The following is a 57671-nucleotide window of genomic DNA, read 5'->3' on the forward strand; positions in this document are numbered from 1 at the left end:
ATTACCGGGACAGTCTGCCGATTGACTCATAATGACGGAATTTAACGACAGTCCCTATTGTACGAAGACCTGAAAGAAGCCTACCTGCACCCCGATGCCATGAAAAGCCTGAAGCGGGCACAACGCCTACTGAAAGAACAGTACCCCGGCTACAGCCTCATCGTCTACGACGCAGCGCGCCCCTTGTCCGTACAGCAGAAGATGTGGAACGTAGTGAAAGGAACCTCCAAATACATCTATGTCTCCAACCCCTCACGCGGCGGCGGCCTGCACAACTACGGATTGGCGGTGGACATCAGCATACTCGACGATAAAGGAACTCCTCTGCCCATGGGCACCCCGGTAGACCATCTGGGCAGGGAAGCCCACATCACAGAAGAAGCCGTGCTCGTGGCACAAGGCAAGCTGACAGAACAAGAACGTGAAAACCGGCTGCTGCTCCGGCAGGTAATGAAAGAAGCCGGATTCCACCCGCTACCCAGCGAATGGTGGCACTTCAACCGCGTCAGCAGGCAGACGGCAAAGGAGCGATACCGGGTCATCCCTTAACTCTCACCCCCAGCTTGTCCGGAAACTTAAATTTGCTATCGCTTTGACGCGAATGACGCAGATGACGCGGATTTTTAATATTCTTAATCTGTATTATCAGCGTCATCTGTGTCTGAAAAATAATCAGATAGAAAGCTGCGAATTTATGCCCCACTTTGTCCTTTTTGAGATAACTTTGCATCAGAATAAATAAGCCAAGCCATGCCTTTATCCCAAGACACCCTCCGCTTCATCCGCGAGCATCGCCGCGACGACGTGCGCAGCCTTGCCTTGCAGGCACGCCGCTACCCTTCGGTAGACATGCCCGCCGCCATCACACAGATTTCCGGCTGGCAGATTGCCAAAGAGAAGATACCCACATGGGCCGAGAACGAGCATATACTCTACCCCGCCCACCTTTCTCTGGAACAATGCTCCTCCCAAGCAACGGCACAGTATAAAGCGGAGATTATAACTAACCTGCTACATACAGAACAAGAACATCCCGCGCAGGACAGTACCCCCGCATCAGCCGGCACCTTTACCGACCTCACCGGAGGTTTCGGCATCGACTGCGCCTATCTCTCCTCCCGCTTCGGGCATGCCACTTACGTCGAGCGCCAGGAAACCCTCTGCCAGATAGCCGCACACAACTTCCCTGTCCTCGGCCTGAACCACATCTCCGTCTGCCACGCAGACAGCGTCCGCCATCTGCAAGAGATGGAACCCGTGGACTGTATATTCATAGACCCTGCCCGCCGCGACGGACACGGCGGAAAGACCGTAGCCATCGGCGACTGCGAACCCGATATAGCCGCCCTCGAAGAACTGCTGCTGCGCAAGGCAAGACACGTACTGGTAAAACTCTCCCCCATGCTCGACCTCACCCTTGCCCTGAACGATTTGAAGCATGTCCACCAGGCACACATCGTCTCCGTGGGCAACGAATGCAAGGAACTGTTGCTCTTGCTGGGACAAGGCGAAGGAGTGCCGGCAGACGACATCCCCATCCATTGCGTCAACTTCACCGGTGTACCGGCTCCCCAAGCCCTCGTCTTCACCCGCCGGCAGGAGAAGGAGCGTGCATGCCCCTACACCCCTCAACTGAAATCATACCTCTACGAACCGAATGCCTCCGTGCTGAAAGCCGGTGCATTCCGCAGCCTCTCCTCATTGTATAAGGTGGAAAAACTGCATCCCAACAGCCACCTCTACACCTCGGACCACTTCCTGCCGGACTTCCCCGGCCGCAAGTTCCGGATTACCTCCTCCTGCGGCTTCGGCAAGAAAGAAGTGAAAGAGATGCTGGCTGCCGAGAAAAAGGCGAACCTCACCGTGCGCAACTTCCCCGCCACCGTGGCCGAACTGCGCAAACGACTGAAATTGGCCGAAGGGGGAGGCACTTATCTCTTTGCCACTACTCTGGCAGACGAGAAGAAGGTACTTATCCGCTGCCAGGCTACGGGATAAGACACCAACCCCTATACCTTCCCCTGCACGAGATGTACATCTCATGTTGCTCGAGATGTACATCTCATACAGTCCGAGATGTACATCTCGTGCATCTTTAGCATCAGTCTGCCAGATGACGGCAAAGGGAGATACCGCCGAAAGGGTACTACCTCCAAGAATTTATGTAACCTCATTGTAACTGAATCGTTATCTGTTCTTCAACGCTCCGCAACCTCCACGTAACGGTAACCCTCTACTTTTGCGGCAGATTATTAACAGATAATAACAAGTATGAAACAGATTTTGAGAGCATTCTTATTCTTACTCCTATTCACCGCCACCGTCAATACGGCCATTGCCGACGAAAAAGCAAATGTCACGAAACAAGGAACTGTACGTGGACGCATCATCGACGCCACTAAACAAACTCTCCCGGGCGCATCCATCTACATCGAGAAACTACACACTGGCGTGACGAGCGACGTCAACGGCTTCTACACTTTCTCTAACCTTGACCCGGGAACCTATACAGTAAAGGTGAGCTACGTGGGCTACTCTCCCGTAGAACTGAAAATCACCATCCCCGCAGGCCGTACACTGGAAAAAGACGTCGTACTGAACGAAGGCGTGGAGTTGCAGGAAGTGGTGGTAGGCGGCGCCTTCCAGGGACAGCGCCGTGCCATCAACTCACAGAAAAACAACATGGGGATTACGAATGTAGTCTCTGCCGACCAGGTAGGCAAGTTCCCCGACTCCAACATCGGTGACGCCCTTAAACGCATCTCCGGCATCAACGTGCAGTACGACCAAGGCGAGGCACGCTTCGGGCAAGTGCGGGGCACGAGTGCCGACCTCAGCTCCGTCACCATCAACGGCAACCGCGTTCCCTCTGCCGAAGGCGATACGCGCAACGTACAGCTCGACCTCATTCCGGCAGACATGATTCAGACCATCGAAGTGAACAAGGTAGTAACCGCCGATATGGACGGCGACGCCATCGGCGGCAGCATCAACCTCGTCACCAAGAACTCCCCCTACAAGCGTACCATTGCCGCCACCGCCGGAACCGGCTACAACTGGGTGAGCGAAAAGGCGCAACTGAACCTTGGCTTCACCTACGGCGACCGCTTCTTCAACGACAAACTCGGCTTGATTGTATCGGCCTCCTATCAGAACTCACCTTCCGGTTCCTACGACACCGAATTCGTGTGGGAGCAGGATGACAACGGCAAGACGTACGTCAACGACTACCAAATCCGCCAATACTACGTCACCCGCGAACGCCAAAGCTACTCCGCCGCACTGGACTGGGACATCAATGCCAACCACAAACTGACCTTCAAAGGCATCTTCAACAACCGCAACGACTGGGAGAACCGCTACCGTACCACGCTGAAAGACCTTGACCCCGACGGCAACGCCACCGTACGCATACAGACCAAAGCCGGTACGCCGGACAACCGTAACGCCCGCCTGGAACGCCAGCGCACCATGGACTTTGCCCTCGGCGGCGAACACCTCTTCGGCGCCCTCTCCATGGACTGGCACGCCAGCTATGCCAAAGCCAGCGAAGAACGTCCCAACGAACGCTACATCGACTTCCAACTGAAGAAACAGAAGTTCGACATGGACCTGAGCGACGAACGCCAACCCTTTGCCAGCCCCAAAACAGGCTCTACCATGACATTGAACGATGAATTCAGCCTGAAAGAGCTGACGGAACAGCAGGAAGACATCAAGGAGCAGGACCTGAAGTTCTCCGCCAACTTCAAACTTCCCTTCAAGAACGGCAACAAGCTGAAGTTCGGCGCAAAGGTAGTGCGCAAGACCAAGGATAAAGAAGTGGACTTCTACGAATACTCTCCTCTGGACGAGGACGCCTTCATGACGAACAGCCTGGCAAATACAGTGGACCAGACCAACAAGAACTTCATGCCCAACAACAAATACCAGGCAGGCATCTACGCCAGCAAGGAATACACCGGCTCTTTAGACTTGAACAACGCTTCCCTCTTCGAGAAAGAGCAGGTGCAGGAAGAACTTGCCGGAAACTTCAACGCCCGCGAAACCGTGACTTCCGGCTACCTCCGCTTCGACCAAAAACTGACAAAAGACGTGGAACTGATGACCGGACTTCGCATAGAGAACACCAACCTTGCCTATACGGGACGCACCTACGATGCCGACGAAGACCTCACCAGCAAGACCGACCGTCAGCGCAACAGCTACATCAACTTCCTGCCGTCGCTGCTCGTAAAGTGGAATGTAAACGATGACTTCAAAGTGCGCGGTTCGTTTACCCAAACCTTGTCACGCCCCAAATACTCGGCCCTCGTGCCCAGTGTGAACATCAAGCGTTCCGACAACGAAATCACCATCGGAAACCCGGAGCTGAAACCTACCGTCTCCTACAACTTCGACTTGAGTGCCGACTACTACTTCCGCAGCATCGGTCTGATAAGCGCCGGCATCTTCTACAAGAAGATAGACGACTTCATCGTAGACCAGGTGAGCACCAACTACGAATACCAGGGTAACACCTACACCCGCTTCACCCAACCCAAGAATGCGGGCAACGCCAACCTGGTAGGGGTAGAGTTATCCTACCAGCGCGACTTCAGCTTCATTGCTCCCGCTCTGAAATGTGTAGGTTTCTACGGAACGTACACCTACACCCACTCCCGTGTGGAAGACTTCAACTTCGAAGGTCGCGAGAATGAGAAAGACTTGAGCATGCCAGGCTCTCCGGAGCATACCGCAAATGCTTCCCTATACTTTGAGAAAGGCGGTCTGAATCTGCGCCTGAGCTATAACTTCGCTTCCGATTTCATCGACGAAATGGGAGAAAGCACCTTCTACGACCGCTACTACGACAAGGTGAACTATATGGACGTAAACGCCAGCTATACCTTCGGAAAGAAGTTCAAGACTACCTTCTACGCCGAAGCCAACAACCTGCTGAACCAGCCGCTACGCTACTACCAGGGCACAAAAGACCGTACCATGCAGGCAGAATACTACGGCGTGAAAGTGAATGCGGGAGTGAAGATTAATTTTTAAACAGCGAATTCTATCTCAACAAGTTATCAACATTAACTACTCAACAATTTAATAATGACAATGAAGAAAATATTCCTTTTACTGTTTATTGCCCTACTCGGCAACGCAGCCATTGCCCAAATCACCGATTACTCCATCTTCGACAAGAAGTTCAACTTCTACGTAGCCAACGACCTCGGCCGTAACGGCTACTACGACCAAAAGCCCATCGCCGAACTGATGGGACAAATGGCAGAAGAAGTAGGCCCCGAATTCGTTCTTGCCACCGGCGATGTACACCACTTTGAAGGCGTACGTAGCGTGAACGATCCGCTTTGGATGACCAACTACGAACTTATTTACAGCCACCCGGAGCTGATGATAGACTGGTTTCCCCTGCTGGGCAACCACGAATACCGCGGTAATACGCAGGCTGTGCTCGACTACAGTAATATCAGCCGCCGCTGGACCATGCCCGCCCGTTATTATACCAAGACGTTCGAGGACAACGGCGCTACCATCCGCATCCTTTGGGTAGACACCGCCCCGATGATTGACAAATACCGCAACGAAAGCGAGACCTATCCCGATGCCTGCAAGCAGGATTACCAGCAACAACTTTCCTGGATAGATTCCGTACTGACTGCCGCCAAAGAGGACTGGGTTATCGTTGCCGGACACCATCCCATCTATGCCGAAACCCCGAAGGACGAGAGCGAACGCGCGGATATGCAGGCACGTCTCGATCCCATCCTGCGCAAGCACAAGGTGGATATGTACATCTGCGGGCACATCCACAACTTCCAGCACGTACGCGTGGCAGGCAGCGACATCGACTATATCACCAATTCTGCCGGTTCGCTCGCCCGCAAGGTGAAGCCCATCGAAGGGACCGTATTCTGCAGCCCCGAACCGGGTTTCTCCATTGTATCGGCCAGCAAAAAGACACTGGAACTGCGCATGATTGACAAGAAAGGGAATGTATTGCACACGGTGACGCGCAGCAAATAATCCAAGCCGGCACGCAAGCAGGCGCATTCCCCCGAAGCCCTGCCGAACAACCACTTTCCTCCCACGAAGCAAAAGACCATGTTTCGTAGGAGGATTTTTCCATCTCATACGACAAAAACAAAGCCTATCCGCAGGAATACAAGAAAAAGCCCTATATTTGCATTTGTCAATACATAACTATGATGAAGAAGATACACTTCCTGCTACTAATCAGCCTGCTACTTGCCGCTTGCAGTGATGACGACAAAGAGAAACAACCCGCTTTTGTGACCAATATCACCATATCCGATGCCGGAAAGACCTTCAATCCCGGTGATGCCGTGACCGTCAAAGCCGACGGCTTGCAGAGCGGCGACCAAATCATATTGGACATCTACTGGCCGATAGCCGACAATCCTCTCTTTCCCGAAGGGTATTCACGCTACACACGCGCCGTTACCACGGAGCAAACCACCAACAGCATTACTTTCCTTGCCCCCGGACACTGGCCCGCCTCACGGGTAGAAATGTTCCTGGAACGGGCAGGACAGCTTCAGCCTCTCGGCCAGATTTCGGTAGCCGACGGACAATCCCCCGAAGAACCATATCTCTACGGTATCACCAACTCCCACGCCATTTACACACCGACCGTTCCCCGCGGCATCACCCGTATCGACCTGGTAACACAAGAAATATCGGAAGTAATCCAGTTCCATGACGACGAAGATTTCCACCTTGCCGCCAACATCCCCGGCACCAACATCCTCTGCGGGATACGGGAGAAAGACGGCAGTAGTTTCATCGACGGATACGACCTCTGCATGCACTATTGGTGTAACCCGGTAGAACGTAACGCAATTACCATCTGCTCGGACTTCAACAACACTGTTTCCCTGGAAATGGCCGGAGATAAGCTCCTCACCTACTGTAGCATCTCTTATCCGGTATATACCCGGTTGAATATGCCACCGATACATACTCCCGAAATACCATTACCGGATGGACTGAAGCCCGAATCCCTCTCACGCTATCCGGGCGTGATAGCCGACGCCCACATGCTGCTCTCGGCCAACAACGGCGACGGCACCTTCTCGCCCGTCGTGATAGACATCGCCAAAGAAAAGATGCATTGCTACGACCCCATCAAGGCCGAAGCCTTGATACCTTTCCGGATTATGGAACCATCCCCCGAAAACCCAAACAGCCTGCGATGCAAAGGAGGCTATATCGTTTCCCGTGCCAATGGTGGAGATACGCAATTCTGCTTATGGGATACTACTGCCGGAAACTTGAAAGAGCCTTTCGCCACCTACCCCAACGCCGTACGCTCCGCTGCCATGTACTACTCCAAGGACGGGCAGACAAGGAAACTCTACGTGCAGTTTGCAGGCTATCGTGAAGGCGACTTCATCGAAACTTATGATTTCCAGACAAAGAAATGGAGGATGTTTATGTTCTACGTACCGTTTGCAGAGATTTTACTGGCACGATAACCGGCTCCCTTACTGCTTTTTCTCCCGCAAGTCATCCTTGGGTATGGTCGTCTCACTGCCGTCACGCGTAGCTATGTAGTGAGGAGACATGATTTCGATGCCTGCTTCGTTGAAGGCATCCTGGATATTCTGATGCAAATCAGAGTAAATCTGGCTAAGGCTGTTGGCATCCCTGATATAGGCATTCACTTGATAAACCGGATAATAATCCTGAAGGGAAGTCTCCAATACAAACGGACGGGGATCATCTATCACTCCAGGAGTATTCAATGCAGCCTCTATCAACAGCTGATGTGTCTTCCGCCACGGAACATCGTAGCCAATACTGACCTCCGAATGGATAATCAATCCATACTCACGGGCAGACTGGCTGTAATTGACCGTATGGGAAGACATGATGAAAGAGTTCGGAATGGTCACCACCTCATTCTTCGGAGTACGGATGCGGGTGACGAGCGGTGTTTTCTCAATGATGTTGCCCGTAGTATCGTTCAGCTTGATGCGGTCACCCAGCTTGAAAGGCCGCATGTAGGTTATGACCAGTCCTGCAATGATATTGCCGATAACCGTACTGGAACCGAGCGAAACAATCAAGCCGACAAACACGGAGATTCCCTGGAAGACTCCCGACTTGGAACCCGGCAGATAAGGGTAAATCATGGCAATCATAAACGCATAAAGCAAGAAGCGCACAATATGATAGGTAGGAATGGCCCAATCCGGATAGAAGCCGTTTATCTTCAGCCGTTCAGCCTGCACCTCATTGGCAAGATAACGCACCAGTCTGACCAGATACTTCACCGCATAGCATATCACAAAGATAGTGAACAGATTGGGTATATAGTCGGCTATTCCATTCAAGATGACCTTTATAGGATTCCAGATGTAGGAGAATAATGTATAAGCCAAGCTCTTGGTCTGAGGGAAAATGGAGAATAATAACGGAACCGTCAGCAGCAACTGCAACAGCATGACTACATAACGCACCAGGTTGGCAACAAACACCAGCAGGTTGACCTGCTTCTGCGTATCCAGCAATTCATAATCCTGAATAGAGATCGGTTTCAGCTTGGTATCCTTCAGCTTCTGAATGCGTAGTTTGAGTTTTCTGAACAGCCAGTTGGTAAACTTGAACAAGAAGAACTGTCCCACAAGCACCAGGATAAAGTACAAGATACGCTTACCCAACTGCCACAAGCTATGCTCCTTCTGCATGGCTTTCAGTTTGTCCACCACGACATGCCTCTTGTTGGCGGCCAGCTGGTCGCGGGTACAGTTTTCCCACAAAGCATCCTGATCGGTAAAGGAAATGATGACCTTTTCGCCATACATCAAGTCTGTAACAATATCCGTACTCTCTAAATAAACAGAGTCCGGACGCAGATTGAAACGCGTGCCCAATGCTTCGATGACGTTGCTTACATCTTTGGCTCGCTGTTGGGGCGTATGCCCTCCACGCTTGGCATACAGATAGAACAAAGTGTCCTTCTCCACCACCACCGGAATACCCGGTGTCACCGTCCGCAACGAATCAATGCGTTGTTTCTGCAATGCCAGCTTCACCGAATCGGCCGCATAGCCCGCCAACTTCATCTGCTCCATTTCCATCCGCAGGTTCGCCTCATTCAGCCGGGCTGTTTCCAACTCCTGCCGGACAAGCGACAACTGAATCGAATCGGAGTCAGTCCTTGCCACTGTGACACTCCCCACACTATCCTCACCTAAAACACTGAGCACTTTATCTACCAACTGAGCTGACACTCCGTCTGCCAGCATCAACAGCCAACAAAGACAGAAAGCACGGATAACCTTCATATATAAACTTCTTGATTTGATTCTTTAATTATGCAAATATACCCAATAAATGCTTCAAACATACGGAATGTTTTTAACTTCCTACTCTAATCGACATAACTTTTTCATGCAAACATGAAAGTTCTGTATCCGGTTTGCACTATCTTTGTACTCAAAATTGACATACCTATGGATATATTGTTTCTTGTCGGAGGACTGCTCCTCATTCTTCTGGGTGCCAATGGCTTGACAGACGGTGCCGCATCCGTTGCCAAACGTTTCCATATACCGTCCATCGTCATCGGGCTTACCATTGTTGCCTTCGGCACTTCCGCACCGGAACTCACCGTCAGCATATCCTCTGCTCTCAAAGGCAGTGCAGACATTGCCATTGGCAATGTGGTGGGAAGCAATACGTTCAATACCCTGATGATTGTGGGTTGTACGGCCCTTTTTGCCCCGATAGCCATTACCCGTAACACACTGAAACGCGAAATCCCCCTTTGCATCCTTTCATCCTTCGCCCTGCTGATTTGTGCCAACGACGTCTTACTGGACAGCAGTGGGGAGAACATACTCAGCATCACCGACGGCCTATTGCTGCTATGCTTCTTTACCATTTTCCTGAGTTATACTTTTGCCATTGCAAAAAGGGATGGAAGTATGAAGGAACCGGAAAAGGAGCACTTACAGGAAGAAGACGAAATCAGGCTGTTACCCGCGTGGAAGTCCGCCCTATACATTCTCGGCGGACTTGCCGGCCTCATCATCGGAGGTAATTTCTTTGTAGACGGTGCCAGCGGCATAGCCCGCGGATTGGGTGTCAGCGAATCCATCATCGGGCTGACGCTCGTAGCAGGCGGCACTTCACTGCCCGAACTCGCCACCTCCATCGTAGCCGCCTTGAAGAAAAACCCCGAAATAGCCATCGGAAACGTCATCGGAAGTAATCTCTTCAATATATTCTTCGTACTGGGTTGTTCGGCCTCCATCACTCCACTGCGTCTGACGGGCATCACCAATTTCGATTTGTGGGTACTCGTAGGGTCCAGCATCCTGCTTTGGCTGTTCGGTATCTTTTTCGGGAAACGCATCATCACCCGGGTGGAAGGAAGCATTCTGATTCTCTGCTACATTGCCTACACAGCGGTACTGATATACAACCTCTAACAGCAAATTTACAAACACCCTACGCGGTATTTTAAAGATTATCACGTATTTTTAAATAAGGCAAGCTGTACCTCGGCATAAAAAATAAGCAAGCTTATTTTGTTCTGCTCTCAGTTTGCATTACCTTTGTGGTCTCAATATTGAACAACTATGGCAATTACAATCAAGAAAGTAACCACAAGACGGGAACTGGAGCGCTTTATCCGTTTCAACTACCTGCTATACAAAAACAACCCTTATTCCGTCCCCGACCTTTTCGATGACATGCTCAACACCTTCAACAAGAAGAAAAACGCTGCATTCGAATTTTGTGAAGCCGACTATTTCCTGGCTTATCGGGAAGGTAAAATCGTAGGACGTGTAGCTGCCATCATCAACCACAAGGCAAACCAAACCTGGAACAAAAAGGAAGTCCGCTTCGGCTGGATAGACTTCATCGATGATGCGGAAGTCTCCGATGCCCTGATTCGCACCGTGGAAGAATGGGGAAAAGAACGGGGAATGACACATATACAAGGCCCGCTGGGATTCACAGATTTCGATGCCGAAGGTATGCTCATCGAAGGATTCGACCAGCTCAGCACCATGGCCACCATTTATAACTATCCCTACTATCCGCAACATCTGGAACGCATGGGCTTTGAGAAGGATGCCGATTGGGTGGAATACAAAATCTACATTCCCGACGCCATACCCGACAAGCACAAGCGCATCTCCGACCTCATCCAGCGCAAGTATAACCTCAAGGTAAAGAAATACACATCTGCCAAGAAGATTGCCCAAGACTACGGTCAGGCCATCTTCGAACTGATGAACGAAGCCTATCAGCCACTCTATGGCTATTCTGCACTGAGCCAACGGCAGATTGACCAATACGTCAAGATGTACCTGCCCATCCTCGACCTACGCATGGTGACATTGATTACCGATGCCGATGACCAGCTGCTTGCCGTAGGCATTTCCATGCCGTCACTCGCCGAAGCGTTGCAAAAAGCCCACGGGCGCCTGCTTCCTATGGGTTGGTATCACCTGGCCAAGACCATCTTCTTGAAGAAATATCCCAAGATGCTCGATTTGCTGCTGGTTGCCGTGAAACCGGAGTATCAGAACAAGGGGGTAAATGCATTGTTGTTCTCCGACCTTATCCCCGTCTATCAGCAACTTGGTTTCGAGTATGCCGAGAGTAATCCGGAGCTGGAGCTGAACGGCAAGGTGCAAGCGCAGTGGGAGTACTTCAAGACGGAACAGCATAAACGGAGAAGATGCTTTGTGAAAGGAATAAAATAAGTTCTAAATCCAGAATATAAGCTTGTCAGAAGTCCATAAAAGACATTATTTTTTTGCGAACCCCCGAATTTCTCATTACCTTTGTCGCAATGCGCAATATGAAGGAATAACGTACTTATGGAAGATAACAACAATATGACCCTGCCACTGGAAGAAGCAGACAACAATATCACAGAGAGCCCCGTTTCCAGCGTGGAATATACCGACGACAACATCCGCCACCTCGACGACATGGAGCATATCCGTGTCCGTTCCGGTATGTACATAGGCCGTCTGGGCGACGGCTCACAGAACGATGACGGTATCTATGTGTTGCTGAAAGAAGTGATGGACAACAGCATCGACGAGTTCAAGATGGGTGCCGGAAAGCGTATAGAAGTGACTATAGAAGACAGTCTGCGTGTCAGCGTACGCGACTATGGACGAGGCATTCCGCAAGGCAAACTGGTAGAGGCGGTCAGCAAACTGAATACCGGGGGTAAATATGATTCAAAGGCTTTCAAGAAAAGTGTCGGACTGAACGGCGTGGGCATCAAGGCGGTCAATGCGCTGAGTAGCCGTTTCGAGGTACGCAGTTACCGCGACGGCAAAGTACGTACCGCCATCTTCGAGAAAGGAACGCTGTTGAGTGATGTGACCGAAGACTCGACAGAAGAAAGCGGAACCTATATCTTCTTCGAACCGGACGCCACACTCTTCCTGAACTATTCCTTCCAGAACCAGTTCGTAGAAACCCTGTTGCGCAACTACACCTACCTGAATACGGGCCTCACCTTCATTTACAACGGCCAGCGCATCGTTTCCCGCCACGGGCTGGAGGACTTGCTGAAAGACAACATGACCAGCGAAGGCCTTTACGACATCATCCACCTGAAAGGAGAGGACATCGAGATTGCCTTCACACACACCAACCAATACGGCGAAGAGTACTACTCCTTTGTCAACGGGCAACACACCACCCAAGGCGGCACACACCAGACTGCCTTGAAGGAACACATTGCCCGTACCATCAAGGAGTTCTACAACAAGAACCAGGAATATGCCGACATCCGCAACGGACTGGTAGCCGCCATTGCCATCGACGTGGAGGAACCCATGTTCGAGAGCCAGACCAAAACGAAACTGGGCAGCAACAACATGTGGCCTGCCGCGCCGCAGGAACACAAGCCCGCCGGCCCCACGGTGAACAAATACGTAGGAGACTTCATCAAGACGGAAGTGGACAACTACCTCCACAAGAACCCGCTTGTGGCCGAAGTGATGCTGCAAAAGATACAAGACTCCGAGAAAGAGCGCAAAGCCATTGCCGGCGTCACCAAGCTGGCACGCGAACGCGCCAAGAAAGCCAACCTGCACAACCGCAAGCTGCGCGACTGCCGCTACCACTTGAGTGACGGTAAAGGCAAAGACCAGGAAACCGAATCCTGCATCTTCATTACCGAGGGAGACTCCGCCAGCGGTTCCATCACCAAGAGCCGCGACGTGAATACCCAAGCAGTATTCAGCCTGCGTGGTAAACCGCTAAATTCCTACGGACTCACCAAGAAAGTAGTTTATGAAAACGAAGAATTCAACTTGCTTCAAGCAGCCTTGAATATAGAAGACGGCATAGAGACACTGCGCTACAACAAAGTCATCGTAGCTACCGATGCCGATGTGGACGGCATGCACATCCGCCTGCTCATCATCACCTTCTTCCTGCAGTTCTTCCCCGACCTGATAAAGAAAGGGCATGTATATATCCTGCAAACCCCTCTCTTCCGCGTGCGCAACAAAAAGAAGACAAGTTATTGCTATACAGAGGAGGAACGTGTGAAAGCCATTGAAGAACTGGGTCCCAACCCCGAAATCACCCGATTCAAAGGTCTGGGAGAAATCTCGCCCGACGAGTTCAAGCATTTTATCGGCAAGGATATGCGTCTGGAACAAGTGTCCCTGCGCAAGACAGACCTCGTAAAAGAGCTGCTGGAATTCTACATGGGTAAGAATACCATGGAACGACAAAACTTTATTATCAACAACTTGGTTATAGAAGAAGATTTGGCATCATGAGAAGAGCTATCTTTCCGGGAACATTCGACCCGTTTACTATCGGACACTCTTCGGTAGTGAGCCGTGCACTGACTTTTATAGACGAAATCGTCATAGGCATCGGCATCAATGAAAATAAGAATACGTATTTCCCCTTGGAAAAGCGCGAACAAATGATACGAGACTACTACCGGAACGAGCCGCGCATCATTGTGCAGTCCTATGACTGCCTGACTATCGACTTTGCCCGGCAGGTAGATGCCAGTCTGATAATACGCGGCATACGCACCGTGAAGGATTTCGAATACGAGGAAACCATTGCCGACATCAACCGCAAACTGACCGGCATAGAAACCATCCTGCTCTTCACCGAGCCGGAACTTACCTGCGTCAGTTCCACCACCGTGCGCGAACTGCTGCAATACGGCAAGGACATAAGCATGTTCATACCGGAGGGAATGGAGATTAGGGATTAAGGATAAAGGATTAGGGATTAAAATGGAAATGATGAAAAAACTATTTACTATTATAATATGTATATGCGCGGTGACGGCGCAAGCGCAAAAGCCGAACAATGAAGCCCTGCGCAAACTGCAAATGGCAGAGTTTGCCATCACCAACCTTTATGTGGACAAGGTGGATGAAGACAAGCTGGTGGAAGAAGCCATCATCAAGATGCTGGCACAACTCGACCCGCACTCCACCTACAACAACGCCGAAGAAGTGAAGAAGATGAACGAGCCGTTGCAAGGCAATTTCGAGGGCATCGGCGTACAGTTTCAGATGATAGAAGATACCCTGCTTGTGATACAACCCGTGAGCAACGGACCTTCCGAGAAGGTGGGCATCCTTGCCGGCGACCGTATCGTAGCCGTCAATGACAGCGCCATTGCCGGAGTAAAAATGAGCACGGAAGATATTATGAGCCGCCTGCGCGGACCGAAAGACTCGGAAGTGAAACTCACCATCGTGCGCCGTGGCGTGGACGACCAGCTGTACTTCACCGTGAAGCGTGACAAAATTCCCATCCTCAGCCTGGACGCATCTTACATGATACAACCCAAAACCGGCTATATCCGTATCAACCGCTTCGGGGCAACCACCGCCGAAGAGTTTGCAGAAGCCCTGAAAAGCCTGCAAAAGAAAGGAATGAAAGACCTCATCCTCGACCTGCAAGGAAATGGAGGAGGGTATCTGAATGCCGCCATCGACCTTGCCAACGAATTTCTGAAGCAAAAAGAACTCATCGTCTACACCGAAGGAAGAGCCGCACGCCGCAGTGATTTCTTTGCCAAAGGTACGGGCAACTTCAAGAACGGCCGTCTCATCATATTGGTGGACGAGTACTCCGCTTCTGCCAGTGAAATCGTGACCGGAGCCATCCAGGACTGGGACAGAGGCGTGGTAGTAGGACGCCGCACCTTCGGCAAGGGATTAGTACAGCGTCCTATCGACCTGCCGGACGGTTCCATGATTCGCCTCACTATCGCCCGCTACTATACTCCTTCGGGCCGTTGTATCCAGAAGCCTTACGACAGCACCGCCAACCTCGACGGCCGCCTAACCGGCGAGAACAGTCAGGATAAGTATAACCAGGAACTGATAGACCGCTTCAATCATGGAGAAATGATTCATGCGGACAGTATCCATTTTGCCGACTCCCTGAAAGCACAGACCAAGCGTATGGGACGTACCGTTTACGGAGGTGGAGGTATCATGCCCGACTTCTTCGTCCCCATCGACACTACCCAGTACACAGACTATCACCGCAACCTCGTAGCCAAAGGCGTGGTTATCAAAGCCACTACCGGCTACATCGAGAAGCACCGGAAGGAGTTGCAGAACAAATACAAGAAATTCGAAGCCTTCAACGAGAAGTTCGAGATAGACGATAACTTCCTTGCCGAAATACGTACGCTTGCCGACAAAGAGAAAATCAAGTTTGACGAGAAACAGTACAACCAATCCCTACCGCTCATCAAGACACAACTTAAAGCCTTGATAGCCCGTGACCTATGGGACATGAACGAATACTTCCAGGTGATGAACAGCACGAACCAGAGCGTGCAGCAAGCTCTAAAAGTGCTGAACGAAGGCATCTACAGCACTATTATCCAATAGCCGACTTGAAACAAACTTAGGCGCGGATTATGCGGATTTAGTTTATCTAACTCCGCGTATTCCGCGTAATTCGCGCCTAAAATCATTCTCCGAACAGACACTTATTCAGCCACTTGTTGACGTAGATGTTGACCACAGCACATCCAGCACCGATTGCAGCCCCCGCCAACACATCCGACGGATAATGCACTCCCTCGTTCATACGGGAAACTCCCACGGAACAAGCCCACAGGGCAGACGGAGCTATCACATACCATTTAGGATACTTTACACTGAGCGAGGTGGCAAGGGCAAAAGCCGTCGCCGTATGTCCAGAAGGAAAAGACGGGCTGCCTTCATGGCTATATGCATGCACTCTGTCGGGATATTTATCATAAGGACGCTCACGGTCCACCAGATATTTCATTCCATAAGTCACAACAAAAGCCCCCGCTACACTTGTACCTACGTAGACCGCATCTTTCAGCAAACCCTTATCATGTTTTATCCAAGCGGCAACCGCCATCGCCACCGGAACACCGACAGCAACATAGGGCTCCGAACGTGAAATTATCTTATTATAGTTACGGACAAACTTGCCATCCCAACTGTTAACCCGGTGCAAAGTGTTAATATCCCAATTCTGTGCCGAAAGACCGGATACAACAAGGCAGATAAAATATACAAAAAAAATAGCCTTTTTCATAAGTCCTTTATATTAGTTTGACGCAAAGATAGGACAAATAGATAGAGTTTTCACAAAAAAATTCTATCTTTGTTGCCACATTTATAATAATTCGCTAATCATTTCATGAGACTGGAAACTTGCTGCAACCGACAGATTGATTGTATGGTATGTCCCCAAAAATCAGAAGGAGTATTGGTTTACCGCCACTACCCCAAGGGACAACATTTCTCTGCTGAAAAGTGCACACAGAACTGCATGATATTTATGCTGAAAGGTGAATTACTTGTAAACAGTGACGAATATCCGGGCACCACTCTCCAAAGCCGCCAGCTCATCTTGCAAGCCATCGGCTCCAAAGTAGAACTCCTGGCTTTGACCGAAGTGGAATATATTGTGTATTGGTTCACCGAGCTTCCTCTGATTTGCGAAGAGCGCTACAAGGAGATACTGAAACGCTCGGAAGCCCCCTTGACTTATACCCCGCTTACCGCGATTTCCATGCTCGAAGGGCTCCTGAAAAGCCTTGCCTGCTACCTCAACGAGCAACCCTATGCGTGCAGCAAATACATTGAAATGAAATGCCAGGAATTGGTATACATATTGACATGCTACTATCCGCTACACCAAATCAGTACATTCTTCTACCCCATCAGCACTTATACGGAAAGCTTCCAATATTTCGTCATGCAGAACTACGACAAGGTGAAGAATGTGGAAGAGTTTGCCCACCTCGGTGGATATACCACCACCACATTCCGCCGTCTGTTTAAAAATATGTATGGGGTCCCGGTCTATGAATGGATTCTGGACAAGAAACGTGAAGGAATTCTGAACGACCTGCAATACACCAAACAACGCATTTCAGTCATCAGCGCCCGCTATGGCTTTGATTCCCTATCCCACTTTGCCCACTTCTGCAAAGACTCTTTCGGAGACACGCCCCGCGCCCTGAGAAAACGTTCAGCAAACGGAGAAAAGATTTCCATTATCTGCAAAGAGCAAGGCAAAGACCAGGAGGACGAGTAAACCTTTTACTTGTCCGTAAACTTCGCATTCTGCCGGATTACGGAATTATTTCTTTAATCGCTTGCTTTATCGCTGGATTTCTCCTATTTTTGCGAAACATTTACAGAAGTATCCTGATAGAACAAATTTTCAAACTATTAAATAACTTAAATTCAATCATTTATGTGGTTAAGTAATTCATCTGTAGGAAGGAAAGTGGTGATGAGCGTTACCGGTATCGCCCTTGTCCTGTTTCTGACATTTCACATGGCGATGAACCTGGTTGCATTAGTCTCGGCTAATGGCTACAACATGGTTTGTGAGTTCCTGGGAGCAAACTGGTACGCATTGGTGGCTACGGTAGGTCTGGCTGCCTTATTCATCATCCACATCATCTACGCTTTCTGGCTGACTATGCAGAACCGTAAGGCACGTGGTAGCGAACGCTATGCCGTTACGGAAAAGCCCAAGACTGTGGAATGGGCTTCTCAAAACATGCTCGTACTGGGTATCATCGTAATCGTGGGTTTGGGCCTGCACCTGGTAAACTTCTGGGCTAAAATGCAGCTTCCCGAGTTGATGCACAACATGGGCATGCATGCTGACACCCTCACGCTGGCATATGCAGCCAACGGTGTCTATCACATTCAGAACACCTTCAGCAATCCGGTATTCGTAGTGCTTTACCTTGTTTGGCTGGGCGCATTGTGGTTCCACCTCACTCACGGTTTCTGGAGCTCCATGCAGTCTTTGGGCTGGAACAACAAAGTATGGATTAACCGTTGGAAATGTATCTCCAACATCTATTCTACTATCGTTGTCCTCTGCTTCGCTCTGGTAGTTGTCGTATTCTTTGCAAAATCATTGTGCGGCGCTTGCTAAATTCAAATTGTAAATGACTAAATTGTAAATTGCATTATGACTAAGATAGATTCTAAAATACCGGAAGGACCGGTGGCTGAGAAATGGACCAATTATAAGGCTCACCAAAAATTAGTAAACCCTGCCAACAAACGTCGTCTGGACATCATCGTAGTAGGAACCGGACTTGCCGGTGCCAGTGCTGCCGCCTCTCTGGGCGAAATGGGTTTCAGAGTATTCAACTTCTGCATCCAGGACTCTCCGCGCCGTGCACACTCCATCGCTGCACAAGGTGGTATCAATGCTGCTAAGAATTACCAAAACGACGGTGACTCTGTATACCGTCTGTTCTACGATACAGTAAAGGGTGGCGACTACCGTGCCCGCGAAGCCAACGTTTACCGTCTGGCTGAAGTATCCAACAATATTATCGACCAATGCGTTGCACAAGGTGTTCCTTTCGCCCGCGAATACGGCGGTACACTGGACAACCGTTCTTTCGGTGGTGCTCAGGTATCCCGTACTTTCTATGCCAAGGGTCAGACCGGACAGCAGCTGTTGCTGGGTGCATACTCTGCATTGAGCCGCCAGGTGAACGTAGGCACTGTGAAACTGTATACCCGCTACGAAATGGAAGACGTTGTCCTCATTGACGGACGTGCCCGCGGTATCATTGCAAAGAACCTCGTTACCGGTAAATTGGAACGTTTTGCCGCCCACGCTGTGGTAATCGCTACCGGTGGTTACGGCAATGCCTACTTCCTTTCTACCAATGCAATGGCATGTAACTGCTCTGCAGCAATGGCTTGCTACCGTAAAGGTGCCTGGTTTGCCAACCCTGCTTACGTACAGATTCACCCCACTTGTATCCCGGTTCACGGTGACAAGCAGTCTAAGCTGACTTTGATGTCCGAATCTCTGCGTAACGATGGTCGTATCTGGGTTCCGAAGAAGCTGGAAGATGCCAAGAAACTGCAGGAAGGTACACTGCAAGGAAAAGATATTCCCGAGGAAGACCGCGACTACTACCTGGAACGCCGTTATCCGGCATTCGGTAACCTCGTTCCGCGTGACGTTGCCAGCCGCGCTGCCAAAGAACGCTGCGACAAGGGCTTCGGCGTGAACAACACCGGTCTTGCCGTATTCCTTGACTTCTCCGAAGCTATCAACCGTCTGGGTAAAGATGTCGTTGCACAACGTTACGGCAACCTCTTCGATATGTATGAAGAAATCACTGATGTCAGCCCATACGAAAACCCGATGATGATTTATCCGGCTATCCACTATACCATGGGTGGTATCTGGGTTGACTACGAACTGATGACCTCCATCAAGGGACTGTTCGCCATCGGTGAATGTAACTTCTCCGACCACGGTGCAAACCGCCTCGGTGCTTCCGCCCTGATGCAAGGTCTGGCCGATGGTTACTTCGTATTGCCTTACACTATCCAGAACTATCTGGCCGACCAGATTACAGTTCCCCGTTTCTCTACCGACCTGCCCGAATTTGCAGCTGCAGAAAAGGCCGTTCAGGAGAAGATTGACTGGATGATGAACATCAAGGGTAAGAAGTCTGTAGACTCTATCCACAAGGAACTGGGCCACATTATGTGGGAATATGTAGGTATGGGACGTACGGCCGAAGGCTTGAAGGAAGGTCTGAAGAAGCTGAAAGAAGTCCGCAAGGAGTTCGAGAAAGAACTGTTCATCCCGGGTGACAAGGAAGGTATGAATGTAGAACTCGACAAGGCTATCCGTCTGTACGACTTCATCACTATGGGCGAGCTGGTTGCTTACGATGCACTGAACCGTAACGAAAGCTGCGGCGGTCACTTCCGTGAAGAATATCAGACTGAAGAAGGCGAAGCCAAGCGTGACGATGAAAACTACTTCTACGTGGCTTGCTGGGAATATCAGGGTTCTGACGAAAAGGAACCGGTATTGCTGAAAGAGCCGCTGGTTTACGAAGCAATCAAGGTACAGACTCGTAACTACAAGAGCTAATCGGGAAGTTGAACATTTAAAGAATTAAAGAAAATGGATAAAAATATATCATTTACGCTCAAGGTATGGCGCCAGAAGGGTCCGAAAGCAAAAGGCGCTTTTGAAACATACCAAATGAAAGATATCCCGGGCGATACTTCATTCCTCGAAATGCTGGATATCTTGAACGAACAGCTGATTTCTGAAGGTAAAGAACCGGTTGTATTCGACCACGACTGCCGCGAAGGTATCTGCGGTATGTGTTCGCTCTACATCAACGGACATCCCCACGGTCCTGCAACCGGCGCTACGACTTGCCAGATTTATATGCGTCGTTTCAACGACGGCGATACCATCACTGTTGAACCGTGGCGCTCTGCCGGTTTCCCGGTTATCAAGGACTTGATGGTCGACCGTACGGCCTACGACAAGATTATGCAGGCAGGCGGCTACGTCAGCGTACGTACCGGTGCTCCCCAGGATGCCAACGCTATCCTGATTCCGAAGCCCATCGCTGACGAGGCTATGGATGCTGCCAGCTGTATCGGTTGTGGTGCTTGTGTGGCTGCTTGTAAGAACGGTTCTGCTATGCTGTTCGTTTCTGCCAAGGTGAGCCAGCTGAACCTGTTGCCCCAAGGCAAACCGGAAGCATTGCGCCGTGCCAAGGCTATGTTGAGCAAGATGGACGAACTCGGTTTCGGTAACTGTACAAACACTCGTGCGTGCGAAGCTGAATGCCCGAAGAATGTTTCCATCAGCAACATTGCTCGCCTGAACCGCGACTTTATCATTGCGAAACTGAAAGACTAATCCGGTCTTTCTGCAAATAATATAGGATGCGCTTCGGATAAACCTTTTGAGCAAGCTCAGATTTATCACTCAGCTTTCACTATATTTGATTAATATCACAAGAGACTCCTCTGCCGGGAAACCGCCGGAGGAGTTTTTTTATGACATGCCGTTTACTTCAGATAAATTGCCGGCACGCAAGCTACGGGGAGAAGCCCCGAAATTCTTTTTGCAGAAATTGGAAAAATGAGGCAGCGATTCAAAGCCATATTTATAGCAAATCTCTGATATAGAAGCATCCGTATAACGAAGTTCATAAACCACGCTTTCCTTCCTCCGTTCCATCATCCACTCGTACACCGGTTGATGAAAAACAGAATTGAATATACGCCGGAAAGTAGCTACTGTATATCCTCCCAACTGGGCAAGTTCCTCTACCGTCTTGACTTTGGCATGATTCTGCAAGACAAAGTAGTGGAAGGAATTAGTATACTGGGCAAGAGGATGTATCAGCATGGAAAGCTCATAGTCGGAGTAGTAATTTCCAAGAATGAAAGCAAGTTCTTTCCGTTTGAAACAAAGTATTTCCCGGCAAATCTTCTCCTCGGACAAATAGGCCTTGGAACTTTCCAGAAAGAGCTGCAACTCGGGAGTAATGGTCAAAGGATAGAATATCAATGGAGGGGTAACCTCTTTCATAATATGGTTATACCGGTCCTCACAGAAGAATTCAGGCTTACTGAACCGGTAACAAACGCATTCCACATCCGTCATGGCAAGTATTTCGTACTTGGAACCAATAGCTTGAAGGATGAACTCACCTGCATGCAACACAGTTCCCGCATACTCCTTACTGTTGACAAGCACTTCTCCTTTCAGCAGGAAAATTATAATATTTTCCTCACACTTTCGCGCCGGCAGATGGAATCCTCTGGGGTGGGAAGCATATATTATTGCATTGTCCACAGCCTTGGGACATTGAGCGCATTGTTTTTTACCTCTGCAAGCAGAAGAGTTGGGCATCGGCAAGTAGATTTGTTTGTTTGTTGCAGTGACAAAAATAGATAAATAATACTCATAAAAGAAACATTCCCCGAAAACTTTCATAAAGAAGTTTCGGGGAATGAATAAAATAGAAGTAATTCAGTTTTTTATTGCGGACAGTGCCGTTTTATTTTTCCACGTTCGTATCATCAGCCGTACTCCATGGACCAACTTCAGGTACAAAGGTTACTTTTGCCGCCTTATTGGCCAGCGTCAGCGTATAACGTATCTTTTTGCCTTCACCCCAGGCTTGTGTATCATTCAAGTCAATGGCGGAAGTTACAGTATCAAGAAGAACGTCTTTCTCATAGATGTCATAGACAACATTGATTTTGGCATTCGTATCCAACGTCTGGGGCATCAACATCCAGGCTGCATTCATTTCCACACCCGTTGTATTCACTTCCAATGCACTGCCGGCAATCGTATGCGCATAAGTGGCTGTTCCTTCTTGTGACTTCCATGTTGAATCATCAAAACCATAAGTTCCCTTATTGTGCACGCCGGATATTGTAAGTGTTTTCAGTTTATAAGTCAAAGCGTCGGCTGCCTTGACAGTGAAATTTATTTGGGTCAGTATATGGCCGAATTTCAAAGATACCCCACTGGCATTTGATGCCTTGGTTGCATCCGTCACTTTCGCGGCTACCAAGTCCGTTTGGGCAGCTACATCTGCTACCGTATAAGTAATGGAAGGATATATAGCACCAGCAGCCGGTTGATTGTACGTCAAGGCTCCGGTACCCGGATTCCCGTAAGCAAAGAACTGCAAGTTATCCGTCATTGGCCAATAATATGTTCCCCCAGTCAAACTCCAGTTGGGAGCACTATAGGTTACTTTAACATCTGTCATGAATTCCTTCATCGCATCAAAAGTCGCAACGGAGGCCATTGCTGTCGCTCCCGTATTATAAGCATACACAGTGAACCCTACCTTCTGCAATTCCGGCAAATCAGTCACTGTGGCTCTCGTAGTGTTACCCACTACTGTTCCCAATTTAATCTCTGCCTTTTGTCCGGCATTCTCTATCTCCTCACTTTCCGAGCAACTCATTACTGCTGCTGCAGCCAAAGCCAAAAATAAAACCTTCTTCATAATTGTCTGTTATTAAAGTTAATATATTTATTTGTCTGTTTGCTATCAATTCACTGGTAGCTCCACATCCGTCTCATCATCCCAATCGTCCACATCGCCACCAATCCCTCCATCTCCTTCATCGGTTCCCGGTTCCAAATCATCCACCACAACCTTGTCCTCCGGTACGGGAACTTCGATATGGATTTCCGACCCAGGAACGCCCACATCAGGTTCTTCTTCGCCTCCTCCCGAGGGAGGAGCTGTTTCAATCACTTCCGTGATGTCTACCTTCACCTCTTGAACCGTTTTATCTCGTTTCACAATCTTCAGTGTCAGCAACATAGGACTATCCGCACGGGTCTTGGTATCTTTCAGTAATACAAAACTGGAGAAATACCCCCATAAAAGCCCGTTTTCACGCTTTGTATCCACACATATAGGTACCTCGCTCAAATGGCAAGCACGGTTGCCTATAAAGTAACTTCCGTTCAAGCCGTCCACATGGCAGATGATGCTCGATATTCTATCCCATCCTTCCACCTTTATATCAAAGGAATAATGGTCCACTACCGCTTCCGGCTTCCAGTCCAACGGAAGCGCCACATCACTCTGCCCTATTTCCACCTCGTCCAAAGCCACCACATACAAAGGGTCGGGCGACCAAACCATATTTTCGTGTACATCCAGCCCCGTACAGTGTCCCGTAAAAGCCTCAATCGTCTCATAACTCTCGTCGCCCCGTATCTGTATACTCTCCGTATTGAAGTTATAGGCCACCACCGCATACTTCCCCGGCGGTACCTTCACCTCACCCCCTCCGGCAGGCAGATAACTTTCAACCTTTCTCCCCTGAGTATCTTTCGGATAGAAGATAATCCGCATGGTCTGCGGCAGCTTATCCGTCACCCCTTTCCAATCCAGTTTAATCTGTACTCCGCTAACGGGATAATCATCCAGCATATCGCGGAAGTCACAGCTTCCCAGCATTGGCAACAGTCCGAAGAACAGCCAGAGAATCATATGCCGTGCATCTTTCATACCACTCATCTCCCCGACGTTAGAAGCCATACCAAAGAAATTTTTGCTTTTGTCGGCCCGATAAAGTGATACTTTCCACTACTGACCCAAACCAAGTCATTTCCATAAGAAGTATATTTCCTGTACTCCGTATCCAAGTATCCAATGCCCACACTGAATTCAATCGCCAGATGCCGAGCCAGTGGACGCACGTATCCATAAGTTATTCCTGCAGCTGCGTAATACTTCCCCCGGTATCCCTTCTCCTTTTTCAACTGAAAATCATAGGTACCTCCTTCGGCATATGCTCCCAGGAAGTGTCCGGACAATCTTCCGCGCGTATGGCGGTTTCCCAACCAGTAACGCGCCTCTGTCCCTCCCGAAAGGAGCTGATAGCAGAAATTACATCCGCTGTCAGACCACCAAGGGCATTTGTACTCAACATTCAAAGACCACCTCTTTCCCAATGGCAGCTCCACTTCTATGTTCGGAGCCAAGGCCAGGTCGTAAAGCAAATTATTTTTTAACGCCAGCACCGTTTTACAAGTATGGCTATGGGATTCTGCCGACTTATTCTGCCCTATTACCTGCCCCGACATCATACAAAAAAGGAGTAGCCAAAGGACATATATAAAAATGCGTTTTCCCATAATTTCGCGTTGTATATAAACAAAAGTAGAAGATAATTACCGAATAAAAATCACTTTCCATCACTCTTTTCAAAGGCTGAAAGGTTCTGTGAAACGATTGAAACAGATTTGCAACTTCTGCCTTATCCGGGACGCTGTGAATAGATTCTTCTCTCTCAAAAAGTCAATCCGTGTGCGAAAACAGTAAAATTCAGTGAAAGAAATACAAAAGAAGTAGCAGGAACATTCTGAAATTTGGAAGATAACAACGGGAACCTTACATTTGTAATGTGATTTTTTTCATAGTATTAGATTTAAGGTTAACAAAGGTTGGAGTACAGCGGTACTCCTTTTTTTATGCCCATACGTTTCTCCGAATGACAAAAAATAGCTATCTTCGATGGCTTTTATAACTGTTAAAGAAGAAAACATCACCACTTGAGCCCATTATGAAAAAACCGGTACTCGCATTGCTTTCCATAATCCTACTTACCGCAGGATGTTCCCAACGGCCTGCCGCCACCACCAAGATACCCCTGACCAGCGCACACCGTGGTGCCGCCACCATCGCTCCCGAAAACACAATGGCATCCGTAGATTCGTGCATCAAATACGGTGTAGGCAATATAGAATGCGATGTCTGCATCAGTAAGGACAGTGTCTTCTACGTACTGCACGATTCCACCCTCGACCGTACCACCAACGGTACCGGCGCCATCTCCCAATGGCTGTCCACCGACATCGACACACTGGATGCCGGCTCTTGGTTTGCGCCCCGATTTGCCGGACAACGGGTACTACGCCTTACCGACCTGCTACGCAAGGCCAAAGAGCACGGTTTAAGAATCACCATCGACTACCGCAACGGCGGTCTGCACCAATTACTGAACTTGATAAAGGACGAAGGCATGCTGGAAAACTGCAACTTCACCTTCAGCAAGGAGTATCATGCCAAATGCTTCAGAAAGATGGCACCCGAGGTAAGAACCCTGCAAGCCTACATCAAAAGTGAAAAGGACATAGAGCATGTCGTAAAGGAACTGCATCCCGACATCGCTGTCGTCTGGATTGACTCCCTTACCCCGCAATTCGTAAAGAAATGCCGTGAGCACAACCTGCAGGTACTGGCACTCGTCCTGGGGCTGGACGACAAGACGGAAGAGAACCAGAAGGCAGTCGACCTGGGGGTAGACATCATAGCGACGGACCACCCGGAAAAGTTCATCATGAAATACGGGAAACCGTCCATATAAGGCAAGAGACCTGCCGCGCTCAAGTCAGCAAGTGATAGACACCACCCACCATTGCCTTGACCACTCCCTTCATCTCCAATTCAAAAAGCAAGGCACTCATCCGGTTGACGGGTATGTCCGCTTCCACCATCATCGCATTGATATGGAGGTCTCCCTGCCGCATAAGAATACGCACAACGAGCTCCTCCTCTTCCGTCAGTTCCGGGAAGAGATTACGCTGGATACCTTCTGTCCGGGCAGGCTGCTCCGCTACGGCCCAGCCCATAATCTGCACAAACTCTTCCGCACTCTGGATAAGGGCGGCCTTGTTGTCGCGTATCAACCGGTTGCAACCGATGGAAGATTCGTCCGTAACACGTCCCGGAACGGCAAAACAGTCACGATGGTATCCCTCCGCCAACTCTGCAGTGATAAGGGAACCTCCCTTTGCGGCAGACTCCACCACAATGGTAGCATCACTCATACCCGCCACAATACGGTTACGGCTAACAAAGTTATGCTTGTCCGGATTCGTCCCGGTAAGGAATTCGGTCAGCAGTCCACCTTGTGCCAGCATGTCGATGGCTGTTTTCCGGTGGACATACGGATAAATGCGGTCCAGTCCGTGAGCAAGGACAGCAATGGTAGGGAGATGATTTGCCAAAGCGACCCGATGGGCATGGATATCTATCCCGTAGGCCAGTCCGCTTACTACCAGCACATCGGGACAAAGAACGGCCAAATCGCGCAGGAAGTCGGCACAGAATTGCTTGCCGTAATCGGTGGCACGACGTGTACCTACCATATCGATGACATGCAGACGGTTGAAATCGGTGTTTCCTTTAAAGAAAAGTACAATCGGCGCATCTTCACATTCACGCAGGCGGGAAGGGTAAGCCTCATCCTTCAACGTCAGGCAGGAAAGGCGGTTCTTCTCTACAAACTCCATCTCCTGCTCGGCACGCAGAAAGGCAGCGGGACAATCAAGGGCCGTCACTACCCCCGGATTCACACCGGGCATGATTTCGGGGAGCTCCTTCCGCCGACTGAATACTTCGGCAGCACTGCCCATACCCTCTATTAAACGCTTTGCCCCGATATGTCCTATACCGGGGCAAAGTGTGAGAGCTATGCTGCAAATCCGTTCGTCACTGTTCATTCCACCACAGATTACACAGATTCACACGGATTGAGATAAGGGGCAAAGAGACGGTCGAACAGTTCGCTATCGCTTAACCGTCCGTTCACCACACATACGGTTTCAACTATGCCTTTGAGACAGACTTTGCCGTCGGAAGCACGGAAGATATCTTGGTAAAAGACGTACTTGATACCCTCCTTCTTCATGTAGAGTTTGGAGACAAACTCGTCACCACTCCTCAGGGGAGTCTTGAAAGCCATATTGATACGTGCCACTACCGGGTCTACCCCCTGCTCGTGCAGTCCGGCAAAGCTGACGCCGGCACTCAACAGAAACTCATGGCGCGTATGCTCCAGATAATGCTGATAATTGGCATTATTGACGATGCCTTGCAGGTCGCATTCATAGTCGCGCACCTTCATGGGAAGTTCATAGATATAATTCATATTTACTATTGGACTATTTACTATTTGATACTTAGCCACGTTGTTTCTCCACATCCAAGCCTTTGAACTTCTTCAGTTCCTCTACGCTGACCAGCTTGTAGAGTTTGTCACTGGGACGTATTTTCACCGATTTCATCGAGAAATGCTGGCCTTTCTTTACAGTCTGCACGGGTTTCAAATCGACGCGTGCCTCGTCCAAAGTGACGAATTCGGCACCCGTTGTGGGACCCGTAATCAGCAACTTGTCGCCTACGCTCACTTCGGCTGCTTCTACCAGGAACTCTGCCACACCGATGTTTGAGAAGTAGCGGATGCCCTTACCCACATAGATTTTACGTTCCGTAGCGGCAGAGCCGTAGTTCTTGGTCCATTCGCCCAAGCGTTGTCCCAGGTAGTAGCCGTCCCAGAAACCACGATTGAAGACCGTCTTCAAACGTTCGTCCCACCGGGCAATCTTCTCATCGGTGAATGTATCGTCCAGATAGGAACGGATGGCTTCTTTGTAACACTCCACTACCGTGCGCACGTACTCGGGTCCGCGGGCACGTCCTTCTATTTTGAAAACACGAACACCTGCATCCAGCATCTTGTTCATGAAGTGGATAGTTTTTAAGTCTTTGGGGGACATGATGTATTGGTTGTCCACCTCCAATTCCACATCCGTCTCCTTGTCGCGCACCGTATAACTACGGCGGCATACCTGCATGCAAGCACCACGGTTGGCAGATTGGTTCATCTCATGCAATGAGAGATAACACTTTCCGCTGACTGCCATGCAAAGGGCACCGTGGCAGAACATCTCTATACGTATCTGCTCTCCGCTGGGTCCACAGATATTCTCCTCACGGATATGGCGGTAGATTTCTGCCACTTGCTCCAGATTCAACTCACGCGCCAGCACCACCACATCGGCAAACTGCGCATAGAAGCGCAGGGCTTCCACGTTGCTGATGTTGAGCTGTGTGCTGAGGTGTACCTCCTGCCCTATCTGCCGGGCATAACTCATCACTGCCACATCAGCGGCAATGACTGCCGAGATGCCTGCCGCCTTTGCCGCATCTACAATGGTACGCATCAGCGGAATGTCATGGTCGTATATAATGGTATTGACGGTGAGGTAGCTCTTCATGCCATGTTCGTCGCACGTCCGGGCTATTTCCCGCAAATCGTCGATAGTGAAGGTATTTGCCGAACGGGCACGCATGTTCAGGTTCTCGATACCGAAATAGATGGAGTCGGCACCTGCTTGTATGGCTGCTGCGAGAGATTCGCGCGAGCCTACCGGTGCCATGATTTCGAAGTCACTGATTGAGTGTTTCATCATTTCTTTTTGAATTAGAGTATGCAAAGGTAGGCTTTTTTCTGTACTTTTGCGGACAAATCCGCTTAGATTATGAAGATTAAAGATATAGACCTGGGCCCACGCCCCGTATTCCTCGCCCCGATGGAGGACGTCACCGACCCTGCTTTCCGCCTGATGTGCAAGCACTTCGGAGCAGACATGGTATATACCGAGTTCGTTTCTGCCGATGCCTTGATACGCTCCGTAGGCAAGACCCAGCAGAAACTGAACATCAGCGATGAAGAGCGGCCCGTAGCCATACAGATATACGGACGGGACACCGCCACCATGGTAGAAGCCGCCCGCATTGTGGAGCAGGCACATCCGGACACGCTGGACATCAACTTCGGCTGCCCCGTGAAGCGCGTTGCCGGCAAGGGTGCCGGTGCCGGTATGCTACAGAACATTCCGCTGATGCTGGAAATCACTCGTGCCGTGGTAGATGCCGTGAAGATTCCCGTCACCGTGAAGACCCGCCTGGGCTGGGATGCCAACAGTAAAATCATCGTAGACCTTGCCGAGCAGTTGCAGGACTGCGGCATTGCCGCCCTCACCATCCACGGCCGTACCCGCGCCCAGATGTATACCGGCGAGGCGGACTGGACACTTATCGGCGAGGTGAAAAAGAACCCACGCATGCACATTCCCATCATCGGCAACGGTGATATCACCACTCCCCAACGGGCCAAAGAATGCTTCGACCTCTACGGTGTGGACGCCATCATGATAGGCCGTGCCAGCTTCGGTCGCCCGTGGTTCTTTAAGGAAGTGAAGCATTATTTGGAGACGGGCGAAGAACTCCCTCCGCTGAGTTCCGAATGGCGGCTGAACGTACTCCGCCAGGAAGTGGAAGACAGCGTCAACCTGCTGGATGAACGACGGGGCATACTGCACGTGCGCCGCCACCTGGCAGCAAGCCCGCTCTTCAAAGGGATTCCCAATTTCCGCGACACCCGGATAGCCATGCTGCGGGCAGAGACGAAGGAGGAACTGTACCGCATCTTCGAAGAGATAGAGCCGTTGCTGCCATAGGAGAAAACCGCATACGATTTTTACCATCGAGTCCGATACTTGAGCAATCATCCTCACGCCCCTTCTTGAATAGCTTCTGAGAGGGGGGCTATTCAGACGCAGATGACACGCTTTGTTGCCATCCGCATAACTCACTGTCTGTCAGCAAGAAATTTTGCCAACCACTTGCCTTGCCCTTGGCAAACTTTTGCCATGCCTATGGCAAAGTTTTGCCAACGCGGTGGCAAAGCCTTGCCAATGGGAAGGCAAAACCTTGCCAACAAGGAGGCAAGAAAAAAAACATTGTTTCTTTGGCAGAAAGAAACAAGTCCCTATATTCGTCTTCCCAAGAAAGAAAGAATCCCATAAATATGTCTTTATGAAAAAGAAAAAACTGCTCAAACAGCTCATCGTAAACTTCCAGCATTCACTTCCGGCAGAAGTTTATCCGCGTACATTGGTATTGCCCACAGACAGTGGAAAGATAATCACCGTGCCCGACTAGCGGAACATCGGCTGCGCAAACCATCGCTTGAACATCCACGTGGCCAGGATATAAATGCCGAAAGCCGATACGAAACCCACGATAGAGTCTATCAGGTAATGTGCCTGGATATAGACCGTAGCCCCGCACAACAGCAGATAGAAAGGAAACAAGCAGGCAAACAGACGCTTGCTGCCACGCCATGCCATAATCATCAGTACCGTAGACATTCCGACGTGCGAACTGGGAAAAGCAGCCGTGGGGCGCTCACCCACCTGCTGGGAACTCTCCACCAGGTTGTAGAAGAAGCCGTGCTCATAGCCCGGACCGGGAAGAAGTTCCTGATGGTGATGGAAATAGTCACCGATGGACGGGAAGATACCTTGCGCCACATGGTCGCTTCCAATGGCGGGGAAGTAGAACTGCGGCCCGGCAACGGGGACGAAGATATAAATAAGGTAATAGATGAAGAAAGCGGTGACGATGACGAACGAAACCTTCTCGAAAAGGTCGAAACGATAAAGGAAATACCACACCACCACCAGCAGAATCATCGGATAATAGAAGAAGTATCCCATATTGAACGGCTCGCTCACCCACATCTGCGGAAACCTTTCACAGAACCATACAGCAGGCTGTCCGCCAAACATCCACTGCTCCACCGACGCGAACACGTGGTCGAGATTGGGGAATATCCGGTTGAACTCAAAGGTGTCGGGATACCAATAGGAAAGCAGTGACATCTGGATGGCTATGCGCACAAAGGCAGAGAACTTGCAGGGTGCCAGCCGGTAAAGATACATCAGCAGGAACGTCATACCCGCAATGACAACACGGTCTGCAAGCATCTGCACCGGATGATCCATTTCCTGAAAAAGAAACAGAATGAGAATGGAAGTCAGCAAATTGTATATCAGCGTAATCTTCTCTACCGCAAAAAGCCCCTTACGGGTTTCTACCCTTTTAAATAAATCTAAAGCCATCCCTTATCCTTATACCAGGCAATGGTTTCCTTTACACCCCGTTCCAGGTCGTACTCAGGACTGAAGCCCAGTTCCTCGACGGCCGGTGTGATGTCACACTGCCAGTTGCGTTGTTTCATTATTCTATACTTGTCCGAATTGAGCGTACTGGTCTTGTTCTGCCGCTTCGCCCAAAATTCAGCGAGCAAAGATACGACTTTCAATACAATTAACGGACATCTCAAGCGAATAACAAACGGATTGCCCAATTCTTTCCTTATCAAATCGGAAAAAGCACGGCTGCTATACACCTTCCCGTCAGCCAGGAAATAGGCGCGGCGGGACACCTGCTTCTCTATCCCGAGGAAGACGGCTTGCACGATATCCTTTACATATACAAACGTCAAGTCCTGGCGGCAGAAGCCTACAGAAAAGTCCGTATGCTGCCGGATGGACTTTGCCATAAGATAATAATCCTTCTCACGCGGCCCGTATACACCCGTCGGCCGGTAGATGACGTAGGGGAAACCCGGAATACTCTGCAAATAAAGTTCTGTTTTCAGTTTACTGAGTCCGTAGGCGGTATTGGGTGAAGGGGGGTCACTCTCCATAATCGGGTCGTAGGTCCTCTCGCGTACCGGGCCGAACACACTCAGCGTACTGATGAAGATAAACTGCTTGGGAATCATGTTCAGCTCCCTCAGCGTATCGATGAAGTATTTGGTCTGCAGATAATTCACCAAATCGAATTCGTTCTTGTCCACACACTTCGTCACACCGGCACAATGGACAATATAATCAAACTTATTGTAGGTCCCTTTATGTCCCGAGAGTTGTGCCCTCAGTTCATTGGGGTGCGCAAAGTCCAGTTCGAGGAAATGTATCTTGCGGTCACGCAGATACTCGCGGCTGCTGGACGAACGTACACCCGCCCACACACCGAACTTGCGCTTCAACGCCTCCTCCACGATGAAACTTCCGATAAATCCGCTTGCTCCTGTAATTAAAATCGATTCCACTTCTTCAGTTACAAATTACTAATTACTTTTCATCCGGTCCGTCACCTTGACGCTCCTTGTGTTACTCTGTCGCCTCGTTACTCTTCTTCACCGGCTCCACATGGATGCTGACCAGTGTTCCTTTGCCGAACTGCCTTTTCAACTTGTTCTCCACCGCCGTTGCCGTCTCGTGGGCTTCCTCCAGCGAGATGCTGCCATCCATACGCACATGCACCTCGATGGCACAATAACTGCCGATGCGGCGCGTACGAAGGTGATGCGGCGAGCTGATACCGGGAAAAGAGAGAATCGTCTTCAGTATCTCATCCTCCACCTCGGCAGGCAATGATTTCTCCAACAGTTCGTCCACACACGGTATCAACAACTGCACAGCCACCTTCATAATGAAGAAGCTGACAATAACCGCTGCCACCGGGTCCAGCACCCGCCAATGGTCACCCAAAAGAATGGCGCCACCTATACCCGCTGCCGTGCCTATGGACGAAAACGCGTCACTCCGGTGATGCCAGGCATTGGCAACAACCGCCTGCGAATTCAACTTCCTGCCCTTGAATACGGTATATTGATAAAGCACTTCCTTGAAAACGATGGATACCAATGCAGCCACCAGTGCCAGTATACCGGGTTCCTGCAGAGAGCCGCCTTGCAGGAAGCGGTAAATGGAGGAAGCCCCGTTCCAGAAAATGCCGAATCCCACAAACAACAGAAAAATACCGATAATGGCAGTTGCCAGCGTCTCGTACTTGCCATGACCGTAATCGTGTCCTTCATCTTCGGGCTTTGCCGAAATGCGCACAAAAACAATGACAATAATATCTGTAATAAAATCCGACAAAGAATGTACCGCATCCGCCAGCATGGCGGCACTGTGACCTACAATACCTGCAAAGAATTTGAAGACAAGCAAGAGAAAGTTTACCACACTTCCCACAACCGTCACCCGGTAAATGTCTTTTTCCCGTGTGGCATCTGCTTTTTTGTTCAGAGTTTGCATTTCCATCTGCTTTTCGTCTAAGGTACAGCCTATCTTCACTTTGTGTGCAAATATAGTACATAAATCCATTACAATCTGTCGTTCCTTCATTATTTTCAATAGAATGATAATATTTTGAAGTCTGAGTGAACGAAGGAACGTATTTATTTGTTTACTTTGCAAGAGGTAATCACCACAGATTACACAGATTGACACAGAATCTCTATTTATACATAAAATACATCATAACATTATGGCCAAAAAGAAAGAAAAGAAAGCCGGCAAACGCATGAAGAAGAAAGAGCTCGTCAAAGTACTGCTGGAATTCTTCCACACAAAGCAAGACGAAGTATTATCCCTGAAATACATCTTTGAACAACTCCACCTCACCACACATCCGCTGAAGATGCTGTGCATGGACATCTTGTCCGAACTGTCGATGGACGACTACATCACAGAAGTGGACAAGCACAAATACAAGCTGAACAACCACGGCGTGGAAATGACCGGAACCTTCCAGCGCAAGAGCAACGGCAAGAATTCCTTTATACCGGAAGGTGGAGGCGAACCGATATTCGTGGCCGAACGCAACTCGGCACACGCCATGAACAATGATAAAGTGCGTATCGCCTTCTATGCCAAGCGTCGCGGACGCGAAGCCGAAGGAGAAGTCATCGAGATACTGGAACGTGCCAACGACACCTTCGTGGGTACCCTGGAAGTTGCCAAGTCATACGCTTTCCTTGTAACGGAAAACCGTACGCTTGCCAACGACATCTTCATCCCCAAAGAAAAGTTGAAAGGCGGCAAGACGGGCGACAAAGCCATCGTAAAGGTGGTGGAATGGCCCGACAAAGCCAAGAACCCCATCGGCCAGGTAATCGACATCCTGGGGCGCGCAGGAGACAATACCACCGAGATGCACGCCATCCTGGCGGAATTCGGCCTGCCCTATGTCTACCCCGCTGCCGTAGAGAAAGCTGCCGACAAGATACCCGCCGAAATCTCCGCCGAGGAAATAGCCCGACGTGAGGACTTCCGGGGTGTGACCACCTTCACCATCGACCCCAAGGATGCCAAGGACTTCGACGACGCCCTCTCCATCCGCAAACTGAAAGGGGGACTTTGGGAAGTAGGCGTACACATTGCCGACGTGACCCACTACGTGAAAGAGGGCGGCATCATAGACAAGGAAGCCGAGAAGCGTGCCACATCCGTCTACCTCGTAGACCGCACCATCCCAATGCTCCCCGAACGGTTGTGTAATTTCATCTGTTCACTCCGCCCCGACGAAGAGAAGCTTGCCTACTCCGTCATCTTTGAAATGACGGAAAAAGGCGAAGTGAAGAACTCACGCGTGGTACATACCGTCATCAAGAGCGACCGCCGCTTCACCTACGAAGAAGCCCAGGAGATTATAGAAACCGGCAAAGGAGACTTCCAGGAAGAGGTGCTCCAACTGGATAAGCTTGCCAAAATACTGCGTGAGAACCGCTTTAAGGCAGGAGCCATCAACTTCGACCGCTACGAAGTGAAGTTCGAAATTGACGAGAAGGGCAAACCCGTCAGCGTCTACTTCAAGGAGTCGAAAGATGCCAACAAGCTGATAGAGGAGTTCATGCTGCTTGCCAACCGCACCGTAGCCGAAAAGATAGGCCGCGTGCCCAAAGGCAAGAAAGCCAAAGTGTTGCCATACCGTATTCACGACCTCCCCGACCCGGAGAAGCTGGACAACCTGGCACAGTTCATCGCCCGTTTCGGCTACAAGCTGCGTACCAGCGGTACAAAGACCGACATCTCCAAGTCCATCAACCACCTGCTGGACGACATCCAGGGCAAGAAGGAGGAGAACTTGATTGAAACCGTCTCCATCCGCGCCATGCAGAAGGCACGCTACTCCGTGCATAACGTGGGGCACTATGGTTTGGCTTTCGATTACTATACCCATTTCACCTCGCCCATCCGCCGCTATCCGGATATGATGGTACACCGTCTGCTCACCAAGTACTTGGACCAGGGAGGCCGCACCGTGTCCGAACAGAAATACGAAGCCCTCTGCGAACACAGCAGCAGCATGGAGCAGATAGCCTCCAACGCGGAACGCGCCTCCATCAAGTACAAGCAAGTAGAATTCATGACCGAACGCCTGGGACAGACCTTCGACGGCGTCATCTCCGGCGTAACGGAATGGGGACTCTACGTGGAGCTGAATGAGAACAAGTGCGAAGGCATGATTCCCATCCGCGACCTCGACGATGACTATTACGAATTCGATGAAAAGAACTACTGCCTGCGCGGACGCCGCAAAAATAAAATTTATAGTCTGGGAGATGCCATTACCATTAAGGTGGCACGCGCTAACTTGGAAAAGAAGCAGCTGGACTTTGCACTGGTGTAACCTCACCCCCGACCCCTCTCCGAAAGAGAGGGGAGAGGAGAGCAATGAATTGAAAACTTGCGAAACTTGAGTGAAGTGAAATAAAGAATAACCCTACAATATTAAATATCCCCACTTCCCCACTCCCCTCTCTTTCGGAGAGGGGCCGGGGGTGAGGCTTTGCACATGAAGACAATTACTATTACAGACCCTACACAGATTGAGGAAATTATCCGTAAATGCCCATACTGCATAGTGGGCATCACAGACCTTGAAGGAAACCCATATGCGGTTCCCATGAACTTTGCCTATCAAGACGGGGTAATATACTTGCATTCCGGCCCGGAAGGCAGTAAAGTGGAGATGGTAACAAAGCACCCGCAAGTTTGCATCACCTTCTGCGAAGGACACGAGCTGGTTTATATGCACCGGCAAGTGGCATGCAGCTACAGCATGAAGTCGCGCAGTGTTATCTGTCGTGGGAAAGTACACTTCGTGGAAGACATGGAAGAGAAGCGACGCGTACTCGACATGCTGATGAAGCAATATACGGAAAATGAATGCAAATATGCCGAACCCGCCGTACGCAATGTCAAGATATGGGAAGTGAAAGTAGAGAAAATAAGCTGCCGGTCATTCGGGTTAAGACCAAGCGAACTATAAATACCATCTGCCGGTCACCTGCTCCACATTGATGGAGCGGATAACCGGCAGAAATATTTACTTTTACAACGGATATTCCTCAAATGCATACAACAGCGTCGAAAGATACCGTTCTCCCGTATCGGGTAGCAGCGCTACAATCGTCTTTCCTTCATTCTCGGGCAACCGTGCCAAGCGGGTAGCTGCAGCAACGGCAGCTCCCGAAGAGATGCCGACCAACAATCCCTCATACTTCGCCAGTTCGCGGCCCGTACGTATGGCGTCATCATTGGATACCTGCAGAACTTCGTCTATTACGGCACTGTTATAGTTCTTTGGCACAAATCCGGCACCGATACCTTGTATTTTATGGGGACTGGGCTTCCCACCGGAAAGCACGGGAGAATCTTCGGGCTCCACAGCCACAATCTTTACCTTCGGGTTATTGGCTTTCAAGGCTGCACCCACACCACTCACTGTGCCTCCCGTACCTACACCGGCCACGAAAATATCCACCCGGCCGTCTGTATCACGCCAGATTTCTTGTCCGGTAGTACGCTCGTGCATTGCCGGATTGGCAGGGTTGTCAAATTGCTGTAGAATCAGCGAGCCGGGGTTGGCGGCTTTCAGTTCTTCGGCACGGGCTATGGCGCCTTTCATACCGTCGGCACCCGGAGTCAGTACCAATTCCGCACCGAGGGCTTTCAAGAGGTTGCGGCGTTCCAAGCTCATTGTGTCGGGCATTGTCAGTATCAGCTTGTAACCTTTGGCAGCGGCCACAAAAGCCAGCCCTACGCCCGTATTCCCACTGGTAGGTTCGATGATGGTAGCACCGGGCTTCAACAGTCCTTTTGCCTCGGCATCTTCTATCATGGCAAGCGCCACGCGGTCCTTCACACTGCCGGCGGGGTTAAAATATTCCAATTTGGCGATAACACGGGCTTTCAGACGCTTATTCTTGTTATAATTATTCAACTCCAGCAAGGGAGTGTTGCCTACCAGGTCGGTAAGGCGTTCTGCTATCTTCTTCATAATCCAACTGTTTTTAAATTCCTCATTCCCCTAAGGGAAAAGACTAACAATCCGGAGTGGAACGAGGTATGTTATTTCTTACAAGACAAAAGTAGCGCAAAATTGGTTCGTAGAAAATACCACAAATATGGTAAATACGTACTATAAATGAGGGATATGTAGGATATTTGACGAGTATTTCCTATCTTTGTTGCCACTTTTAAACTTAAGGATATCATAATGAGTCCACTCAACTTTACCCACATTTTGACACAAGCAGTCGATGAGCTATCGGAAAGCGAATCATACAAAGGACTGTTTCACCAGCATACGGACGGCAACCCGCTGCCTTCGGCAAAAGTGCTGCGCGACATCATCGAACTGGCGCGAGCCATCATCTTCCCCGGATATTTCGGAAATTCTACGGTCAACAGCCGTACGGTGACTTACCATATCGGTGTCAATGTCGAACGCTTGTTCGACCTGCTGACCGAGCAAATCCTTGCCGGCCTCTGCTTTGCAGGCGACGGCGAATGCAACTGTTGTACCGAGCTCCAACGGGAAGAAGCCGCCTTATTGGCTGCCAAGTTCATCAGCAACCTGCCGGCAATGAGACGTACACTCGCCACAGATGTGGAAGCCGCCTACAACGGTGACCCCGCCGCACAGTCGTTCGGCGAAGTCATCAGCTGCTATCCGGCCATCCGCGCCATCAGCAACTACCGCATCGCACACGAGTTGCTCAAGTTGGGTGTTCCCCTCATTCCCCGCATCATCACCGAGATGGCGCACAGTGAAACGGGAATCGATATCCATCCAGGAGCGGAAATAGGTGGTTATTTTACCATCGACCACGGTACGGGTGTGGTAATCGGCGAGACCTGCATCATCGGCAACAACGTGAAGCTGTACCAGGGTGTGACCCTCGGTGCCAAGAGCTTCCCGCTAGACGAAGACGGCAAGCCCATCAAGGGTATTCCCCGCCATCCCATTCTGGAAGACAATGTGATAGTCTATTCCAACGCCACCATATTGGGACGCATCACCATCGGACAAGGAGCCACCGTAGGCGGCAATATCTGGGTGACAGAAGATGTTCCCGCAGGAGCAAGGATTGTACAGACAAAGGCCAAGAAGTAAGTCACAAACAACCAATAAACAATTAAAATCGTAAATAACTCAAATCAGCAGTTCAAGTAGTTAAATGGTTATCAGCCACTAATGAGAGAAACGAGTGACAACTACCCAGATTGCCGATTCACATAAAGTAAATGCATAGATGAGCGAACAATCTTTTGAAATGATTGCCAAAACCTTCCAAGGACTGGAAGAGGTACTGGCACAAGAGCTGACTGCACTGGGCGCCAACGAAATAGAAATAGGCCGCCGCATGGTATCTTTCAGTGGTGATAAGGAAATGATGTACAAGGCAAACTTCTGCCTGCGTACAGCCATCCGGATACTGAAACCCATCAAACACTTCACAGCCAAAGATGCCGACGAGGTTTACGAACAGATTAAAGCCATCCGATGGGAAGACTATCTGGATACGGACAAGACCTTTGCCGTGGACGCGGTTGTATTCAGTGAAGAGTTCCGTCATTCCAAGTTCGTTTCCTACAAGGTGAAGGATGCCATCGTGGACTATTTCCGCGAGAAGACCGGCGAACGTCCCGGCGTGCGTGTCAACAAACCGGACGTGCTGCTGAACATACACATTGCCGAAACCAAATGTACGCTGTCTCTCGACTCCAGCGGCGAATCGCTGCACCGCCGCGGTTATCGCCAGGAAGCAGTAGAGGCCCCGCTGAATGAGGTGCTGGCCGCCGGCATGATATTGATGACCGGCTGGCGTGGCGAATGCGACCTGATAGACCCGATGTGTGGTTCGGGAACCATTCCCATCGAAGCGGCGCTGATTGCACGCAACATCGCTCCGGGCGTATTCCGCAAGGAGTTCGCTTTCGAGAAGTGGGTGGATTTTGACCAGGAGCTGTTCGACACGATATACAATGACGACAGCCAGGAACGTGAATTTACGCATAAGATATACGGTTACGACAACAGCCCGAAGGCAAACGAAATTGCCACACACAATATAAAGGCTGCCGGCGTAAGCAAGGACGTGGTATTGAAGCTGCAACCTTTCCAGCAATTCGAGCAACCTGCGGAGAAATCCATCATCATCACCAATCCTCCCTACGGTGAGCGTATCTCTACCAACGACCTGCTGGGCCTTTACTCCATGATTGGCGAGCGTCTGAAACATGCCTTTACGGGCAACACCGCATGGATTCTTTCTTACCGGGAAGAGTGCTTCGACCAAATCGGGCTAAAAGCCACCTCCAAGATACCTTTATTCAATGGTGCGCTGGAATGCGAATTCCGCCAGTACGAAATCTTCGATGGAAAGTACAAGGAATTTCGTGCCGAAGGCGAGGAGTTGAGCAAGGAGCGCAAAGAATTTCGTCCGGCTTCTGGGGAACGGAAAGAGTTCAAACCCGGAGAAAGACGCGAATTCCGTCCCCGATTCAGTGGAGAGAGACGTGAATTCGGTAGCGAAAGACGCGAGTTCAACGGCGAACGCAGACCAAGAGAATTCAAGGACGGCGAAAAGCGCGAATTCCGTCCGCGTGAAAGAAGAGAGTTCAAGGATGGGGAAAGACGGGAGTTCAGACCGAGGGAAAGACGTGAATTCGGTGGAGAACGCAGAACAAGGTCGGGTGAGTCTTACCCGGAAAGCAAAAGAAGAGAGGCGGGAAAGAAGGAAGAAGAATAACACGAACAATGACAAGGAGAATGAATGCAAAGAAAATAAGTAAGAGCATTCTTGCACTGCTGATAACAGTACCTGCTCTGCTTGCAACAAACGCTATGGCACAAGAACTAAAAAAGCCGACCCTGGAAGATCTGATCCCCGGAGGTGAGACCTACCACAAACCGGAAAACAAATCGTACCAGTGGTGGGGCGATGCCGCTTGTCTGGAACTTGGCATCGACAATATAGAAGGTACATGGGCTGTCAAAGGATTAGGTGCCAAGCCCGGAGAGAAATTCACTGCCATCACATTGGAAGAAGCCAACGCGCTGCTGGAAGAAAAAGGACTTGGAAAACTGAGTCATTTCCATGCTGCAAAGGCTGTCAACGTACCCCGAGGCGTCAATCTGGGTATTCAAGTCCAAATAGACCCACTCCTGCTGCTGAACACCGGCAAGTACCGTGCCCTCGTCGACTGGAAGAAGAAAAAAGTCATCTGGAGCCAGCCTTGCCCCGCCCAAGCCGCAAATGAGGATTGGAACGAGGTAAGCCGCCATTTGGCTTATACTATCGGCAATAATCTCTATGTGATGACCAGTGACGGGCAAACCCTGAAAGTCACCAACGAACCGGAAGGTATCGTCTGCGGACAAAGTGTGCACCGCAATGAATTCGGCATTTCAAAAGGCACTTTCTGGAATCCTGCCGGGGACCTGCTGGCCTTTTATCGAATGAACGAAAGCATGGTCACCCCCTATCCATTGGTTGACATCACGACAAGAATAGCACTGGTGGATAAAATACGCTACCCCATGGCCGGCATGCTCAGCCATCAGGTAAAGGCAGGTATCTACAATCCGGCTACTCAAAAGACCATCTACCTAGACATGGGCGACCCAAAAGACCGCTACTTCACCAACATCACCTGGGCACCGGATGGCAAAAGCCTCTATCTGATAGAGCTAAACCGAGACCAAAACCACTCCGAACTGTGCCGGTACGATGCTGAAAGCGGAAAGCTGCAACAAGTGCTCATCGAAGAGAGACATCCCAAATATGTGGAGCCGCAATCTCCCATTCTATTCCTGCCATGGGACAGCCACAAGTTCATCTATCAAAGCCAGCGTGACGGCTTCAACCATCTGTACCTATACAATACGGAAGGGGAACTGCTGAAGCAACTCACCTCCGGCCCCTGGCTTGTACAAGACATCGTAGGTTTTAACCGGAACACGAAAGAGCTCATCATCAAGAGTACGGAAATCTCTCCTTTGCAGAGCAACCTTTACGCTGTCAACCTGAAGAATGGCAAACGCAGCTTGATAGGAGACCCAACCGGCATGCACTCGGCACAAATTTCCGGTTTCATGGGAACTTACCTCATCGACAATGCCTCTTCGCCCACTTGCCCCCGTATCATAAAACTGATGTCCACCAACCCGAAAAAACAACGGGAACACACACTGCTGACAGCCAAGAACCCCTACGAAGGCTTTGAAATGCCCAGCATAGAAGTAGGCACCATCAAAGCCGCCGACGGCAAGACAGACTTATACTACCGCCTGATAAAGCCTACCGACTTCGACCCGGCAAAGAAGTATCCCGCCATCGTCTACGTATACGGCGGCCCGCACGCCCAGATGATAACGAACGGCTGGATGAACGATGCCCGCGGCTGGGACATCTACATGGCAAACAAAGGCTACATCATGTTCAGCCTCGACAACCGTGGCAGCAGCAACCGTGGACTGGAGTTTGAAAACGCCACCTTCCGCCAGCTGGGCATCGAAGAGGGCAAAGACCAGGTGAAGGGCGTAGAATTCCTGAAAAGCCAGCCTTATGTGGACGGAGAGCGTATCGGCGTGCACGGCTGGAGCTTCGGAGGACACATGACTACGGCGCTGATGCTGCGCTATCCCGAAATTTTCAAGGTAGGCGTTGCCGGCGGACCGGTTATCGACTGGGGATACTACGAGATAATGTACGGTGAGCGCTATATGGACACTCCGCAAGCGAACCCGGAAGGCTACAAGCAGACAAATCTGAAAAACCTTGCCGGTAACTTGAAAGGACATCTGCTCATCATACACGACGACCACGACGACACCTGCGTGCCGCAGCACACCCTTTCATTCATGAAGGCGTGCGTGGATGCCCGTACCTATCCCGATTTGTTTATCTATCCCACGCACAAGCACAACGTCCTGGGACGCGACCGTGTGCATCTGCACGAGAAGATAACAAGATATTTTGAAGAATATCTTTAATGTACAATGTACCGTACAATTTGCTATGCAGTGCGGGCGTGCAAATAGGGAGTAGATGGTAGAAGAAAGAAGAGAATAAAAGAGAGAATAAATCATTAAGTATAACAATCTGTACAACTTACCTGATGCCCCACAGCACAGACAAATTGTACATTGTAAATTGTAAATGAACCCATGAAAGTATTATTATTAGGCTCCGGTGGCCGCGAACACGCTCTGGCATGGAAGATTGCCCAAAGCCCGAAAGTAGAGAAACTATATATTGCGCCCGGCAATGCAGGTACAAGCGAAGCAGGCGAGAATGTGAACCTGAAGGCGACAGACTTTCCCGCACTCAAGGCCTTTGCCCTTGAGAAAGAAATCGACATGATTGTTGTGGGTCCCGAAGACCCGTTGGTACAAGGCATCTTCGACAGCTTCAAGGAAGACCCTGCCACCTGCCATATCGACATCATCGGCCCCACCGCCAAAGGTGCCACACTGGAAGGTAGCAAGGAATTTGCCAAAGGCTTCATGATGCGCCACAACATCCCCACTGCCCGCTACAAGAGCATCACCGCCGACAACTTGCAGGAGGGACTCGACTTCCTCGCTTCCCTCGAAGCGCCTTACGTACTGAAGGCCGACGGACTGTGTGCAGGCAAGGGCGTGCTGATTCTCCCCACACTGGAAGAAGCTCAGAAAGAGCTGAAGGAAATGCTGGGCGGCATGTTCGGCGATGCCAGCGCCACGGTAGTCATTGAAGAGTTCCTCAGCGGCATCGAATGCTCCGTATTCGTGATGACAGACGGCCGCCACTATAAGGTATTGCCCGTAGCCAAAGATTACAAGCGTATCGGCGAAGGCGACAAAGGCCTCAACACCGGCGGTATGGGCAGCGTTACTCCCGTACCTTTTGCCGACGAAACATTTATGGAAAAAGTACGCACCCGCATCATCGAACCTACCGTAAACGGTCTGCTGGAAGAAGAAATCGGCTACCAAGGCTTCATCTTCCTGGGACTTATCAACGTGAAGGGCGAACCGATGGTGATTGAATACAACGTCCGCATGGGCGACCCCGAAACCGAAAGTGTAATGCTGCGTATCAAGAGCGACCTGGTAGACCTACTCGAAGGCGTTGCCCAGGGCGACCTCGACCAGCGTACACTGGAATTCGACCCACGCACAGCCGCTTGCGTCATGCTGGTGAGCGGAGGATATCCGGAAGCCTACGAAAAGGGCAAGGTGATGACCGGATTCGAGAAGGCTGCCGAAACAGACAGCATCCTCTTCCATGCCGGAACAGCCACCAAAGACGGACAGACCGTAACCTCCGGTGGCCGTGTCATCGCCGTCTGCTCCTATGGTGAAACGAAGGAAGAAGCCTTGCAGAAGAGCTACCGCGTGGCCGACATGATAAACTTCGAGAAGAAATATTTCCGTCGCGACATCGGATTTGACTTATAAATGAGAACGAAGAGATTCCAGAACCGGATAACGGCAGGGCGGTTCACACTACCCACCGCTATCCTGATTTCAGTATCCTGCTGGATACTGACCGCTGTTCTGTTGCCCGAGACGGAGACACAGCAAAGCGGATATTCCCTTTGGGAAACATTCTGCGACTTCTGCATCCCCACCTGGGCAAACCGTCTCTTCAGCTTTATTCTGTATGCCGTCATCGGGTACTTCCTAATACAGCTCAACAATACGTTCGCCATCATCCGGATGCGGGCATCGGTACAGACTTCTGTCTACTTCCTGCTGATATCCGTCTGCCCCAGCCTGCACATGCTGTATGCGGGAGACTTGGCAGCCGCCTCCTTCCTGGTGGCACTGTTTTTCCTCTTCAAGAGCTACCAGCAGGCACGGCCCACAGGCAGTCTCTTCCACGCCTTTGTCTTCATCGGACTGGGCAGCCTGCTTTTTCCGCAGCTCATGCTGTTTGTCCCCATCTTCTGGATAGGTGCCTACAACTTCCAGTCTCTCCAACCCAAAAGTTTCTTCGCTTCCTTGGTAGGATGGAGCGTACCCTACTGGCTGTTGCTGGGACACGCCCTCTACTACGGGCAAATGGAACTCTTCTGCCAACCCTTCCGCGAGCTGGTGACCTTCGCTCCCACCCGGTTCGACTATCAGCCGTGGGAACTCGCCACCCTCGGGTATCTCCTTGTTCTGTTCATCGTCAGCGCGGCACACTGTCTCATTGCCGGCTATGAAGACAAGATACGCACCCGAAGCTATCTACACTTCCTCATCCTGCTGAATTTCTGCATCTTTGTCTATATCGGACTGCAACCGGTATTGAGTGTCCACCTGATGTCCTTCCTGCTCATCGGTGTCAGCATCCTGGCGGGACACTTGTTTGTACTGACAAATAGCCGCAGTTCCAATATATTCTTCATTTGTGCATTTATCGGATTATTCATTCTATTAGGATTCAACATATGGACGCTTTTGTAGATACACTCGTACAGCTGCTGATTGACTGGGGATATGTCGGTCTGTTCATCTCTGCCCTATTGGCAGGAAGCATCATTCCGTTCAGTTCCGAGATAGTGATGGTAGCACTGGTCAAGGTCGGTCTGAGCCCGGCACTGTGCGTACTCTCTGCCACCTTGGGAAATACGCTGGGAGGCATGACGTGCTACTACATGGGACGTCTGGGACGTATAGACTGGATTGAGAAATATTTCAAGGTAAAAAGGGAAAAGATAGAACGGATGCAGCATTTCCTCCAAGGGAAAGGGGCACTGATGGCTTCCTTCGCCTTTCTGCCTTTTGTGGGAGAGGCCATAGCCATTGCACTGGGCTTCATGCGCAGTAATCTGATGCTGACCACCACTTCCATGTTTGCAGGGAAGCTGGTGCGCTACATAGCTATGCTGTGGGCACTGCAAGGAGCCATTTCGATGATGAATTATTGACATGTAGTGGGTTTGAGCAATGGATGTATAGATGCAACGCGTTGGATGTATAGATGCAACGTGCTGGATGTATAGATGCAGCACGCTGGATATATAGACGCAACAGCACACTGAACCACAGAGAATTAAATAAAATAAAAACATTCAACAAAAGCAGAAGTGATGCAACGAATCATAGAGAAGACGGAAGACGGAAGTGCGACACTGTTTGTACCGGAACTGAATGAACATTATCATTCGGTAAAAGGGGCACGTACAGAGTCACAGCACATCTTCATCGACATGGGACTGAAAGTATCCGCTACTGCCCGCCCGCATATCCTTGAAATCGGTTTCGGCACCGGGCTGAATGCCCTGCTTACACTGGAAACTGCCGAAAAGGGAAAGAGACCAGTGCACTATACCGGTATCGAACTCTATCCGCTTGCATGGCCGGAGGTGGATGCGCTAAAATATAGCGACAATCCTCTGTTCGAGGAACTGCATCGGGCTGCGTGGGAAGAAGAAGTTGCCATAACTCCTTATTTCACACTGAGAAAAGTGCGGGCAGATGTCGAAACAATAAGCATTGACAGTTTGTTAATGATTAATAAATCTCCGTTCGATGTTGTCTACTTCGATGCCTTTGCACCCGAAAAGCAACCGGGAATGTGGGAGGAAAAAGTCTTCCGGAATATCCATGCCGCCATGAGCACCGATGGCGTGCTGACCACCTACTGCGCCAAAGGAGTAATACGCCGCATGCTGCAAGCCGTAGGATTCAAGGTAGAGCGTCTCCCAGGTCCCCCCGGAGGGAAACGGGAGATACTGAGGGGAAGGAAAGAGGAAGTGATAATGGATAAGGAATAGTTGATAATGGATAGTTGATGCCCCCTGCCACAGCGCAGCCAAATTGTAAATTGTAAATAGTAAATTGTAAATGAAAAAGTTTTGTTTTTTACTCCTCATAGCCACCTTGCTCTTCTCGTGCAAGCAAGGAGGCCAACAGAACAAGAAGAATGACGATAAACCCGTGATTACCGTCACCATCGAGCCGCTGCGGTATTTCACCGAAGCCATTGCCGGCGATGAATTCACCGTCGTCAGCATGGTGCCCAAAGGTTCAAGTCCGGAAACCTACGACCCCACGCCCCAGCAGCTTGTCGACCTTGCCCAAAGCAAGGCCTATTTCCGCATCGGCTACATCGGTTTCGAGCAGACATGGACGGAAAAACTGACGGACAATGCTCCCCACCTGCAATTCTTCGATATGTCCGAGAATGTGGAACTCATTCTGGACGATACCCATGCACATCATCATAAAGACGGGCATGTACACGAAGGCCATACGCACGCCGGTGGTGTGGAACCCCACATCTGGAATTCCACCATCAACGCCCAAATCATTGCCGGAAACATTCTGAATGCACTCTGCGCCATAGACAAAGCCAATGAAAGCGTCTACATGGAACGTTACAACGTACTCATCCGGCAGATAGAGCATACAGACAGCCTCATCTGCCAGATGCTTTCCAGCCCGAATGCCGACCGTGCCTTCATGATTTATCATCCGGCACTTTCCTACTTTGCCCGCGACTACAACCTGAACCAGATTCCTATCGAGGCAGGTGGAAAGGAGCCCTCCCCCGCCCATCTGAAGAGCCTGATAAACTCCTGCAAGAAGGAGAAGGTACGCATCATCTTTGTACAGCCGGAATTCGACCGCCGCAATGCCGACCTTATCGCCCAGCAGACCGGAACCCGGGTAGTGGCTATCAATCCCCTCTCATACGACTGGGAGGAGGAGATGATGAATACGGCCAGAGCGCTTGTAAAAGAGTAAACGATGATTCTGTCCATTTAACGAAGAAGAAGCTATGCCTGCATCCCCCATTATAGAGATAAAGAACCTCAGCGCCGGATACGATAACCGGACCGTACTGCATGATATAAACCTGACTATCTACGAACGTGATTTTCTGGGTATCATCGGTCCCAACGGTGGTGGAAAGACTACCCTTATCAAATGTATACTGGGACTGCTGAAACCCACTACCGGGGAGATTCTATATCACTCCTGCCCTCCATCCCCCTCCGAAATTGCCAATTGTCAATTATCAACTGTCAATTGTCAATTATCCATGGGTTACTTGCCCCAGTACAGCAGCATCGACCGGAAATTTCCCATCACCGTAGAGGAGGTCATCCTTTCAGGACTCAGCAGCAAGAAGCCGCTGGCTTCACGCTTCACCGCCCGACACCGCGAGAAAGCCTCTGCCGTGATAGCCCGCATGGGGCTGGAAGGCATGGAGCAGCGTGCCATCGGCGCTTTGAGCGGCGGACAGTTGCAACGTGCCCTCCTGGGCCGTGCCATCATCTCCGACCCGCAGGTGGTGATTCTCGACGAACCCAGCACATACATCGACAAGCGTTTCGAAGCCCGCCTCTACGAACTGCTGGCAGAGATAAACAAGGATTGCGCCATTATTCTCGTCAGCCACGACATCGGCACGGTGTTGCAGCAAGTCAAGTCCATTGCCTGCGTCAACGAAACCCTGGACTACCATCCCGATACCGGCGTTACGGAAGAATGGCTGGAACGCAACTTCAACTGCCCGATAGAGTTGCTGGGGCACGGGACACTGCCGCACAGGATATTGAAAGAACACAAGCATTCTCACGGATGACTGGAAGCAAAGGAGGCCGACCCATTGTAGAACCGACCTCCCGTTACCCTTCCGAATAACTATCCGACAATCTTCTTACCCGTCATTTATATTGGAAAGCCTTATACGAATGGGGTAGTAATGACAAACGGAAAGAGTTCTTTGGTGTCACCGGACGCCTGCTCTGTACGGGTTCGGCAGGAAGGGGAGCCAGAATATCTCCATTCTCCAGATTTTCCAACCTCGTCACCTCATCATCGGTAACAATACGCACTTCCACCGGTTCATCATTGAAGTTCTCCACCACCAGTGTTTTATTGTCATACACAAACAATCCGACTTTGGAGGGAGCCTCCAGATAGATATCCATATCCCTACTCATAATGCGGCGAATCTCATTCAAGGCTTTTGCCGGAAAATCATATAAATTTCCCATATCATCGGGAATGGTCAATACATATAGATTGCCGGCGGCATAGGGAGCTCTCAACAAAATAGGATACCCCGATACTCCTCCCGTCAACGGACGGCCCGCACTGACTACTTCCCAAGCATCATTCGTATAATACTGAACCTGCGGTATCAATAAATCGCGTCCGGCTTGTCCATATCGGCCAAAATCATTGACAAGAGCTTTCAAATCGGTACAACGCAACTCTACTATTTCGGCAATTTTTTCAGGAATGGCTTTCAGCAAGCCGCTTGTAATCACCACATCCCGTCCGCTTTGCAATTGCTTCCTAATGTCGGTCATGAGCTCCGGAGCTTGAGCCGCCTGGGCAGTCAGCAGCACCACTTGTTGGTCTTTCGGAAAAACGGGACGTATATCCATCGGCAAACCTATCATGCCCAGATAATTCTGCAAGAAATCATCACCCGCCACATGAAAAGGCTTGTAGGACTTGATGCCAATGGGGTTACCCAACTTACCTACCAGTTTATCAGTCTGTTTCAATACAACATCCGCAATGCGTGCCATGGTGGTAGGCTCTATGGAAGTTCCGTTCTTCTGCCGGATAGGGGCAGTCATCTCATCATAATTAAAGCTGGTGCCCATGCCCTGCCAAGGGGTACGGAACCTGGGAGACAACTTCACGCCCAGAAGCTGGTTATAGGCAAAGAGAATGATTTCGGGAGCCTTGGCAAGCATGGTCAGATGCAGCTGCTCAGCATAGCGGTCCATACCCAGATTCAGTCCACCGGAGTCCACCCATCCTCCACCATTGTAGCCCGGACGCAGATTATCAAAATAACGGATAATATTATAGCTTAGATAATTCTGCAGATGCTGGTTGCCGGCAGGGTCCCTTGTTTCGGTACCCGTCCAGACACCGTCAAAGAGTTGGGGACCTTCCTCCAGATTAAAGCCCAAACCTTGGAAATGGTCGTACCAGTTGGGATACTTGATGATTACCTTTACACGAGGATTCACCTTCTTGGCAGGTTTCAGCACAAGGTCGCGCCCGGCTTCAGTCATCAGCTTCAAACGGTATTCCGTCCAGCTCTGCGTACCTTTGGCTTTTATCTCTATGTCCGACTTGCAACTGGTGAAGAAAAAGTCATCCAGAATAAACTCGTCAAAGTGCTTTGCCGTATGTTCTGCAATCTTTCGCACCATCTCACGATGCTCGGGATTGGAATAGCAGAACGTCTCGAAACTGTTCGCCTCGTTGATGGTGTAGGTAATTCCTCCGGCAGTCTCTATTCCCCGGTCATGGAAAAATTTCTTAGCTTGCTCCAGGGTGGCGTCATCCACAATCAGTAAATCACGATGTGTTTCCAAATAAATCTTGTCCACTTCCAACTGTTGTGAAATCACATTCCAAGTCGAATCCAGCCAATGGATGTCCTTCATCTTGTCTACCTCGTAGGCACGTACATAGACCGATACCTTAAAATTGTCATAAGCTTTTGCCTGCATGGCCATAGTGCAGACCATGCAGAGCAGAAAAGCTACAATTACAAACTTATCTACCTTTATTTTACTGTTCATTACCATTCAATATTTTCTGAGATGCCAATACCATATACATAAACCACGTAGCATGTCCGCCCAAACAGTACTCACCTTCCTGCCATAAGAACGGGAAATGAAGTAATTCGGGCAAGTCGGGACGAATCAGATTTGTACCCGGAGACACTCCACCCGGAATATAAGACCAGTCGGCACGGTTGACACCATAGGCGGCTTTCATCGTTTCGGCACCGACTCCCGTTACAAACGCTGCCTGATTACGTCCCGGATGCATACCGAGCAGGTATTGGACAGCATTGAAAATATAGTCCGGTGCAAACAAGTCAGGATAGGCAGCATGCAGGTAACAGTAATTGTAGCCCAGATGCTGGGGTTCCCATGAACCGGAAGAACGGTTACCTCTGTCATGCGGCACTCCATACGGAGTTTTACTGCTATACTCCTGATACATAGCCTGCAACTCCGGCAGTGCTTTGCGAACAGCCTTGCTGAAACGTGCATTTCCCACAGCTTTGTCGAAACGTCCGATGAACCAACCCGTCTGACGGATATTCTTGCAGATGAAATCCTGCTGCTGCAAAACGAAATCACGGTACTCCACTTCCTTTGTCGCCAGATAAAGTTCTACGGCAGCATGTACCTTGGCTGTCAGCACCCGGTTGTTGTCGCAGCGGGTAATCCTGAACAATTCACGGGCTATCTCCAGACAATCCGCTCCCAATGCATCGTTATGTCCCTTCAAGACACGTGAAATACCTGCCAGCCAAGCGGCTACCTGAAGTTCCCTACCAGGGTTGTCTTCCGTAAACACCCAGCGGTCGTCGGCAGTCCCACTGACATGGTCTGTATGGGCCGACGCATCACCCAAGTGTGCATACTGGCGTACGGTAGGACACAGAATCCCTCTGTAGAGACGCCCCAGAGCCTTCCAACCCGCCACTATCGTCAAAGCACCGTTTTCCACCTGCTGCAACAAGTCATTCTTTCCATCCGGCTGGTGAATCTCGACTATCTTCTTTTCAAAATCTATGGAAGTCTCGTCCCAATAGGTACCAAAGTTCTCACAAGCCATGGCAAGTATATAGGCCTCGCCTGCCTGGGATTCCACACGCAGGTCATAGTCCCCCGCATCGTGCCATCCACCCACATTCAGCCCTGGAACCAAATCACCCGGCTGGTACTTACAAAGAGTAGAGGTTCCCTGAGTATATCCGTCTATATGGTTGATATCGGTTTTGGCCATACGTGCATCGTCATGATGACAGAAGTCATGCCATACACGGTATTTTTCGTTCACACGCATGTGGCACATCTGTACCGGCAAAAAGTATTCCACCTCTGCCTGCCAGATACCCTTGTCCCACACATCTTTGGCAATGCGGAACACCGGAGAAGCAGCATCGCCGTACATTACCTGATAGAGCCCTTCTTCCGTCACTTCCGTGAAATCGAACTGCAGATAGTGGTAGCGTTGGAAATCTCCCCAATCCTTGGCAGCCTGCTGCTTTACCAGTTTCCTGCCATCGGCAGCAATGCGATAAAGGGCAGGTTGCTTGAAGTCTGTATCCCGTTTATCCAACTCTATGACAGCCACTTTCTTCTGTCCAGGATGGTAACCTACTTGAGAGGCTTGCACCACCGGTGCATAACGCCAGTCTTTAGTGACTGTCGGACGGATTATCCATTTCACCGCACCTTCCTTTGTCCCTGCCGGGAACTCCGAACGGAGCACAAACCAACCGTTGTTATGATTTATCCTTCCATCATACAGCAACAAGTCTCCTTTCTCACTTTCAATCGTAATCTTTGCCAAATCATCCTGAGGATTGAGTACAAACTTTTTCCCTGCGGCCAAAGGAGCAGAGACGATATCATCGGCAATCATCGGGTTATAAGTCTTTCTATCCAACAGCAACTGGTCCAAATCAGCTTTCCCGTCAGGATTGAAATCTCCGATATGCTCCATATTGGAAGACTGTTTCATGGTGGGCCCCATCGCCTGGTGGGGAAAGACTCCCGTCCGGTTGTCCATAATCCACGGCTTGCCCAGCAAAGTGGAAGGTACCAATTCCAGATTAAAGCCCAACTTGCCGGCAAACCGCTCGGGCACTGGTTGGTCCAAATCAACGGTCAATACCAGATAATCCTTCTCGCCTTTGACCTTAATGGTATAGCCAAAAACAAAATCCGGATAAAGCATCGGATTAAAGCCTGCCATGTGTTTGGCCGAATCCGGATAACTCAATGTGACACGGATTTCATTGTCAGCCTCATCCACCACCCGGCTTCTCATCTTGGGCAATCCCTGCCACTGCCCTTGCGAGATTTCAAAGCGCACATCTCCATTGGCAGCCCTGCGGTCTCCATTCAAAACAAGGGTCAGTCCTCCCTGGTGTCCTTCAGGGTAGACGTCACTGAACACCATCACATTGGCCCCGCCATTCTCAAAATATCCCGATGGATTGATTCTGAAATCCTGGGCGTGCAGCCCCATACAAAGCATCAGTGATGCTGCACCTGCTATAAATTTTTTCATAAATACTATTTTAAACGATTATGTATTTCTACTCCCAAGCGTACCGTATGATATGGGCAACGCCACATACTCACTTTGGGAGTATCCTTCTTGGGTTCTCCATCAAAACAATCACTGTACCATTCACCGTATTCCCGGTCTATCATACAGTCCTTTACGAAAGTCCAAACCGTATCGGCCGATTGCAGATAAACGTCATTCCCGCTGATTTGCCAGGCATTGACACAAGCTATCATCGTTTCAATCTGGCCCCACCATGAGGCATGCCCGGTTGTTCTTCCGCCCTTCTTTTCATACATCATATACCCTTTGTCACTCAGTCCTTCCGCCAAGCAAGCATCCGTCACATCCAGCGCAAGCCGATTCGCCCTATCCATCAGTTGCCGGTCTTCTAACACACGGGCAGCCTCACAAAGCAGCCATCCCGCCTCTACATCATGTCCATAAGAGTCCATCTCAACCAGACTGTTCCATGCATTATCAAAGAACAAATTAAAATGTCTCTTTGAAGAGTCATAAATGCGGTCCATAAACAACTCGGTGCAGAATTCGAGTCTTTTCCTCAGTCCGTCGTCTTTCCAGCACTGATATAAAAGGGTATAAGCCTCCAGCACGTGCAAATGCGCATTCATAGTCTTGGGTGCATTGTTATCATAATTATCCAGTTGTTTCCAATCTTCAGTAAAAGATTCCACATAACCGTCATATTGCGGTTCGCGGCCTTTCTCCTCCAAGGTATGATATAAACCGACAGCCATATCCAGACTCTCGCTGTTACCTGTTGCCAGATAGTGTTCAGCCAGCCCATAGATGGCGTAGGTCATGGCATACGTATATTTGGAAGCATTCAGCACCTCACCGTCAGGATTGACCAGCCAATATACCCCACCATGTTCCTTGTCTATAAATGTATCAATGAAGTAGCGTTGCGATTTATCCGCAAGCTTCAGATAAGCCTCATCCTTAAACGTACGGTATGCGGCAGAAAAACTCCACAGAATCCGGGCATTCAGAACCCCTCCTCTCGGAGCATCCACTACCGGAGTACCATTCCGCAATACAGTTCCATAAAAACCGCCGTCGGGAGCCACTGCATAATCCATCCAAAACGGCAACACGCTGTCTCTGACATTCGTGACAATCTCTGTACGCATGCGTGTCTGCATATCTGTCTCCCCTGAATGCGACCGGCAGCCTGCCAGACAAGACGCAACCAGCAGTGCTATCCAATAAAACATCTTCCTTTCCATAATTATTCTCTAAAACCATCAAACTTTTCCTTGTATAATTCCCCGTTTATCAGAAACTGGTGTTCGTCGTCTCAAGTACTGGTGTTTGTCATGTCAGACACCGGCTTTCATCACGACAGACCCTGACGTCTATCACAACAACTACTGGTGCCTGACATTTCACTCACAAATATTTTATTATTAAGTGTTTATTTATAATTTATCAATATCCCGGATTCTGGTCAGCCTGATTGATGAGCGGGTTGGTCAGAATCTCATTCGTCGGAATCGGGAAGATTTCCTGATAAGCCTCGTGCTCAAAGAAACGGAATGAGTCACCAGTCTGCAGACAAGCCTCTTGTGAAGAGTTGGCTACTGTTTTCGGATATTCGGCGGCAAACCATTCTTTGCACATACCCATACGGCACAAATCATGGTAAAGCGAGAACTCGGCATTGAATTCATGGCGACGCTCTATAATCAGCGCCACCTTCCATACCGGAGAAGTATAGCCTTTGGCTGCTTTATAGCTTGTATAATAGGTCTCTGCATCCGGCACTTCCACCGTCTGGGTATTCAACATGTCGGCGGGTAGGTCAATCATCGTCGCTCCCATCTCCAAATTACCCCAAGCACGGTTACGTATCTGACGTATCATGTTCCATCCGGTAGCGTTGTCACCTGTCTCGAAACAACATTCTGCATAGTCGAGCATGATGCCTGCATAACGCTTCAAAGTCAACGAAATAGGATTGAATACTTTGTTGTTCTCACCTGGCTTGCATCTCCAGTATTTCAAGGAATAAACAGTAGGCATATTTTCGGAACCTTGGAAAAGACCGTCAAAACCACTTGTCACCCCTACAGTCTGCCCGGTAATGGGATGCGTATCCCCTTTGGCAACAGCAGAGTATTGGCGGCGTTTGTCACCCGGTTCAAAGGAACGTACAAACTCCCAAGAAAGACAGAGAGACCCCCAGCCTCCCCATTCGGGTGCCGCACACATATATCCGTACCACATCATGGCATCTGAAGACGAATCGGCTCCCCAGCCCATATATCCTTGTTCATGATACATCACCTCAAATACAGATTCTTTGGTCCAATGTGTATCCCAGGCATGCAGGTTACCGAAGCAGGGCTCCAATGAATAGGTTCCACTGTCCACTATATCCTTTAGTTCCGTCTTGGCTTTCGTAAAGTCTTTCTTCAACATATACAGCTCGGCCAAATAAGCTTTGCAGAACCCCTTGGTTATACGTCCGTATTCACCATTCATGGGTAACCAGTCCAGATGGTCGCGTCCAAAAGACAAATCTTCCTCGATAGCCGCATAAGTCTCATCCACGGATTCCGGACGTGCCTTTCCTACCGAAGTAGTATAGGTTTCACCGGTAAGCAACATCGGTACCCTTCCGAAAAGTTTCGTCAGGTAAAGGTAGTTATAACCGCGGATGGCACGTGCTTGCGCTTCATAAACGGTCTTGGAATTGCTGTCCGCAAATATAGAGGCATCCGCCGTCTCCAGGCCAGCCAGGAAACGGTTTGCACGGTCCACTGCACGATAACTCATCCGCCATGCAGTCTCCAGGGAACCCTTATCGGGTTTCCAGGCATGACGCTGCCATTCCGCATCCCAACCGGAAGCCTGACAGTCCATCGTAGAATGGTTGGCAGCAAATACCTGAGGCTTGAATCCCCATGTTTCGTCATCACCGGAACCGTGCTGGTCCGTATAAAAGGTATCATAAAGTCCGTTCAATCCGGAAAGGACATTCTCCTCCGTTTTAAACATGAAATCCGCCGGAAGAATATCGTAATGATCCACTTCCAAATAATCGTCACAAGACGTTACGGTGCTTAAGGCCAGCACACCGATCAACAGTTTATATAAGTTTTTCATAATCATATTTTTTATCCGTTAGTATTAGAACTGTACACTCAGACCGAAAGTAACCGACATCGGGAACGGATAACGTCCTCCGTCAAATCCCGAATACAATACATTGGAGTCACCAACTTCCGGATCGCCGAACTTATTGTACGAAGAGATGGTACATACATTGTCGACACTGGCAAATACGCGTGCATTTTCCATTTTCACCGGTTTCAGCACATTCTTCGGGAATGTATATCCTATCTGAATATTTGAAATCTTCAGATAATCCCCCTTCTGGATGTAGGCGTCGGACACACGCATGTTCTTATTATAGTCTGTCTTGGTGATACGCGGATATTTGGCGCCGGTATTCGAAGATGACCATGCATTATTGATATATTCCTTCAGTACATTCTGATAACCGCCGTCGGGTGCATAGACTGAGGTCAAGCGGGCCGAAGAATAAGAAAGGATATCCATACCGGCTACACCGTACAAGTTCATCGAGAAATCAAAGTTTTTCCAGGAAGCGGTAAGGTTCATTCCGTAAGTGAACTTGGGATATCCATTGCCTATAACAGTACGGTCGGCATCGGTAATCTGCCCGTCACCATTCAAATCAACAAACTTATAGTCGCCGGGCTGGGTAGTCTTGTCCTGATATACACCACTTTCAACTCCCTTTTCAACCGCCAGCCTATTCATTTCATCAATTTCGGCCTGGGTTCTGAAAATGCCTTCTACCTTCCAGCCATAGTAGGAACCTACAGGATAGCCGTTCTGTGTAATGGAGTGGTTGTCCCAGTTGTCGCCATCTTGTGCTGACCCTGACTTGCTGAATATCGGATCGCCGACTTCAATAGCCTCGTTCTTCAGGGTAGACCCATTCAGCCTTATGCCGATATTCCAATCGCTGAAGCTCTTGTTCCACGCAGCAGTAAACTCGAAACCTGAGTTACGGATATGTCCCGCGTTAGTATAGACATTGGAGAAACCGGTAGAAGGACGAATCTGGCGATACAGAAGCAGATCCTTTGCGTCACGGATAAAGTAATCGGCAGAGAAAGAAAGCTCATTGTTCATAAAGGCAAAATCAATACCGATATTTGTCTGCTCATTGGTTTCCCATTTCAGGTTGGTATCAATTTCTTTCTGCTGGGCAATACCGGCACCGTTAATCACACTCGAACCATTAAAGAACCAGTACATTGCATTTGCCGAAGACAACTGTGCTATGGACAAGTTGGTACCATTGCCCGCATTACCGGTCTGTCCCCATCCGGCACGCAACTTCAAGTTACTGAACAGTTCTAAATCCTTAATGAACTTTTCCTCGGAAAGACGCCAAGCTACAGAAGCGGAAGGGAATGTACCATAACGATTGCCGGCACCAAAGTTCGAAGAACCGTCGCGGCGTACCGTTGCAGTCACAATATAGCGGTCGTTCAAAGTATAAGTCAGACGGCCGAAGTAAGAAAGGAATCTTGTCTTCAAATCCAGCCCACCATCCGTTTGCTTAGACGATGGGTCATTGGTCAATGAAATTTTGCGGATGTTGTCTGCCGGGAAATCGTTGGCACTGGAATTCAGCCAGGCACCGTTCGTATCGCTGGTAGAGAAACCGGCCATTGCACTTACGCGGTGATGCTCATTGGACCAGTCATAGTTCAAGAACGCTTCCAGACCGAGTGAAGTGGACTGGCTCTGGTTCAGCGAGAACGAGTCCTTACGGTCTTGAGTTCCAAAGGTTCTATCATTATAGGCTGTATAGCCATTATAACCTTTTGTATAATAATTATAACTGGCAATAGTTTTGAAGGTCAACCCTTTGTACAAATCGAGTTGTAGGAAAGCA

45 protein-coding genes and 2 pseudogenes (1 of these 47 running past the window's edge) are annotated in these 57671 nt (G+C 49.8%); 29 read left to right on the forward strand and 18 right to left on the reverse strand.

Annotation, left to right across the window (positions count from 1 at the left end; translation table 11 throughout):
* Positions 1–54 precede the first annotated feature (54 nt).
* The 5 genes and pseudogenes from DWY55_RS16430 to DWY55_RS16455 all read left to right on the forward strand — a co-directional run.
* Positions 55–549 (forward strand): annotated as a pseudogene (locus tag DWY55_RS16430) (M15 family metallopeptidase); the annotation flags it as partial.
* Positions 550–750: 201 nt separating this feature from the next.
* A complete protein-coding gene (locus DWY55_RS16440; protein WP_120178157.1) occupies positions 751–1998 on the forward strand; it encodes a THUMP-like domain-containing protein in 1248 nt (415 codons plus the stop codon).
* Between the two features lie 273 nt (positions 1999–2271).
* Positions 2272–5040: a TonB-dependent receptor gene (locus tag DWY55_RS16445; RefSeq protein ID WP_005834321.1), complete on the forward strand. Its 2769-nt coding sequence runs from the start codon at positions 2272–2274 to the stop codon at positions 5038–5040.
* 60 nt (positions 5041–5100) lie between these two features.
* Positions 5101–6030, forward strand: a complete 930-nt coding sequence (locus tag DWY55_RS16450; protein ID WP_005830908.1) for a metallophosphoesterase — start codon at positions 5101–5103, stop codon at positions 6028–6030.
* Between the two features lie 179 nt (positions 6031–6209).
* On the forward strand, positions 6210–7502 hold the full coding sequence (locus DWY55_RS16455) for a WD40-like domain containing protein (RefSeq protein ID WP_120178158.1): 1293 nt from the start codon (positions 6210–6212) through the stop codon (positions 7500–7502).
* 9 nt (positions 7503–7511) lie between these two features.
* Here the strand turns inward: DWY55_RS16455 and DWY55_RS16460 are convergent, their stop codons facing one another.
* The gene (locus DWY55_RS16460) at positions 7512–9317 is read right to left on the reverse strand and encodes a mechanosensitive ion channel family protein (protein ID WP_119979741.1); all 1806 of its coding nucleotides are present in this window, start codon (positions 9315–9317) and stop codon (positions 7512–7514) included.
* 168 nt (positions 9318–9485) lie between these two features.
* On the opposite strand from DWY55_RS16460, the gene DWY55_RS16465 reads away from it, so the two are divergent.
* The 5 genes from DWY55_RS16465 to DWY55_RS16485 all read left to right on the forward strand — a co-directional run bounded on the left by DWY55_RS16465 (position 9486) and on the right by DWY55_RS16485 (position 15905).
* Positions 9486–10466 (forward strand): calcium/sodium antiporter, encoded by a 981-nt coding sequence (locus DWY55_RS16465; RefSeq protein ID WP_050756856.1) that lies wholly within the window; start codon positions 9486–9488, stop codon positions 10464–10466.
* 150 nt (positions 10467–10616) lie between these two features.
* Complete coding sequence (locus tag DWY55_RS16470) at positions 10617–11753, forward strand: hypothetical protein (RefSeq protein WP_005830912.1); 1137 nt, start codon at positions 10617–10619, stop codon at positions 11751–11753.
* A gap of 117 nt (positions 11754–11870) precedes the next feature.
* Positions 11871–13805 (forward strand): DNA topoisomerase IV subunit B, encoded by a 1935-nt coding sequence (locus tag DWY55_RS16475; protein ID WP_005830915.1) that lies wholly within the window; start codon positions 11871–11873, stop codon positions 13803–13805.
* The gene (gene coaD / locus DWY55_RS16480) at positions 13802–14260 is read left to right on the forward strand and encodes a pantetheine-phosphate adenylyltransferase (protein ID WP_005830918.1); all 459 of its coding nucleotides are present in this window, start codon (positions 13802–13804) and stop codon (positions 14258–14260) included. Before DWY55_RS16475 ends, coaD begins: the two co-directional genes overlap by 4 nt.
* A 31-nt stretch (positions 14261–14291) precedes the next feature.
* On the forward strand, positions 14292–15905 hold the full coding sequence (locus tag DWY55_RS16485) for a S41 family peptidase (protein ID WP_034529349.1): 1614 nt from the start codon (positions 14292–14294) through the stop codon (positions 15903–15905).
* Between the two features lie 82 nt (positions 15906–15987).
* Here the strand turns inward: DWY55_RS16485 and DWY55_RS16490 are convergent, their stop codons facing one another.
* Positions 15988–16590, reverse strand: a complete 603-nt coding sequence (locus DWY55_RS16490) for a phosphatase PAP2 family protein (protein WP_120178159.1) — start codon at positions 16588–16590, stop codon at positions 15988–15990.
* A 105-nt stretch (positions 16591–16695) separates the two neighbouring features.
* On the opposite strand from DWY55_RS16490, the gene DWY55_RS16495 reads away from it, so the two are divergent.
* The 4 genes from DWY55_RS16495 to DWY55_RS16510 all read left to right on the forward strand — a co-directional run bounded on the left by DWY55_RS16495 (position 16696) and on the right by DWY55_RS16510 (position 21231).
* Positions 16696–17598, forward strand: a complete 903-nt coding sequence (locus DWY55_RS16495; RefSeq protein ID WP_005834304.1) for a helix-turn-helix domain-containing protein — start codon at positions 16696–16698, stop codon at positions 17596–17598.
* 162 nt (positions 17599–17760) lie between these two features.
* A complete protein-coding gene (locus DWY55_RS16500) occupies positions 17761–18459 on the forward strand; it encodes a succinate dehydrogenase/fumarate reductase cytochrome b subunit (protein WP_005830923.1) in 699 nt (232 codons plus the stop codon).
* 36 nt (positions 18460–18495) lie between these two features.
* Complete coding sequence (locus DWY55_RS16505) at positions 18496–20442, forward strand: fumarate reductase/succinate dehydrogenase flavoprotein subunit (protein WP_005830924.1); 1947 nt, start codon at positions 18496–18498, stop codon at positions 20440–20442.
* Positions 20443–20475: 33 nt separating this feature from the next.
* Positions 20476–21231, forward strand: coding sequence for a succinate dehydrogenase/fumarate reductase iron-sulfur subunit (locus tag DWY55_RS16510; protein WP_005830925.1), 756 nt, complete (start codon positions 20476–20478; stop codon positions 21229–21231).
* A gap of 138 nt (positions 21232–21369) precedes the next feature.
* Here the strand turns inward: DWY55_RS16510 and DWY55_RS16515 are convergent, their stop codons facing one another.
* The 4 genes and pseudogenes from DWY55_RS16515 to DWY55_RS16530 all read right to left on the reverse strand — a co-directional run.
* Positions 21370–22233 carry a helix-turn-helix domain-containing protein gene (locus DWY55_RS16515; RefSeq protein ID WP_008662453.1) on the reverse strand — a complete coding sequence of 288 codons (864 nt, stop codon included), beginning with the start codon at positions 22231–22233 and terminating at the stop codon, positions 21370–21372.
* A gap of 148 nt (positions 22234–22381) precedes the next feature.
* Positions 22382–23350, reverse strand: a complete 969-nt coding sequence (locus DWY55_RS16520) for a fimbrillin family protein (RefSeq protein WP_005830928.1) — start codon at positions 23348–23350, stop codon at positions 22382–22384.
* Between the two features lie 45 nt (positions 23351–23395).
* Entirely contained in the window at positions 23396–24400 is a 1005-nt protein-coding gene (locus DWY55_RS16525) for a DUF5119 domain-containing protein (RefSeq protein WP_034525948.1), read from the reverse strand.
* Positions 24376–24891, reverse strand: a pseudogene (locus DWY55_RS16530) (DUF3575 domain-containing protein); the annotation flags it as partial. The pseudogene DWY55_RS16530 and the gene DWY55_RS16525, both read right to left, overlap by 25 nt.
* A 536-nt stretch (positions 24892–25427) precedes the next feature.
* On the opposite strand from DWY55_RS16530, the gene DWY55_RS16535 reads away from it, so the two are divergent.
* The gene (locus DWY55_RS16535; protein WP_008662450.1) at positions 25428–26231 is read left to right on the forward strand and encodes a glycerophosphodiester phosphodiesterase; all 804 of its coding nucleotides are present in this window, start codon (positions 25428–25430) and stop codon (positions 26229–26231) included.
* Between the two features lie 19 nt (positions 26232–26250).
* Here the strand turns inward: DWY55_RS16535 and dprA are convergent, their stop codons facing one another.
* Genes dprA through DWY55_RS16550 form a run of 3 tightly spaced genes read right to left on the reverse strand, consistent with a single transcriptional unit; the run spans position 26251 to position 29121 of the window.
* Positions 26251–27369: a DNA-processing protein DprA gene (dprA, locus tag DWY55_RS16540; RefSeq protein ID WP_117879064.1), complete on the reverse strand. Its 1119-nt coding sequence runs from the start codon at positions 27367–27369 to the stop codon at positions 26251–26253.
* 11 nt (positions 27370–27380) lie between these two features.
* Complete coding sequence (locus DWY55_RS16545; RefSeq protein WP_005834284.1) at positions 27381–27797, reverse strand: acyl-CoA thioesterase; 417 nt, start codon at positions 27795–27797, stop codon at positions 27381–27383.
* 31 nt (positions 27798–27828) lie between these two features.
* Positions 27829–29121, reverse strand: coding sequence for a peptidase U32 family protein (locus tag DWY55_RS16550; RefSeq protein ID WP_034532656.1), 1293 nt, complete (start codon positions 29119–29121; stop codon positions 27829–27831).
* A 69-nt stretch (positions 29122–29190) separates the two neighbouring features.
* Between DWY55_RS16550 and dusB the strand changes: the two genes are divergently transcribed.
* From dusB to DWY55_RS22545, 3 genes are all read left to right on the forward strand, one after another.
* Entirely contained in the window at positions 29191–30171 is a 981-nt protein-coding gene (gene dusB, locus DWY55_RS16555; protein WP_005834282.1) for a tRNA dihydrouridine synthase DusB, read from the forward strand.
* 102 nt (positions 30172–30273) lie between these two features.
* Positions 30274–30519 carry a hypothetical protein gene (locus DWY55_RS16560; protein WP_055288301.1) on the forward strand — a complete coding sequence of 82 codons (246 nt, stop codon included), beginning with the start codon at positions 30274–30276 and terminating at the stop codon, positions 30517–30519.
* A gap of 10 nt (positions 30520–30529) precedes the next feature.
* Positions 30530–30655 carry a hypothetical protein gene (locus tag DWY55_RS22545; RefSeq protein WP_005834280.1) on the forward strand — a complete coding sequence of 42 codons (126 nt, stop codon included), beginning with the start codon at positions 30530–30532 and terminating at the stop codon, positions 30653–30655.
* Here the strand turns inward: DWY55_RS22545 and DWY55_RS16565 are convergent.
* The 3 genes from DWY55_RS16565 to DWY55_RS16575 form a co-directional block, all read right to left on the reverse strand.
* Positions 30652–31617, reverse strand: coding sequence for a phosphatase PAP2 family protein (locus tag DWY55_RS16565; RefSeq protein WP_005830954.1), 966 nt, complete (start codon positions 31615–31617; stop codon positions 30652–30654). The two genes, DWY55_RS22545 and DWY55_RS16565, sit on opposite strands and share 4 nt — an antisense overlap.
* Positions 31608–32615 (reverse strand): NAD-dependent epimerase/dehydratase family protein, encoded by a 1008-nt coding sequence (locus tag DWY55_RS16570; RefSeq protein WP_005830955.1) that lies wholly within the window; start codon positions 32613–32615, stop codon positions 31608–31610. The genes DWY55_RS16565 and DWY55_RS16570 overlap by 10 nt, the downstream gene beginning before the upstream one ends.
* A 61-nt stretch (positions 32616–32676) precedes the next feature.
* Positions 32677–33615, reverse strand: coding sequence for a cation diffusion facilitator family transporter (locus tag DWY55_RS16575; RefSeq protein ID WP_034523299.1), 939 nt, complete (start codon positions 33613–33615; stop codon positions 32677–32679).
* A gap of 226 nt (positions 33616–33841) precedes the next feature.
* Between DWY55_RS16575 and rnr the strand changes: the two genes are divergently transcribed.
* Both rnr and DWY55_RS16585 read left to right on the forward strand, forming a co-directional pair.
* Positions 33842–35986 carry a ribonuclease R gene (gene rnr / locus DWY55_RS16580; RefSeq protein ID WP_005830959.1) on the forward strand — a complete coding sequence of 715 codons (2145 nt, stop codon included), beginning with the start codon at positions 33842–33844 and terminating at the stop codon, positions 35984–35986.
* 165 nt (positions 35987–36151) lie between these two features.
* Entirely contained in the window at positions 36152–36628 is a 477-nt protein-coding gene (locus tag DWY55_RS16585; protein WP_005830961.1) for a pyridoxamine 5'-phosphate oxidase family protein, read from the forward strand.
* 63 nt (positions 36629–36691) lie between these two features.
* Here DWY55_RS16585 and cysK read toward each other — a convergent pair whose 3' ends face one another.
* Complete coding sequence (gene cysK, locus DWY55_RS16590; protein ID WP_117879065.1) at positions 36692–37639, reverse strand: cysteine synthase A; 948 nt, start codon at positions 37637–37639, stop codon at positions 36692–36694.
* 219 nt (positions 37640–37858) lie between these two features.
* Between cysK and epsC the strand changes: the two genes are divergently transcribed.
* The 9 genes from epsC to DWY55_RS16635 all read left to right on the forward strand — a co-directional run bounded on the left by epsC (position 37859) and on the right by DWY55_RS16635 (position 48218).
* Positions 37859–38758: a serine O-acetyltransferase EpsC gene (gene epsC, locus DWY55_RS16595; RefSeq protein ID WP_005830965.1), complete on the forward strand. Its 900-nt coding sequence runs from the start codon at positions 37859–37861 to the stop codon at positions 38756–38758.
* Positions 38759–38897: 139 nt separating this feature from the next.
* Positions 38898–40397 (forward strand): THUMP domain-containing protein, encoded by a 1500-nt coding sequence (locus tag DWY55_RS16600; protein ID WP_009037570.1) that lies wholly within the window; start codon positions 38898–38900, stop codon positions 40395–40397.
* Positions 40398–40417: 20 nt separating this feature from the next.
* A complete protein-coding gene (locus tag DWY55_RS16605; protein ID WP_117879066.1) occupies positions 40418–42643 on the forward strand; it encodes a S9 family peptidase in 2226 nt (741 codons plus the stop codon).
* A gap of 174 nt (positions 42644–42817) precedes the next feature.
* Entirely contained in the window at positions 42818–44092 is a 1275-nt protein-coding gene (gene purD, locus DWY55_RS16610; RefSeq protein ID WP_117879067.1) for a phosphoribosylamine--glycine ligase, read from the forward strand.
* Positions 44093–45088 (forward strand): hypothetical protein, encoded by a 996-nt coding sequence (locus DWY55_RS16615; RefSeq protein WP_005834261.1) that lies wholly within the window; start codon positions 44093–44095, stop codon positions 45086–45088. It begins immediately after the preceding gene.
* On the forward strand, positions 45073–45552 hold the full coding sequence (locus tag DWY55_RS16620) for a YqaA family protein (RefSeq protein WP_117879068.1): 480 nt from the start codon (positions 45073–45075) through the stop codon (positions 45550–45552). Before DWY55_RS16615 ends, DWY55_RS16620 begins: the two co-directional genes overlap by 16 nt.
* Before the next feature lie 162 nt (positions 45553–45714).
* Positions 45715–46401, forward strand: a complete 687-nt coding sequence (gene mnmD, locus DWY55_RS16625; protein WP_117879069.1) for a tRNA (5-methylaminomethyl-2-thiouridine)(34)-methyltransferase MnmD — start codon at positions 45715–45717, stop codon at positions 46399–46401.
* Positions 46402–46471: 70 nt separating this feature from the next.
* Positions 46472–47374, forward strand: coding sequence for a metal ABC transporter solute-binding protein, Zn/Mn family (locus DWY55_RS16630; protein ID WP_005830983.1), 903 nt, complete (start codon positions 46472–46474; stop codon positions 47372–47374).
* A 34-nt stretch (positions 47375–47408) separates the two neighbouring features.
* Positions 47409–48218: a metal ABC transporter ATP-binding protein gene (locus DWY55_RS16635; RefSeq protein ID WP_005830985.1), complete on the forward strand. Its 810-nt coding sequence runs from the start codon at positions 47409–47411 to the stop codon at positions 48216–48218.
* An 82-nt stretch (positions 48219–48300) separates the two neighbouring features.
* On the opposite strand, the gene DWY55_RS16640 is transcribed toward DWY55_RS16635, so the two are convergent.
* The 5 genes from DWY55_RS16640 to DWY55_RS16660 all read right to left on the reverse strand — a co-directional run.
* Positions 48301–50190: a hypothetical protein gene (locus DWY55_RS16640; RefSeq protein WP_172679951.1), complete on the reverse strand. Its 1890-nt coding sequence runs from the start codon at positions 50188–50190 to the stop codon at positions 48301–48303.
* Entirely contained in the window at positions 50180–52708 is a 2529-nt protein-coding gene (locus tag DWY55_RS16645) for a glycoside hydrolase family 9 protein (RefSeq protein ID WP_005830988.1), read from the reverse strand. Before DWY55_RS16645 ends, DWY55_RS16640 begins: the two co-directional genes overlap by 11 nt.
* Positions 52709–52713: 5 nt before the next feature.
* Positions 52714–53958 carry an AGE family epimerase/isomerase gene (locus DWY55_RS16650; protein WP_035447357.1) on the reverse strand — a complete coding sequence of 415 codons (1245 nt, stop codon included), beginning with the start codon at positions 53956–53958 and terminating at the stop codon, positions 52714–52716.
* A gap of 202 nt (positions 53959–54160) precedes the next feature.
* Positions 54161–55840: a RagB/SusD family nutrient uptake outer membrane protein gene (locus DWY55_RS16655; protein ID WP_057253926.1), complete on the reverse strand. Its 1680-nt coding sequence runs from the start codon at positions 55838–55840 to the stop codon at positions 54161–54163.
* 24 nt (positions 55841–55864) lie between these two features.
* On the reverse strand, positions 55865–57671 hold the 3' portion of the coding sequence (locus DWY55_RS16660; RefSeq protein WP_227187248.1) for a SusC/RagA family TonB-linked outer membrane protein. Its footprint extends 1367 nt past the window's final position; 1807 of the gene's 3174 nt are visible here — the last part of the coding sequence; its start codon lies beyond the right edge, outside the window; it ends in the stop codon at positions 55865–55867.

The organism is Bacteroides sp. AF25-38AC (genome assembly GCF_003602995.1).
GTDB classification, from domain to species: Bacteria; Bacteroidota; Bacteroidia; order Bacteroidales; family Bacteroidaceae; genus Bacteroides; species Bacteroides uniformis.

Coding starts and splice junctions, on each gene's coding strand:
- epsC (WP_005830965.1), top strand. CDS start 37,859: ATGAGTCCACTCAACTTTACCCACATTTTGACACAAGCAGTCGATGAG.
- DWY55_RS16585 (WP_005830961.1), top strand. CDS start 36,152: ATGAAGACAATTACTATTACAGACCCTACACAGATTGAGGAAATTATC.
- DWY55_RS16550 (WP_034532656.1), bottom strand. CDS start 29,121: ATGATGAAACACTCAATCAGTGACTTCGAAATCATGGCACCGGTAGGC.
- purD (WP_117879067.1), top strand. CDS start 42,818: ATGAAAGTATTATTATTAGGCTCCGGTGGCCGCGAACACGCTCTGGCA.
- DWY55_RS16460 (WP_119979741.1), bottom strand. CDS start 9,317: ATGAAGGTTATCCGTGCTTTCTGTCTTTGTTGGCTGTTGATGCTGGCA.
- DWY55_RS16445 (WP_005834321.1), top strand. CDS start 2,272: ATGAAACAGATTTTGAGAGCATTCTTATTCTTACTCCTATTCACCGCC.
- mnmD (WP_117879069.1), top strand. CDS start 45,715: ATGCAACGAATCATAGAGAAGACGGAAGACGGAAGTGCGACACTGTTT.
- DWY55_RS16635 (WP_005830985.1), top strand. CDS start 47,409: ATGCCTGCATCCCCCATTATAGAGATAAAGAACCTCAGCGCCGGATAC.
- DWY55_RS16655 (WP_057253926.1), bottom strand. CDS start 55,840: ATGAAAAACTTATATAAACTGTTGATCGGTGTGCTGGCCTTAAGCACC.
- DWY55_RS16620 (WP_117879068.1), top strand. CDS start 45,073: ATGGACGCTTTTGTAGATACACTCGTACAGCTGCTGATTGACTGGGGA.
- DWY55_RS16535 (WP_008662450.1), top strand. CDS start 25,428: ATGAAAAAACCGGTACTCGCATTGCTTTCCATAATCCTACTTACCGCA.
- DWY55_RS16575 (WP_034523299.1), bottom strand. CDS start 33,615: ATGGAAATGCAAACTCTGAACAAAAAAGCAGATGCCACACGGGAAAAA.
- DWY55_RS16450 (WP_005830908.1), top strand. CDS start 5,101: ATGAAGAAAATATTCCTTTTACTGTTTATTGCCCTACTCGGCAACGCA.
- DWY55_RS16515 (WP_008662453.1), bottom strand. CDS start 22,233: ATGCCCAACTCTTCTGCTTGCAGAGGTAAAAAACAATGCGCTCAATGT.
- DWY55_RS16505 (WP_005830924.1), top strand. CDS start 18,496: ATGACTAAGATAGATTCTAAAATACCGGAAGGACCGGTGGCTGAGAAA.
- DWY55_RS22545 (WP_005834280.1), top strand. CDS start 30,530: ATGAAAAAGAAAAAACTGCTCAAACAGCTCATCGTAAACTTCCAGCAT.
- DWY55_RS16560 (WP_055288301.1), top strand. CDS start 30,274: ATGACACGCTTTGTTGCCATCCGCATAACTCACTGTCTGTCAGCAAGA.
- DWY55_RS16455 (WP_120178158.1), top strand. CDS start 6,210: ATGATGAAGAAGATACACTTCCTGCTACTAATCAGCCTGCTACTTGCC.
- DWY55_RS16615 (WP_005834261.1), top strand. CDS start 44,093: ATGAGAACGAAGAGATTCCAGAACCGGATAACGGCAGGGCGGTTCACA.
- DWY55_RS16645 (WP_005830988.1), bottom strand. CDS start 52,708: ATGAAAAAATTTATAGCAGGTGCAGCATCACTGATGCTTTGTATGGGG.
- coaD (WP_005830918.1), top strand. CDS start 13,802: ATGAGAAGAGCTATCTTTCCGGGAACATTCGACCCGTTTACTATCGGA.
- DWY55_RS16465 (WP_050756856.1), top strand. CDS start 9,486: ATGGATATATTGTTTCTTGTCGGAGGACTGCTCCTCATTCTTCTGGGT.
- DWY55_RS16545 (WP_005834284.1), bottom strand. CDS start 27,797: ATGAATTATATCTATGAACTTCCCATGAAGGTGCGCGACTATGAATGC.
- DWY55_RS16495 (WP_005834304.1), top strand. CDS start 16,696: ATGAGACTGGAAACTTGCTGCAACCGACAGATTGATTGTATGGTATGT.
- DWY55_RS16500 (WP_005830923.1), top strand. CDS start 17,761: ATGTGGTTAAGTAATTCATCTGTAGGAAGGAAAGTGGTGATGAGCGTT.
- DWY55_RS16470 (WP_005830912.1), top strand. CDS start 10,617: ATGGCAATTACAATCAAGAAAGTAACCACAAGACGGGAACTGGAGCGC.
- cysK (WP_117879065.1), bottom strand. CDS start 37,639: ATGAAGAAGATAGCAGAACGCCTTACCGACCTGGTAGGCAACACTCCC.
- DWY55_RS16490 (WP_120178159.1), bottom strand. CDS start 16,590: ATGAAAAAGGCTATTTTTTTTGTATATTTTATCTGCCTTGTTGTATCC.
- DWY55_RS16485 (WP_034529349.1), top strand. CDS start 14,292: ATGAAAAAACTATTTACTATTATAATATGTATATGCGCGGTGACGGCG.
- DWY55_RS16640 (WP_172679951.1), bottom strand. CDS start 50,190: ATGAACAGTAAAATAAAGGTAGATAAGTTTGTAATTGTAGCTTTTCTG.
- DWY55_RS16650 (WP_035447357.1), bottom strand. CDS start 53,958: ATGGAAAGGAAGATGTTTTATTGGATAGCACTGCTGGTTGCGTCTTGT.
- DWY55_RS16600 (WP_009037570.1), top strand. CDS start 38,898: ATGAGCGAACAATCTTTTGAAATGATTGCCAAAACCTTCCAAGGACTG.
- DWY55_RS16520 (WP_005830928.1), bottom strand. CDS start 23,350: ATGAAGAAGGTTTTATTTTTGGCTTTGGCTGCAGCAGCAGTAATGAGT.
- DWY55_RS16605 (WP_117879066.1), top strand. CDS start 40,418: ATGAATGCAAAGAAAATAAGTAAGAGCATTCTTGCACTGCTGATAACA.
- DWY55_RS16525 (WP_034525948.1), bottom strand. CDS start 24,400: ATGGCTTCTAACGTCGGGGAGATGAGTGGTATGAAAGATGCACGGCAT.
- dprA (WP_117879064.1), bottom strand. CDS start 27,369: ATGAACAGTGACGAACGGATTTGCAGCATAGCTCTCACACTTTGCCCC.
- DWY55_RS16440 (WP_120178157.1), top strand. CDS start 751: ATGCCTTTATCCCAAGACACCCTCCGCTTCATCCGCGAGCATCGCCGC.
- DWY55_RS16475 (WP_005830915.1), top strand. CDS start 11,871: ATGGAAGATAACAACAATATGACCCTGCCACTGGAAGAAGCAGACAAC.
- DWY55_RS16565 (WP_005830954.1), bottom strand. CDS start 31,617: ATGGCTTTAGATTTATTTAAAAGGGTAGAAACCCGTAAGGGGCTTTTT.
- DWY55_RS16510 (WP_005830925.1), top strand. CDS start 20,476: ATGGATAAAAATATATCATTTACGCTCAAGGTATGGCGCCAGAAGGGT.
- dusB (WP_005834282.1), top strand. CDS start 29,191: ATGAAGATTAAAGATATAGACCTGGGCCCACGCCCCGTATTCCTCGCC.
- rnr (WP_005830959.1), top strand. CDS start 33,842: ATGGCCAAAAAGAAAGAAAAGAAAGCCGGCAAACGCATGAAGAAGAAA.
- DWY55_RS16630 (WP_005830983.1), top strand. CDS start 46,472: ATGAAAAAGTTTTGTTTTTTACTCCTCATAGCCACCTTGCTCTTCTCG.